Below are 48,921 nucleotides of genomic sequence, written 5' to 3'. Positions count from 1 at the left end.
CTCGTCCTACCCCCGGGGGGCGGGAACCACCGCGCGGCGCGATGTGCAAGCGAACAACCGCGCTGCGCGCGGTTGTTGCGCGCTCCCGCTCCGCGGGAGCGGGAGCGGGACGCTGCGCGTCCCGCACAACCCGACTGCTGCGCAGTCGGGTTGACGCTCCGTTCGCTGCGCTCCCTGAGCAGCAGGACTTCGTCCTGGGCCTGGGCCTTCCGCTAGCGCTCCAGGCCGGCGGGCGGGTCCGCTGCGCTCCCCGCGCCCTCAACGGTCCTTCCGGCTACGCCTCCAGTCCCTTCGGGCCCGCTGACGCGGGCCTGCTAGCTACGGGGGAAGGGGGTCGTTGGTTGGTGTCGATGTGGGTGTAATGCATGCCCATGAAAGATGCAGGATGTAGTGTTGGGGGAAATTAGGCACCGCCCTTCTTCTATCATCCGGAGAGGGGGGCGAGGGTCTGTCGTTTGATGGTCGTAACCGGCAATGTATTGGTGACCGGTAGCCTAGGGGGAGCTGTGCATCTGGGACCGTTGGAGAGAGACAGTGAGGGCCGTTGGGTTCTGGGTGATGCGCAGCGGCCCTCTGGCGGCTGTCTGCATTTTCTTCCAGAAGGGGCTGAACACTGGTGGCGCGGTAGCCGGCAGGTCCTGGTTCCGTGGTCGCGGTTCATGTTGTTGAACAGTCTTGACGTCACGCCTAGGCCGATCGGCAGCACCCGGGCTGTCGGCTTCCTCAACGATATCGGTGGCGGTGGCTCGGTGGGGATGCTCGGTCCCTGCCTGCGAGTGACGCTCCGGCATCCTTACGAGGACTGGGTGGCGCAGTTCAGCCACCATCAGCGCAGGTACGGCCTGGTCCATCTCGCGCTGCTCAGGGAGCTGTTCAGGCAGACGTCCGAGACGGGCGAGTTCGAACGGCTGGGCGACGGTGACTGGCTGGCATGGGTGGTCAAGCAACTCTCGCCACAGCGCCTTTGGACGACCGCGGCCCTAACGGCAGCCGTGACCGAGGCGCGGACGAGCTGACCGAGGAATGTCCGTCGCGTGAGGCATGGGAATCCGGTTGATCATGGATTAGAGAAGGTTGGGGAATGGCTGCGGTTCAGCTTCGGGAACACCAGCGGGATGCGACTGCGCATATTCGTGAATGGGTAGGATTCCCTGCAAGATCTTCCGTGCCCACGCAGGGTGCCCGTGCCACGGTCGTGTCAGCGACCGGCTCAGGAAAGACGATCACAGCCGCGTGGAGTGCTCTGGAGTGCTTCTGTGGCGGGCGGATCCTCGTCATGGTGCCCACTCTCGATCTGCTCGTCCAGACCGTTCAGGCGTGGCGGAGGGTCGGCCACAGCGGGCCGATGGTCGCGGTGTGCTCGCTGGAAAAGGACGACGTCCTGGAGCAGCTGGGCGTGCGGACCACCACGAACGCGATCCAGTTGGCGCTGTGGGCGGGGCATGGGCCGGTGGTCGTGTTCGCCACGTACGCCTCCCTCGTGGACCGCGACGACCCGGAGGACCTGATGGGTCAGGGGCGCGTTCGCGGGCCGCTGGAGGCTGCTCTGGCGGGCGGGGAGCGGCTGTACGGACAGACGATGGCCCCGTTCGACCTCGCCGTGGTCGACGAAGCCCATTCAACCACCGGTGATCTTGGTCGGCCGTGGGCGGCGATCCACGACAACGCCCGCATCCCGGCGGACTTCCGGCTCTACTTGACCGCCACCCCCCGTATCCTCGCCTCCCCCCGGTCGCAGAAAGGCGCGGACGGGCAGGAGCTGGAGATCGCGACCATGGCGTCCGACCCGGACGGCCTCTACGGCGAGTGGATCTACGAGCTCGGACTGTCCGAGGCGATCGAACGCGGCATCCTCGCCGGGTTCGAGATCGACGTGCTGGAGATCCACGACCCCTCCCCCGCCCTCGAGGAGTCGGAGGAGGCGCAGCGGGGCCGGCGCCTCGCCTTGCTGCAGACGGCGCTCCTGGAGCACGCGGCCGCGCGGAACCTGCGCACGGTCATGACCTTCCACCAGCGGGTGGAGGAGGCGATGGCGTTCGCCGAAAAGATGCCGCAGACGGCCGCCGAGCTGTACGCGGCCGAGGTCCCCGGCGAGGCCCTGGCCGACGCGGAAGCCCTGCCGAAGTCGTCGATCGACGCGGAGTTCTACGAGCTGGAGGCCGGCCGCCACGTGCCTCCGGAGCGGGTGTGGTCGGCGTGGCTGTGCGGCGATCACCTCGTCGCCGAGCGACGGGAAGCTCTGCGGCAGTTCGCAGACGGCGTCGACGCCGACGCCAAGCGGGTGCACCGGGCCTTCCTCGCCTCCGTCCGGGTGCTCGGCGAAGGCGTCGACATCGTCGGCGAGCGGGGCGTGGAGGCGGTGTGTTTCGCCGACACCCGCGGCTCCCAGGTGGAGATCGTGCAGAACATCGGCCGGGCACTGCGCCCGAACCCTGACGGCACGACCAAGACCGCAAGGATCATCGTACCCGTCTTCCTTAAGCCCGGCGAAGACCCCACCGACATGGTCGCCTCCGCCTCGTTCGCACCCCTCGTAGCCGTCCTCCAAGGCCTGCGCAGTCACTCCGAACGCCTCGTCGAACAACTCGCCAGCCGGGCTCTGGGCAGCGGGCAGCGGAAAGTGCACGTGAAGCGGGACGAGGACGGGCGGATCATCGGCACCACGCCCGAAGGCGAGAGTGGGCGGGACGAGACCGAGGGCGCCGTGGAGTCAGCGCTGCTGCACTTCTCCACCCCGAGAGACGCGGCGACGATCGCGGCGTTCCTGCGCACCCGGGTGTACCGGCCGGAGTCCCTGGTCTGGCTCGAGGGTTACCAGGCCTTGCTGCGCTGGCGGAAGGCCAACTACATCACCGGCCTGCACGCCGTCCCGTACGACACCGAGACCGAGGCCGGCGTCACCAAAGCGTTCCCTCTCGGGCGGTGGGTCCACCAGCAGCGACGCGTGTACCGCGCGGGCGATCTCGACGACCACCGCAAGACGCTACTCGACGAAGCCGGGATGGTGTGGGAACCCGGCGACGAAGCCTGGGAAAACAAACTCGCCGCCCTGCGCTCCTTCCACCGCGCCCACGGCCACCTCGCCCCCAGACGCGACGCCGTATGGGGCGACGCCGACAGTGAACTGGTCCCGGTCGGGGAACACATGGCCAACCTCCGCAGGAAGGAGGGCCTCGGCAAGGACCCGCGGCGCGCCGCGGCCCGCGCCGCACAGCTCGCCGCCATCGACCCGGACTGGAACTGCCCCTGGCCACTGGACTGGCAACGCCACTACCGCGTCCTCGCCGACCTCGCCGCCGACGAACCCCACGGCCGGCTCCCCGACATCCAGCCCGGCGTGCAGTTCGAAGGAGACGACCTCGGCAAATGGCTCCATCGGCAGCGCCGCAGCTGGATGGAGCTCTCCGAAGAGCAGCAGCAGCGGCTCACAGCGCTGGGCGTGAAACCCGCCGAACGGCCCACCCCGGCCCCGGCGGCCAAGGACGGCGGGAAGACGTCAGCCTTCCAGCGCGGTCTGGCCGCCCTCACCCAGTACATCCAGCGGGAAGGCAGAACCGTCGTTGGAAGGGCGCACGTTGAGGAGCTGCCGGACGGTTCGACGATCAAGCTGGGCGTGTTTCTGAGCAACCAGAGAGCCAGGCGTGACCGGCTGGATGCGACACAGCGGGCCGACCTCGCCGAGCTGGGCTACACCTGGGCTGCAGAACAGTCCGGACACGGCTGACCACACGTCCGCGGGGCCAGGGACGTCCGGCAGAACCGGGATCTGGTCTCTGACGCGCGTTTCCCCTTCGGCTGAGTCGGCGAGACGTTCGGCTCTGTGGGCGGAGTGCGAAATGGGATGCGGCAGGCGGGTCCTGGCCAGTTCGGCCTCGATGCGGCGGGCCTCGGTCCGGCGCTGCTTCAGCTTCTCCTCGGTGGCGTTGTGGGCCTCAGTGTCTGTTCGGCCTGCCGGTGCAGCTTCTGAGGGGTCGTCAGCGGTTTCGTCGTCGCCGGGTGGCTGCGGAGGTTTCTGCGCGGCCGGCATCGTCGTCGTGCAGGCCGTGCCGGCCCGGATCCGTGTGAGGGGGAGGAGTCTTCGATGGTCGGCGCCTCACACCCGTGGAGTAACGTGCTGACGTGTCCACGCCTCCGCCGCCGCAGAACCCGTACGGCCCGCAGCCCTCGCAGGGCCCCCATGCGCCCCACCCCTATGGCCCCCAGGGCCCGCTGCCTCCGCCCCTCGGCCCCTACGGGCAGCCGCCCGCGCCGCAGCCGTACGGCGGCCCGTACCCCCCGCCGTCCTACGGCTGGGCCCCGCCGCCGAAGAAGAGCCGGGTCGGGCTGGTGCTCGGGATCGTGGGCGGAGTCGTCGGGCTGGGCGTGGCCGGCCTGGTGGCGCTCGTGCTGATCGGAATGAAGGTCGAGAAGGACTTCCCCGACGCCGAGTACCGGCTCACCCTGCCCGAGACCCTCCTCGACGGGCGCTACAAGCTCGGCCAAGACCTCTCTGACAGCGAGGGCGAGTCGATCGAGAAGGAGATGGAGGGCGCCTGGGACGCCAAGGTCACCGACTCCGCGGTGGGTCAGTACAGCCTCAACGGCGACGACACCGATGGCATGCTGGTGGTCTCGGGCATGTACGGCCGGTTCCAGAACACGGACGACGGCCGCGACGCCATGCTGAAGGGCGTCGGCGAGGCTGATGGCCTGAAAGTTGCCGTGCAGCCGAAGGACTTCCGTCCCAGCGGCGCGGACACCACGGTCACCTGCGAGGTGGTCTCCCAGTCGCAGGCCGGCGCCACCCTGGTGTATCCGGTCTGCGCCTGGGCGGACGGCAACACGGCGGCCGTCGTCGCCGAGATCACCGCGGAGAACGTCGGGCAGTCCGCCTCCGACATCGACCTGGCGGTGGCGGCCGAGACCGCTCTTAAGATCCGCTCGGAAACTAGGCAGCCGCTGTAGACCGCCGGGCCCCGCTGTCCTCGCTCAGGCAGTCGGGGCCCGCCCCTGCGCGGTGAAAGCGTCCTTGTCGGGTTCGGCGAAGCCGATCGTCGGTTCCCTTGCCGCGCCGAGCAGTCTGCTGCTCGGCAGGTACGACGACCATGGCCGCCTGCAGCCCGATCACCGGACTACCCGCTCCGGCCCGGCGCTGTCGTCCGTGGACCGGCTGGTCGTTCTCCGCCAGGCGGAGCAGCCGCCAGGCGCTGTACGTCACCCCGGCAAAACCCGAACTGGTCGTCGGAGTCAGCGTCGGCGCCGCCCCCGACCGGTGACGCCCCCCAGCAGCACGGACGCGGCGTCCGAAGAAGTCGTACGGCAGACGTCGACGGCCGCGTCGACGGCGCGGACGCTGTAGCCGAACTGCACCTCGAACGGGGCGCTGTCCAGGTACTTGACGGCGCGTACCAGGCGCTGTGCTCCCACGCACCGGACATCGGCTTGCGCATGAGGGGGGCGATCCGTGTCGTCGATGTCCGCTGTCCAAACGAGGTGCATGCCGTCGGTGCCGTTCCACGCGTGAAGGCCGTACGGCATGAGCGGCGTGGTGGCCTCGGCGGTGCGGGCGGCCGACGCCGTCGCCGACGGGTTCGATTCCGTGCCGCGCGTCGCGACCGTCCTGACCTGGCAGTGACGCACCTGGCCGACCGGGTGCCGTAGAGGTGGAACCGGTGGGAGCGCTTGAGTTCGGCCGCGTCGAGAGGGCGGGCGTGGGTACGGGGAGGCTCGCCCGCGACCGTCCAGGGTCTGCACGTGGTAGTAGCGGGTGGTTCCCGCGCGGCGGTGCCGACGTCGGTCAGGACGGTGCTCCTGAGTGGGCGTGGGGAGGGGAGGAGAACGGCCTTGCGGGCGCGAGGGGGCGCTGCACCTCATAGGAGCTCACCGAGCCGGGTGCCGACTCTTCCTGGCGCGGCCGCGGGATGGGTGGGGGTGGTGGGGGCCCTCTTGCCGGCGCTGACGACGCGCGTCAGGTAGGACAGCGGGGAGGGGTGCCGCAGCGGTCGACGGCGTGCAGGGCGTAGTCGTGGGCGGCGCCGGTGGTCGGGGTGCTGTTGCGCGGGTCCAGGCGCCGGTGCTGCCTGTGCGGCGGTAGGGACCGTAGCCGGCCAGGTCCAGCCCGTGGTTGCGGGAGCAGGACGGGGTCGTCTTGAAGGTGGCTGCCGCGTCGTCCGGTCCGCTCGCCCAGCCGAGTGGGCCGGTGCCTTGGGTGTCACCCGCGGGTCAGCGTCGACCGCCTGCCGGCCTTGACTTCCGGGACCGGCCAGTCACGATGCCTGCCCGGTCGGTAACACAGGTGGCATTGGCGGATGGTGACTGTACGTCATATGGGCGAAGTCCCGCCTGCCCCGTTTCGATCGCTCCTCTCACCGGGGCCGTGCCGGCGCTTGCCACCCGTCGCGGGGAGAAGATCCAATGTCTCCGCCCGGGCGGCGGCGGGTTGTCGCTCCCGAGGTTGTGTCGACCTCTCTCAGGACGGACTCATGGATCTCGGCATCGGGCGCACCGCGATACGCCGCCCCCTGTCGCTGTTCGCGGCGCTCTTCGCCGTCTTCCTCGGCCTGTTCGTGCCCGCCCGGCAAGCAGCGGCCGTCGAGTGCGCCACGCCCGCCGTCGAGCGCTTCGGCCCCGCCTCTCTCACCGGTGCGATCGTCGGCGCCACCGTCCACGACGGGCGCGGCTACCTCGTCACCCGCGGCCTCAAGCCGGCGGTACTCGCCGAGTACGACCTCGCCACCCGCACCGTTGTGCGCCAGGTCGCCATCCCGGACATGCCCACGGACGGCGAGATCGAGGGCTCCTGGGCCACCGTGGAGTCCGGCGGCACAATCTACATCGGCATGTACATCGTCCCCGACCTGTACCGCTTCGACCCGGCCACCGGCGTGATGGAGCACCTGACCTCGTTCGGCGGCAGGGGCGGCTTCGTCTGGAGTCTGGCCGCCGCACCGGACGGCAAGATCTACGCGGGCACCTACCCCGACGGGAAGGTCTGGGAGTACGACCCTGCCAGCGGCGCCGTCCGCGGCTTCGCCACCGTCGCCGGCGAGAACAACGTGCGCTCCGTCGCCGTCGACTCCTCCTACGTGTACGCCGGCTTGCTCGACAGCAAGCCGCTCATCTCCGTCAACCGCTTGACCGGAGCCGTCAGGACCCTCGCCGAGGGCGACGGCGGCTTCGCCACGGTCGGTCTCGGCCGCACGCGCGTGCGCGCCGGCAGCGGTACCAAGCTGTACGACGTGAAGACCGACGGCACCGATCTGCGCGCCGTCGAACTGGGCGGCTCCGTCGACGCCATCGGCCGCGGCCCCGACTACACCGCGTACGTCTCCACCCGCCCCCAGGGGGCCGTCTACCGCTACCGCACCGCCGAAGCCCCCGTCGAACTCGGCGTTCCGCGCGCGCAGGAGGAGACCCGGCGCCTGCACCTCGAGGGTGCCACGCTCACCGGATTCACCGGCAGCGGCGGCGTGTGGACCATGGACAGCGGCGCCCACGCCACCACCTCGTCCACGGATCTCGTCACCCCTCACCCCCGGCACCGAGCGCCCCCAGTCCGTCCTCCTCGACGCCGACCGCGGCGCCGTCTGGGTGGCCGGCCACTACGCCATCACCGTCCACCACCCCGGCGGCCTCACCCGCACCCGCGTCTGGGTCCCCGGCGAGCCGAAGGCGCTCACCCGACACGGAGACAAGATCTGCGCGGCGATGTACCCCAGCGGCGAGATCGTCGAGCTGGACGCCGTGAACCCCACGAGCCCGCTGCGCTCCCTCGGCCACCTCGGCTCGGGACAGCAACGCCCCTGGGACATGGAGTACGACCCCGTCACCGGAAAGCTCCTCATCGCCAGTGCCCCGCTCGGCACCGCCCTCAACGGCGCGCTGTCCGTCGTCGACCCCGTACGTCTCCACCCGCCCCCAGGGGGCCGTCTACCGCTACCGCACCGCCGAAGCCCCCGTCGAACTCGGCGTTCCGCGCGCGCAGGAGGAGACCCGGCCGGCCACCGGCGCCAAGAACGTCTATCTGGGAGTCATCCGCGACCAGAGCCTGCTGAGCCTCAGCCTCGGCTCCGGCGGCATCGTCCACCTCGGCGGCGACACGCCGGGCTCGATGACGATGCGGCGCGCCTGCGCGATGGCTCAGTCGGCGATCCAGCCCAGAGGTTCGACGTCTGTGACCGCAGATCGTCTTTGCTGCCGGCATGCGGCACGTCGTGTTCCGGGCCCCGAAGACCAGCGCACGTACGGACCACGGCGACGGGTCACCGGCCCAGTCAGTTCGTCAAGACTGGGGTCACGTCGGCAGCTCGGCGTTCGCGGGGTTCGAATCCCGCCCCCGCTACGAGCGAAGGGGCCGGCGTCAGCCGGACCTTGCCCTGTTCGTCAGCCGGACCTTTCCCTGTTTCGGCGAGGCACGTGCCGCGGAGACGAGGAAGTGGGCCGAGGTCAGTGGCGCCGCGGACTTCCCGGCCGGGGAGTAGGCGCGGGGCGGCCCCCGTCCCCTCCTGCCGCGCGCCGCGCCGGCCGGGTCGCAGGGGCGGTCCGTGACCGGCCGTCATATGACTGATGTGTCGGGCTTTTTGGCGGGCGAGAGTGTGTGCCGCCGGTTCCGCTCCCCTCAGCGGTACAACCTCGGCGCGCCGGGCTCGTGCCGCCAACTACTTGGGAAGAGCAGATCTGGTCCTGCTCCTGGTGCTACGCCTCGACCCATGTGGGCAGCGAGTGGTTCGAGATCTCGCGACCCCCGTACCAGCCCATGGGCATGCGCTGGGAGAGCGCCGTTGCTGACGGCCTTTCCCTCGATGTCTCTCATGCCTTCGGGGCCTTCGACACGACGCTGTGCGGGATCCAGCAAGCCGGCATGGCACCCTCCGACTACTGGTGGCTACCGGAGAGGGAGAACGCCTGCGGCGACTGCCGATCCGCAGCGAGCGTCATCGACAGTCGCTGGCCGCAGGCTATGCGACGCGAGAACGCGCGCATCAGCGTGCCCCGCTCGGCAACCGCCGGATAGCTCGGAGCGGGGCAGTGTCCCCTGCGTGTCTCACGCTGTCCGCAAGGCAACTGCATTGGCCTTCGCCGGCCCCCGCGGGCCCCCGCTGCGGTCGGCATCCCCCGGCGCGCTCCGGCATCGTCGGGGTCGAGCCCGTTCGCGCCGGAGGACACCGCCCTTCGGCGACCGTAGCCAAGGCCCGTGCGAATGCTGCGCTGCCCGGTCGGCCGCGCCGGACAACGCCCCCGGTAAGTAGTCGGCGTACCGGCCAACCGGCGGCACCCCCTTGTCTCCCAGGTCGCAGTGCGTCTCCAAGGCCCCCGTCGGCGAACCCCGACGCGACCCAGGACACGACTCAGGATGTGACCCGGGGCGCGCCCCAGGGCGGAACTCAGGGCGCGCCCCAGGATGCGACTCGGACCGGTCGCGGCGTACCCCACGCTCGCGTGGGAGGCTCCCCCAGTGAGCACCATGCGACGCCCTCTCGGCACCGGCCCGAGCACCCCCAGAAGCACGCCGACTCCCGACACGGTCCCGCGGCTTCTGCCCGTCGAGCGGGTCGAGTCCGCCGCTCTCCCGGACGACGGCGAGCACCAGGAGGTGGCCCAGCCAAGAGGCCGACGGCCCCTCGGACCCGGCACCGCGCACAAGCCGTAGGAGCCGAGCGGCGACCCGTGAGCGGCTTGCCCTACAACTTGCCCTACGGCTTGCCGTACAAGTGGCCCTACAACTTGCTCTACGGCTTGCCGTACAACTTGCCTCACGGCCGCGAGGTCCGGCACCAGCCGGTACACCTGACCTGGTGGTCAAGGGAGCGCCGCCGGAACTCCCCGGGCGCCGACTACTTCCCTACGAGGGGGTCTCGCGGAAGTCGGACCCGGTGCCGTCGTCCGCCGCGGCCGTGGTGCCGTCCTCCGACGAGCACCCCGCCGTCCTCGCGCCAGCCGCCGACAAGGACGTCGCGAAGGACGGCCGCCGTGACTGACCGCCTGTAACTCCCGCACTCGGCGGACAAGCAGACCGACGCCCAGCAGCGCCACGCGCTGGGCAAGCTGCTCGCCGCCGGCGCCCCGGTCTACGACGCCCCCCTCCCTCAGCCGTGAGGCTAGGGGTACTGCGGCACCGGAAACGGCGCCGCGGGGCCCTCGGTCTACTGGGTGCAACCAAGAACCTCAAGGGCGTTGTCGGCGGGAAACGTGTTGGCGCACGCCCCGCCAGCGAAGGGGAGGCCATCGGCCTCCCCTTTCTGCTTGCTCGCAGGTCAGGACCGTGCCCCGGGTTCTCATGCCAGAAGCCCCCCTTCAGCTGCGGCGGGGCCACCAGCGCCGCCGCTCGCCTTGCTCCTGGTGGCCGTTGTGGTCGGCGGTTGCCGTCTCGGGCGCGGCCGGGGCCGCTGCGGGGGCGGGCGCCGGGACGGCCGGGGCCGTGGCGGGGGGCGCGGGCTGGGGGATGGCCGCCCGTTCCGGCGCGGGGGTGAGCGCGGCGAGAGCGCGCTGCAGATCTGCGATGTGCACCGCGCGTTCCGCCAGGCGCTCCTCGAGGTGCCGTGCCTCCGCCTCGGCCAGGGCACGGGCGTGCCGCTCCTGGATGAGCAGGAGTTCGGTCTCGTGGCGCAGGCGCTCAAGTTCGGCGCGCAGCTCGGCCGCCTCGTCGGGGCCGTCGGTCTGCCCGGCCCCGGCCGTGGCCTCTTGGGGGCCTGCCTGGTCCGGAGGTGCCGGGGCGTGCAGCCGGAAGCCGGCGGCGAGCAGGTCGTCCACGGGGATGAGCCAGCCGCGGTCATCGTCCAGCACCGACCCGGGCAGTTCGCCGGCCTCACGGCGGCGCCGGATCGTCGTACGGCTCACGCCGCAGCGTTGGCGGCCTCTCGCTGGGTCAGCATCGGTGTATCCTCCCCGGCCGCCGACCGACGCACAGTCCCGGCCCTGCGTCGGCAGGCAGTCGACTCTCTAACTGAAGTACGAGGACCCAAAAGCTGCCCCCGCGCGCCCCATAACAAGGGCGGGGCTCTAGCCGAACAACTCAGCACATTCAAGGGGTCCGGGGCTTCCGGTAGCGGAAGCGCGGAAAGCTTCCGCCATCGGAAGCCATCGAACTCTTGAATGCTGCCCGCCCGCTGGCCAGAGTCAGCCCCGCACTGCTGCTGGGACGTACCCCACACGTAACCGTGTGACGAGGAACACGCCAGCACTGAAGGTGCAGGTCAAGCCGGGGTTGCGGGGCTAACCCCGCCACCAACGACCCTGACGCCTGCTGTCGGAGCGTCCTGCCCGAGACGCAAGGGCTGAGGAGTCTCCACGCTCCGCCTTCCACCGCACGCGGACCCGCCGCGTGCCCACACCTGAGGGGGAACCTCGTGTCCACGCTTGCTCTGCTCGTCGTACTGCTCTGGGTCGTCGTCGGCCTGGCGGTCGTTGTCGGTCTCGGCTATCTCGTCTTCCGCAGCCCGCGACTGAAGGGGCCGGTCATGGTCTCCCTGACTGCCGCCACCGTCCTGGTCGCGCTCCTGGCGTGGGTCACTCAGGCCGGCGCACAGTCTGGTGAAGCCGGGCCCGGCGGCGCGGTGGCCCCGACCGTGCGTACAGGACGTTGACCTGCCGCGGGCGGACCCACGGCCGGGTACCGGCGGCCCGTGGTCAGGCTTGCCCTCGAGGCCTGCCCGCCCTGCCCGGGCGAGGCCGGACGCGCACAGCAGCGCCTACAGCACGGTGCCGCGCAGAGCGCGGCGGTCGCCGATCAGGGCGTAGCGGCGGGCGGCGAGGCCGTGCTCAAGGGGTTCGCCGATCTGCTCGCACAGCAGCGCCAGGACGTCGGCGGCCTCGGTGTCGGAGAGGTAGGCCGGGGCGACTTCGAGCATCAGCTCCCCGATCGCGTGGGTGCTGGCGGCGAGTTCGTCGACGACGCGGCGCAGCGCGGCGAGGGTCGGGTCCGCCGGCGGATCGGCGGGCGGCGGGGGCGGGGCGGTGCGGATGTCGCGGACGGCCTGGCGGACCACCGCGCGCACAGCGGCTGCGTCGAGGGCCTGGAGGCCGCTTTGGGCGAGCGTGGTGAGGCGGCGGGTGATCAGCTCCGCGACGTCGCCGCTGCGGCTGGAGACGGCGATCAGGGCGCGCTGGGACAGACCGTAGTCGAGCGCGTCCGCGGCGTCCCGGTCGCTGTCTCGCATGCGAGACGTCTCGGCGCCGGCGGCGACGGCGCCGTGGATCGCGGAGAGGGAGCGGGCGACGCCGAGCAGCCGGTACGCCTGCGCGCGGCTGATGCCGAACTCCGCCTCGCAGTACGACTCCCAGCTGCTGTGCCCGAGAGGGAGCCAGACACGGGCGGCGTGCGCATCGCGGACCCGGGCTGCGAGCACCGCCACGGACCGTCGGACGTCGTCCATCGCCTCCCGCAGCCCCGCTGTCATCTCCCGGGCGCGGGCCGCGGTCAGCGGCGGCCGCGCCGGTGCGGCGCCCTGCTCCTGGTCCTCATGCCGCTCGCCCACGACTCCATCGTCCTCCGCGCCGGTGGGCGGCACCAGGGCGTACGGGAGCACCGGCGCGAGCTCCGTCTCACAGCCTCACAGTTCACCCCGTCTACCTGGGGAAACGGGCTGTGAGACTCACAATCTCCGCGTCGTCGGGCAGGTCCAGGCGCTGGCGCGGCCGAGGAAGCAACACGTCCGGGCCGCCGGGCAGCAGGCCCCTGTTGCGTAGGAACTTGACGCGGCCGCGGCACCAGGAGGAACAGAACTCCCGCGGCCGGCGCCCGGACGCGGGGCAGGGCTGGGTGCACACCAGGCACTGGCCTGGGGCGGCGACGGGCGCGAGGCGCTTCAGGAGCTCACGGACCCGGTCTTCCTCTTCCTGCTCGTACGGTTCGACGTCAGCCGTGCAGCCTTCAAACAGCTCGGTGAACGCGGCCCGGAAGGCGGGGATCTCGCGGCGGCAGGCTCCGAGCAGGTCCAGGTACTCCTCTACCGGCCAACTGGCCAGCGTGCCCGAGCGTGAGAGGTACAGGCCGACGGTGTCGATCCGGTACCGGTCCTCCGTGTCGAGCAGCAGGTAGCCGGTCAGCTGCCACGCTTCCGCTTGGCGCAGGGTGCGGGTGTACCGGGTGCTCTTGAAGTCGAGCAGCAGTCCGTCGACGGCCAGGTCGGCGTCTGCGGCGATGCGGTCGGTCGGGAAGGTGGGCGCTGGCGTGCAGTCCTCCGGCCGTGTGCGGGTCCGCAAATCGTTCAGTGGGCCGTCGGCGGCCTTGTAGAGCTGGGCGACGACGTCGGCCACCATGTCGCGGTGCGGCAGCTGGAGGAGCCGGACCAGGGTGAAGGCGCCGGGGTCTTCTCGGGCGGCAATGGCCAGCGGGGTGAAGGCGAACCCGATCGAAGTGCGGTAGTTGACCTGGTACCAGGCTGCGGCGATCAGCAGGCGGGCCAGGTCCTCCTCCTCATCATGGGCGCGGTCCATCGGGAGCTCTCGGTTGTCGAGCTGCAGACGCATGACCGTCTCCTGGAGGCGCTCGATGAGCTCTTCGCCCACGTCCCGCATCCGCTGCCGGGCGTCGGATTCGTAGGAGCCGGTGAGCAGGATGCCGAGGCGGGCGACGTGGTCGACGGGCTCGGCGGCGGTGAATGCCAGGCGGAGCCGGTAGTCGATCGCGGTGCCGACGTTACCGGCCTCCGTGCCGACGCCCGGCCCCGGCATCAGGATCTGGCTGCTGCGGTCCCGGGCTCGGAAGCTTTTACGCAGCGGGTGGGCACCGGCCGACAGTTCACGGTCCAGAAACCGGCGCAGCGGGGTGCGTGGACAGTGAATCCCGGAGGTCAGGCTCATCAAGTCACCGCCTTGGGCAACAGGCGCCACCAGGGCGCGGTTGAGTCGCGATGAACCGGGACGGTACGCAGCAGGACTGACAAACCGTCACCCGTAAGGATTAGCCGAGAAGCCCCGCAAGTGAGCGGATCACCCGATCGTGTGATCAGGGCGGGGTGGGGCTGTCGAAGGGCGGGCTCGCCCTGAAAATGCACCCCGCCCTGCCAGCGGCTGTCGGTACCGTCCGGTCATGGAGCCTTTTCCAACCTCAGATTAGGCATGGTGAAGGACGAGAACGGGCTTCACAGCTGCTGTGGCGGAGGCGTACTGGCCGCGCGCCTGCGCCCGCGCGGAGACGACGGAGCCGTTCCCGGTGACACGCACCGGGGACGGCCCCTGGCCCACTCGTTCAGGAAGCCCGGATCGCCTGCTCAATCTCCGCGCCGCTACGGGCCACGACGACGGGCCATTCGTCCTTGAGGGAGGCGGGCAGAAGCTCGCGGTCCTCGTCCCGCTGAATCATGGTCGGCCCGCCCGGGACGACGAGCACGGCATCCAGTTGACGTAGCAGGACGGCGAGGAGGTCCATGATCCCGTCCCCTCCGAAGCGGTTGAAGGTGATGCCGGTCGGGCTGTTGAAGTACACGCCCGCTTCCTCCCCCTCCGCCGTACTCACCAGCAGGAAGTCCGTCTCGGGGGCCCGCGCCACCGCATAGGGGTCGAGGACCTCGTGCGCGGCACTCATGTCCAGCGGTGCCAGATCACCGTTCTCGAACCGGCACACGAAGATGTCAAAACTCATGGAGTCTTTTCTAACCTCAGGCTGAGGCGTGGTGAAGGACGACGACGGCCTTCACGATGTCGGTGATCCGGTTGGTGCTGCAGCGGAGCTTCCGCAGAAGGCGCCAGCCCTTCAGGGTGGCCATGGCCTGTTCGCCGAGACAGCGGATCTTGGCGTGGGTGGTGTTGTGTCGCCGTTTCCAGCGTTTGAGCCAACGGCCCCTGAATGGCACCCGGACGGAGCGACCGGCGCCCTGGTAAGCCTTGTCCGCTCAGCACTTCACGTCGGCCTCGGCGAGCGCGTCGATGATGCCGTGGCGCCGGGCGGCGGTCAGGTCATGTGCCGAGCCGGGCAATGCCGGCGAGGCCCACAGCAGTCGGCCGAACGGGTCGGTGAGGACCTGGATGTTCATGCCGTGGCGTTTGTGTTTCCCGGAGTAGTACGGGGTGTCGGCAGCGATCCGGTCGATCGGCAGCAGGGTGCCGTCCAGGATCACGAAGGCTTTCGCTCGTACGGTTTTCATCGCCTCGGTCAGGGTCGGCGCGGCGGCAGCCAGGACGTCGATCGCCTCACGTATGTATCGGTACACGGTCGCGACGCCGATGCCGAACCCGGCGGCGAGCCGCGCGTAGGTGTCCCCGCACCGCAGGTGGGCGAGGGCGAGCAGGGCCTGACGGCCGGCAGGTAGCCGTCGCCACCGGGTCCCGATCTTTCGTTGCCAGGCACGGAGCCGCGTGGTCAGGTAGCGCAGTGTGCCGCTGGACAGATCGATCGACGAGGGGTAGGCAAGCACGCGAAGCTCCTGGCGGACACGGATGATCTTGGTGGAGATCCCGTCTACCAGGAGCTTCGTCGTTCCGTACAGCTGGCAACCTCCAGCACCTCACCGCCGCAGCCAGGTCGGAAAAGGCTCAGTAGCCGTCAAGGCATCGAAGAATCAGGGGGTTTACTCGATCTCTTCACTTCACCTCTTACAGCTCTGCGCCGCAGTCGGGGTGACTCCTGGGCCGGACGGTCGACCGACCGACCGAACAATGAGAAGTCGTCATCATCACAGGTGAAAGCGGTATTGCCACCGCGTGAACTGCCTTGCTGCGCATGGCTCGTGACTGTGCATCAGTCAGCCAATGGCCGCCAGCTTTCGGACAACAGTTCCCGCATCAATGACATTGCCTTCACTTGTTGAAACGATCTGCGCGTTGCCCGGGCATTGCACCTTCGCCCACCGGAGCGTCCTGTCTCCGGGTCTGCCCTACCGGCCGTCACCGAGCGGCCGACCAAAGGAGCTGCTGGAGTGACGAACAACTCGCCTGTCTTCAGAGGCACATCACCCGCCGAATCCCGTTTCACCCGCCTTGGAGTGGTGCCGCGCAGACGCGTGACGGCGACCACGGCCACGGTGGCGGCCGCTCTCCTCTTATCGGCGCTCCCCGCGACGGTCGCCACCGCGACCGCGGCCGACCAGGGCCGGGCTCCGCGGCAGATCGCGGCGGCCCCCCGCCCCGGGGCTGACACCGTCGAACTCTCCCCCGCTCAGCGGGACCGGATGCTCAGCGCCGCAGCCGACGAGAGCACCACCACCGCCCGCCGGTTGAAGCTCGGCGACCAGGAGAAGCTGGTGCCGAGGGACGTCGTCAAGGATGCCGACGGCACGGTGCACACGCGGTACGAGAGGACCTTCGCCGGACTGCCCGTTCGCGGCGGCGACCTGGTGGTCCACGAGCGGGGCGAGTCCCTGACCGCCACCAAGGCGTCTCCGAGGGCCGTATCCGTGCCGACGACCAAGGCCACCGTCCCGGCCGCGACCGCCAAGAGGTCCGCTCTGGCCATCGGAAAGGCGGAGGGGACCGAGAGGGCCACCTCGGCCGGGGCCCCACGTCTCGTCGTCTGGGCGGAGGCCGGAAAGACCACCCTGGCCTGGGAATCCGTCGTCACCGGCGTACAGGACGACGGGACGCCGAGCCGCCGGCAGGTTGTGACCGACGCCGCGACCGGCAAGCAGGTGGAGAGCGTCGAGCAGATTCACACCGGCGAGGGCGAGAGCCGGTACAGCGGACGCGTACAGATCGGCTCGGTCCGCAACGGCAACTCCTACGAACTCACCGACCCGCAGCGCGGTGAGCACAGGACGTACGACATCGCCGCCAACGGCGCACAGACCCTGCTGTCCGACGACGACGATCACTGGGGCGACGGGACGCCCGCCGACCGCCAGACGGCGGCCGTGGACGCCGCCTACGGCGCGCAGCGGACCTGGGACTTCTACAAAGACCGGTTCGGCCGCAACGGCATAGCCGACGACGGCGTCGGCGCCCGCTCCAGGGTCCACTACGGCAGCGGCTACGCCAACGCCTTCTGGGACGACCTCTGCTTCTGCATGACCTACGGTGACGGACTGGACAACGCCAGGCCCGTCACCTCCATGGACATCGCCGCCCACGAGATGACCCACGGCGTCACCCACGCCACCGCGGACCTGTACTACGCCGGGGAGTCCGGGGGTCTGAACGAGGCGACCAGCGACATCATGGCCGCGGCCGTGGAGTTCTTCGCTGACAACCCGAAGGACACGCCGGACTACCGGATGGCCGAGCTGATCGACCTGCGCGGCACCGGCAAGCCGATCCGCTACATGGACCACCCTTCCAAGGACGCCTCCTCGAAGGGCACCTCCCAGGACTACTGGACCCCTGAGACGAAGAAGTTGGACCCGCACTTCAGTTCCGGCGTGGCGAACCACTTCTTCTACCTGCTCGCCGAGGGCAGCGGCAAGAAGACCATCCACGGCATCGACTACGACAGCCCCACCTACGACGGCAACCCCGTCGCCGACATCGGCCTGCACAACGCGACCGCCATCTGGTACCGGGCGCTGACCGTCTACATGACCAGCCGCACCGACTACGCAGGGGCCCGCACCGCCACCCTGCGGGCCGCGGCCGATCTGTTCGGCATGGACAACGATGTCTACACGGCCGTCGGCAACGCCTGGGCGGCCGTCAACGTGGGCCCGTCGTACGTCAACAACATCGCCGCGTCGGTGCCGCCCGCCCAGAAGTCGGCGGTCGGGCAGCCGACCGGTCTGAGGATCGACGCGGTGTCCACCCGCCCGGGTGCCCTCACCTACGCCGCCACCGGTCTGCCCGGCGGACTGTCGATCGACACCGCCACGGGTGCGGTCAGCGGCACGCCGACCACGGCCGGTGAGTTCACCACGGTCATCACCATCACGAACTCCGCGGCGCAGACACGTGCCCTGTCCTTCCGCTGGACCGTGCTGGCCTCCGGCGGCGCCTTCTTCACCAACCCGGCCCGGGTCGACATCCCGAACTGGGCGGTCGTCGAGTCTCCCATCACCGTCACCGGCCGGGAAGGAAACGCCCCCCGCGATCTGAAGGTCGGCGTCGATCTCGTCCACGACTTCATCGGCGGCCAGGTCATCGAACTGGTCGCGCAGGACGGCACGGTGATCCCGGTGAAGGACTTCGTCTGGGACACCGGCACGGAACTGCACGAGACGTACACCGTCGACGCCTCCGGGGTCCCCGCCGACGGCACCTGGAAGCTGCGCGTCCACGACAACACCCCCGGTATCTTCACCGTCGACCCCGGATACCTCGACGGCTGGAACCTGAGCTTCTGACCCTCTCCTCTCGGCACTGGGGCCGCCCGTCGCACCGGACCAGCGGGGCGACGGGCGGCCCGGCGGGCACTGTCACGTTGGCTGACCGGTGGAGTGATCTTCGGGTCGATCAGGCCGGGAGGGGCGTCCGTGGGGAGTGCGTCGCTGCTGTACAAGGGGCATCGGTACCCCGTCGAGGTCATCTTCCACTGCGTGTGGCTGTACTTCCGCTTCCCGCTGTCGTTCCGCGAGGTCGAAGAGCTCATGCTCGAGCGTGGGGTCGTCGTCTCCTACGAGACGATCCGCCGCTGGTGCGGCAGTTTCGGGCATTCCTACGCAACGCGTCGCGCCGCCGGCAGCCCCGCTCCGGGGCCAAGTGGCACTCGGACGAAGTCCTTTGTCAAGGTCGACGGCGAGCAGCGGAACCTGTGGCGAGCCGTCAACCAGGACGGCAACCCGTTGGACATCCTGGTGCAGGACCGCCGGGACAAGGTCGCGGCCGGCTCTTCTTCCGCAGACTTCCGAAGAGGACCGGTGCGGTGCCGCGAGTGATCGTGACCGGCAAGCTCCGCTCTACGGAGCGTCCCACCGCGAGGTCATGCCCTGCGTTTGAGCACCGCCTCTCGACAACGCTCACCTATGAGTCCGACCGGTTGAGTCTCGGGATGACGGCACTCTCACGCCGCCCCGGGCACCTTCTCGGCCGCGGAACGGCGCTTCCAGTACGCGACGGTCAGCACAGCCAGCAGCGGTCCCCACAGGGTCAGCGGCGCGTAGCAGAAATAGAACCAGGCAGCTTCCCAGCCGCTGGCTTCGCTTGGGGAGTCGGCCGGCAGGTCGCCGCCTCGGATCGTGGTGCCCCCGATCTCGGAGACGATGAACAGGAGGGTGAACAGGAGAGTGAGGACCATGGCCCCGACAGCAGCCGGGAGGACCGCCGCCTTCCTCGGCACCCGGCGGCCGCGCAGAAACGGGATCCATCGCGGGAACACCTCACCCCAGCGGGCGATCAGGCCGATCGCAGTGAACGCGAGGACTTCCGACAGGATCGACAGGAAGACGACATAAGCCCGTTCGCCGAGTCCGAGAGCGCCGTCGAACGCGATCGGGAGTCGCCAGATACTGGAAGGCAGGACGGTCAACGGAACGGCGTAGGCCACGAGTTGCATCCGTCGCGACACTCCGGCAACGGGCTCGTGGGCGGTCCGCCATGTGGCGTTGAATCGTCCCAGGCGGGCGGTGGCGGGTTCTTCGGCGTGCAAGAGTGGCTGCATGTGCGGTCCTCGGTTTCGGTGGACTGATGTTCGACCTGTTCCGCAATGAAGATCCCAGTCAACGGGGCTCCGAGGATCGCTCTGGGGGCTGAACTCGGCTCCGCCTGACGGCCGACAGAGCGGTGCGACCGGAGGATGACGGCAGGGACCGGTGGTAACCAGCGGTCAGGCTGGGCAAAGTCGGGGTCAGTTCGGAGGAGACGTCACCTGCGTGCGGCGCGGGCACATACGAGCGCCGGGAGCACATTGACGCGGAGACCACCCACGCCAGTCAACGGGCACCTCGCCATGAGCGGAGTCCGAGCGTCGGTCTCTCACTCAGAGGCTGGACCTTCTCCGCCGGAGCACCGGCATCGTCGTGGAGCGTCCGGGAAGCTGATCACCCGGGTCGCAGGGGCGAGGTGCCGTCCCGGCCAGCATGGTCCGTCGCGCAGGGCATCCGTCGGCGGTCATCGTCGGTGGCGGTCCCGGATGATCCGGTCGACGATTGCCGCGGCCCGGTCCGGGCGCTCCTCGAACCAGGCGCCGAGATGTTCCCGGACAGCCTCCCCGACGCAGGCACGCACCTCGGCGCCGCCGAGCAATCCGCGGATGGGGCCGAGGAACTCGGGGCGGTCCAGTTTCACTGACACGACCGCAGTGAGGCCCTCGCCGATCCGGTCGGCGCCGGGACCGGAGTACTGGGCTGTCAGCAGGCCCCGTCTGCGTGCCCAGGCGGCGACCGCGGTCGCCACCCCGTCGTGAAAGCCGTCCACGTGCGTGCCGCCCTCACGGGTGAGCCGGCTGTTGGCGAAACTGCGCAACCGCTCCCCGCGCGAGCCGCCCCACAGGAGGGCGACCTCCATCGTGCCCGCCATCCGCGGGTCCTCTCGCTCGAAGGCGATGACGTCCGGCCCCAGGGCCGCGCCCGTCTCGGCATCGAGAGCGGCCACGAAGTCCCGGACCCCCTCCGGAAACCGGAATCGCACCCTGCGGACCCCTACCGCCCGACGTTCATCGGTCAGCGAGATCTCCAAGCCCCGGTTGAGGAAGGCAACTTGCCCAAAGCGCTCCGCCAGCACGGCGAACGAGCACCACGTCGTCTCGAAAATCTCGGCGTCCGGCCAGAACGCGACGGTCGTCCCGCTTGTGCGTGTAGGGCCCACGGCGGCGGGCGGGGCGAAAGCGACGCCACGGGCGTGCTCCTGAACCCGGCGGACTCCCCCGCACCGCACCTCGGCCGTCAGCCGGCTGGACAGGGCGTTGACGACGAGGAGCCCCACACTGAAGTGGCCCACGAGCGCGATGTGCCGGCCATCGGGATCCGGTCCGGCCTGCAGGCTCGTCAGCAGAGCTTCGAGGCCCAGGACACTGCCATCCCCGGCGTCCTCGAAGGGAACCACCGTCCCGTCGTCCGCCACTCGTACGCCGCCGTCGGTTGTGAGCGTGACGTCGACGCAGCCGCCGCCCGTGGCCAAGACCGCGCTCACCGACCGGCCGACGACGTCGACCTGGCCTGCGAGCAAGGCCAGCGGCCGCTGTCCCTGCTGGTCACCGCGGGCCAGCGCGGTGACAGCCCGCAGTTCGCTGCCGTCCTGGAAGGCATCCGGGTGCCTCGCACCGGACCCGGACGTCCTCGTGTCAGGCCCCTGCGAGTGCGGGGCGACAAGGCGTACTCGTCACGCACCAACCGAGCTTACCTGCGAAAGCGCGGAATCCGGTGCACGATCCCCGAACCGACGGACCAGGCTGCGAACCGCAAGCGACGCGGGAGGGGCGGCGGGCGGCCTCCGGCCTTCAACCGCGAGGACTACAAGGCCCGGCACGCGGTCGAGTGCGGAATCAACCGGCTCAAGCGCAACCGCGCGGTCGCCACCAGGTTCGACAAACTCGCCGTCCGCTTCGAAACCACCGTCCTGATCGCCGCGATTGGCGAATGGTTATGAGCGGCCAGGGCTGTCGGTTCCCCATGCCATGCTGACGGCGACCAGGGTGAACAGGGCAAGGGAGAGGCAACGATGGGGGCTCAGTACTTCGGCGCCGACAGCGAGAACGGCGACCGTATCGACGACCCCTCCGAGGATGCGCTGTTCATGATGATCAGCGACCTCAACGACTCGGACAACACGTTCGTGGTCGTCCAGCCCGACGAGGACGACCCGGCCTGGTTCGCTTCGGTGGCTGTCCTGGACGAAGGCGGCTACGAGATCGTCCGGCGCGACACCGTCCGCAGCGAGCACGAGGTCATTACGGAGACCAGCATCAACGACATCGCTCGCGACCTAACCATCTGGATCGCCGGCCGCGACTTCCCCGGACGGCCAACCAGACAGGTCACCGACTTCTAAAACACGCCCTAGTACTCCAGTGTGGTTTCGTGATCGGCGGCTCTGTCGGTGCTTCCTCGTACGCTGCTGTGCATGGGGTATGAACTGCACAACACGCGGCGCGACGACTGGTGGGACGAGGAGGGGCCTGAGATCAGTCGGCAGGAATGGGAGTCCGCCGTTGCCGCCGATCCCGATCTGGTCATGCAGCCCATCCCCGACGGCTGGCCTGCAGATGCCTTCTCCTCGGCTTTGATGACTACGCGGCCGGACCAAGAAGACGGGATCGAGGCGCTGCACTGGGACCAGGGCCTGGTCAGCGCCAAGCACCCGAGCGACGTGCTGATCGCCAAGATGTGCGAGCTCGCCAGGCACTGGGGGGCTCGGGTGCAAGGCGACGACGGTGAACACTACCCGCGGCCACCGCGAGATGATCAAGGGTTGTGTGGACTCTTGAAGATCGTGCGGTGGCCGCGGGCCAAAGCATAGACGCAGCCCGTTGGCGGGCGATGTTCGACCAAGCCATGTCGAGGATCGCCGGCCGGTTCCGCCGGGTCGAGCCGAGGGCGACGGCCCGCTCCTACCTGCTCGGACTACTCTCCGGCGTCGAGCGGAAGAGCTGCTGGCGGCTGGCCGAACAGGCTGGCCACGCCCGCCCTGGGCCGATGCAGCGCTTGCTACGAACCGCGCGCTGGAGCGCCGATGAGGTCCGCGACGACGTCGTCGAGCACCTCGGCGCCGACGACGGCGTGCTGATCGTCGACGAGACCGGATTTTCGAAGAAGGGCCGCGGTTCGGCCGGGGTTCAGCGGCAGTACACCGGAACCGCCGGACGGATCGAGAACAGTCAGGTCGGCGTGTTCCTCGCCTACGCCTCCCGTCACGGGCGGGCCTTGATAGACCGCCGTCTGTATCTGCCAGAGCAAGCCTGGTGCCAAGACGGCGAGCGCCGAGCCGGGGCCGGCGTCCCCGACCACGTGGAGTTCGCGACCAAGCCCGCCCTGGCCGGGCGGATGATCGAGGCTGCGCTGGACGCCGGGATCACTACCTCATGGGCGACGGACGACGAGGCGTACGGCCAGGATCCGGGCCTGCGGGCGCTGCTGGAAGCCCGCCGGATCGGCTATGTCCTCGCCGTAGCTTGCAGCACCCGGGTACGGATCAACCAGGACCGCACCGCAGTCCGAGCGGACGTCGCTGCCGACCATCTGCCCGCCTCGGCCTGGCATCGGCAAAGTGCCGAAGCCGGGGCGAAGGGCCCCCGCTACTACGACTGGGCCTGGATCGAGATCGGTGCTGACGGTCACCGCTACCTACTGATCCGCCGCAACCCCACCAGCGGCGAACTCGCCTTCTACCTTTGCTGGACCCCACAGCGAGTGTCACTGTCAGAGCTGGTCCGGGTCGCCGGCACCAGGTGGTGCATCGAAGAGTGCTTCCAGGCAGCGAAGGGACAGGTTGGGCTGGACCACTACCAGGTCCGCCACTGGACCGCATGGCACCGGCACATCACCCTGGCCATGCTCGCGCTAGCCTTCCTCACCGTCCTGGCTGCCGACGCAAGGCCGACCAGACCAGCCGAGCCGAACCGCCCCGCTCGGGAGCAGCGAACCGATCGACCTGACCGTTCCTGAGCTCCGCCATCTGCTCGGGGCACTGCTGAACCCACTCACCACCCTGAACAAGCTGCTGGCCTGGTCGACCTGGCGCAGGCTCCACCAGGCCACAGCCCGCCGGAGCCATTACCGACGACGGATCTCCGCCCCCTCCACCGCATAAATCACAAAGCCGCACTGGAGTACTAGACCGTAACCAGGAGATTGCCGCGTTCACGAGCCCTTTCGACGTTTTGGCCGCATCTCGGTGGAACGGATGGGCGCTGGGTTCCATCTCTCCAACTTGGAGACAAAGGCGAGGTAGGGGAGAGCAATGAGGACAACGGTACGTACCGCGCTTGTCATGACCGTAGGGGTGCTCTGTATCCCCCTGGCGGGGTGCGCTCGCTCAGAATCCCCCAAGGGTTCGGCCTTACCGAGTAAGACAGATGCGGCCTACGCGGTGGCCTACGGTGCGGGCCATAGAACAGGGAAGGCCATCTACGACTCGCAGGGCAAAGGAGCGGCTGTACGTGAAACCGTTTGGGGTGGCTGCACACGACGGGCCCTTGACGCCAAAGCCACTGAAGCCGAGGCTGACCGGGGCGCCTGGGTGCAAGGCTGCCTGGACGGCGTTGCCAACAGGCCTGCCAGTCCCCCCACCGCCGCAATCACCAGCCGCACCGAGGACGCGGACTTGATGCGGGCGTTCCGCTCTTGGGCGGATGCCAACGGCAGGAGGGAGTTAGCTCAGCATGTGTCCAAACTGATCGTGGCACAACTAACGAGGACGGACTACGACCTCGAGTTGAGCACCGAATACGACGCAGCCAGCCGCGAGCAGGCCAACGAACTCGCACGAAGCTTCGTCACCTGGTGGGATGGCGACCACGGCAAGGGCGAAGACGGCGTCGCCCGCAACGTCCTGGTCCTCGGTGGCGACGGAAAGATGCTGCTGACTCAGAGAATCTAGCCTCAATCTTTCGTGAGGGTCCGCCGACGGAGTCGGTGAGCCCTTTCTCTTTCCGTAGCTGTTGGTAGGCAGGCCGGCGGCCCGGTTGTCGCGTCGGGTGGGCGCCGGGTTCCACTGTCCGGGATCGAGTGGTGCTGTCGTCGGGATGGTTGAGGTTGTTGGTCAGCCGGGGTTGGGCGGGAGCGCGAGCCGTTCGAGAGCGGCGGTGATCTCGCCGGTCCATGGCCAGTGCTGGGTGAGGCGGAGAATCCTGCGTCGGCCGGTGGTGACGAGCTGAGCGGCTGCGGAGAACAGGCGGAATCGCAGGTGACGGGGTTCCCAGGGCCGGGCCTTGCCAGTCAGCGCGAGCATCGGCATTCAGGCCAGCAGGTCGAGGGCGATCTGGACGATCTCGAGCCAGACCTTGTTCTGCGCTGCCCTATGCACAGGGGCAGGTTGCGCAGGCCGGTGGCCCGGGCGGCCCTGATCCGGTCCTCGGCCTGGGCCTGCAGCCGGTGACGGAGCTCGAGCTCGGCGATCGGCCGGTGGGTGGTGTTGGTCGCGAAGCACGTGATCCTCATGCCGTCCGCGTCCGTGATCCTCAACGGGTGTAGATCTTCTGAGGGTGCCTCGTTGGGGTGACTCGCAGGGGTTCGGGGTGTGGCTGGTTTTGCCGACTCTTACCGTCGCTGGGGTCGAGCCGCCGTGAGGCGTGCGGGTGCTGAGCGAGGGTGGGTGTGGTGTGCCGTCGTTGATGGAAGCGCTGGAGGCCAGGCGGGCTGAGGTGCTGGGCCGGGCCGAGCGGCTTCGTGAGCAGATCGCTGGTCTGTCCGAAGAGGTTGTCGCGGGCCGAGGAGCGGCTGGCGCGGTTGCAGGTCGCGCGCGAGACGGTGGAGGAGGTGCTGGCCGCACCGTCTTCGCCGGTGCCGGACACGGACGCCGCGGGCGGGGGTGACGGCGGAGTCGCCGTGGCGCTGGAGAAGGCCGAGGCAGAGCTGGACGTGGCGGTGATGTCTCCCGAGTACCGGGAGATCATCGCCCTGTTCGCGACCTCGGGGGCGGCGATGCGCTGCAAAGAGGTCTGCCAGCAATTGAGTCTGGGGACTGAGCCGCGCCATGTCGAGGGGATGCGCTCGAAGCTGAAGCGGCTGGTGGAGCGCGGGATCCTGGCCGAGCCCTCGTCCGGGCTGTTCAAGGTCGACGGCAGGAAGCAGGGGTGGTGAGCGTGGTGGGGCCGGCCCAGGGTGCGCTCGCGGAGTGTGAGGACGCCTTCGCCGCCTCGGCGGGTCTGTTCGCCGCGGCGTGTGCGGAGCTGGCGGCCCCTCGGGCGGCGGTGATGACGCACGCGCAGTTGGAGGACCTGCTGGGAGCGCGGATGCGCGAGGTCACGCGGCAGTTGTTCCAGGACCACCTGACCCTGCGGGCCAGGGACGAGGCCCGTCGTGAAGAGGTCGTGGACGCCGCCGGTGTCGGACGCTCGAGGATCGAGCGGTGCCGGCGCCGGTTGCTGGCCACGGTGTTCGGCAAGGTCACCGTCGTTCGGATCGCCTATCGCGGCACTGGTGTGGCGGACCTGCACCCGGCCGACGCGGTGCTGAACCTGCCGGATGGAATGCACTCGCACGGGCTGGCCAGGCTCGCCGCTATCGAGTCCTCCCGCGGCAGCTTCGCCGACGCCTGCGAGCGGATCAACGCCCACACCGGCTCCGGCATCGGGCACCGGCAGGTCCAGGAACTCGCTGTCAGCGCCGCAGCGGACATCGACGCGTTCTACGACGCCCTGGTACCCGCCCCCTGCACCGACACCACGCCACTGATCTTGTCGGTGGACGGCAAGGGCGTGGTGATAAGACCCGAAGCGCTGCGTGAGGACACCGCGAAGGCCGCGGCCGCCAAGGGCGGCAACGCGATGAAGACCCGGCTGGCGTCCGGGGAGAAACACGGCAGGAAACGGATGGCCACCCTGGGAGCCGTCTACGATGCCGAACCCGCGCCGCGCACAGCCGACGACATCATCGCCGACCCCGACCGGCATGACGACGCCGGCCACGGCGCGGCGCCCGAGCGCCGCCAGGGGCCGAAGGCCCGGTCGAAGTGGTTGTGCGGCTCGGTGAACGACACCGCCGCGCAGGTCGTGGCCGCCGTGTTCGACCAGGCCGAGTACCGCGACCCCGCCCACCGCCGTTGCTGGGTCGTCCTCGTTGACGGAGCCCGCCATCAGATCGACCTCATCAAGGCCGAAGCACTGCAGCGCGGCGTGGACGTCCACATCATCGTCGACCTCATCCACGTGCTCGAATATCTGTGGCGAGCAGCATGGTGCCTACACGGCAGCGGCGATGCCTCCGCCGAGACCTGGGTCGCCCGTCACGCCCGCGTCCTGCTGGGCGGCGGCGTGCAGCAGACCGCCGCCGCACTCGAGGCGGCCGCCCGCGCGGCTGGACTGCGCGGCGCCCAGCGCAAGGGCATCGACGAGGCCGTGAACTACCTGACCGGCAAGGCCGGGCACCTGCGCTACGACACCGCCCTGGAACGCGGCTGGCCGATCGCCACCGGAATCATCGAGGGAGCATGCCGGCACCTGGTCAAAGACCGCCTGGACATCACCGGCGCCCACTGGGGCCTCTCCGGAGCCGAAGCCGTACTCAAGCTGCGTGCCGTCCGCGCCAACGGCGACTTCGACGCCTACTGGACCTGGCACCAGCAGCAGGAATTCATCCGCAACCACCAGACGCACTACCGCGACCAGGTCATACCCACCGCCTGATCAACAGCACCCTCATTGGATCTAATCCCAACCGCGTTTCGCCAGGCCAACGCGCCCGCCTGGGAGTTGGTAAGCCACTCAAGGGATCAGAGCGGCGATCAATAGGGTAAGGGGCAGAAAAATTAGGGGAGTTGCCATCACCCAGCCCATGCGCGAGGACGTTTTCGCACCGATAAGGATACAGAACGGTGCCATGAGGAGCACGTAGAAGAAGAATACGAAGATTATGACGCCTGCGCCCACGATGTCCTCCTAGCGGTGCCTGCCGCGTGTTCGCGCCAGTTGCTGCACGGTCACCCGCACAGAGCTATTTGAACACGTTCAACTTCGATCGGTGTTGTCACGGCCCGGGATGCCTCACGGGCACGAAAGCGTGCACACGTGCACGAGCGCACGCGTGCAACGAGACGTGGCGGCAGGACGGGAAGCCGTCGATGTCAGTCCCCTCGCAGCGTGGAGACGATTTGCGCTGCTTGCTGCCAGACTTGCTGAGCCCAGTACTGCTGCTCGAAATCCACCGGGCTGGCAAAGTCGCACACGCTGTGGATCCTCCGGGTGTTGTAGAAGTCCGTGATCCACGTAGCGATCTTCAGCCGGGCCTCGCTGCGGGTCGCGAACCGGTGCCGGTCTACGTACTCCGCCTTGAGCACGCTGTTGAACGCCTCAGAAACGGCGTTGTCGAAACTGATCTGCTCACGCAGCCGCTCGGCCTGGCCCAGCACCTCAGCCCGCCTGGCCTCCAACGCCTCCATCAACGACGGCACACCACACCCACCCTCGCTCAGCACCCGCACCCCTCGCGGCGGGCTCGACCCCGGCGACGGTAGAAGCCGGCACGACCAGCCACACCCGAACCTCTGCGAATCACCCCAACGAGGCACCCCCAGAAGATCCGCACCCATCCTCAACTGGGCGCCAGATGGGGCCGTTCTTTGCGGTGATCAGTCGCATGCCCTTGGGCCAGCCGTCCAGGAGTATGCCGGTGAGCTCTGCGACCCATGCCCCGTCGCGGGCCTCACCGTTGGCCTCGACGGCCGGCGTCCGGGCTGAGGCGGGGATCGTCAGCACGTGTTCGTGGATCGCTTCGGTAATCACCATGCCGACCGAGTAGGACAGCCATCGTCCTCGCCTGACGAGCCAGGACACGAAGTCGTGGGTGCCGCCTGCGGAGTCGGTGCGGATCAGGGTCTGCCGCCCTCGCCGGTATTGCTCGGCAGTTGGGCCAGGGCGAGTTGGGCGGTGGTGATATGGTCGGCTGCCGTGTTGGAGCCCGCGTTTCCCGGCCTGAACAGGGCGGCGACGGGCTCGCCGGTTCCGCCCGGTCCGTGGTCGACGAAGGCGGTCAGGGGGTGATGGCCGTAGGTCTTCTTCCAGGTCGGGGCCGCGTCCTGTTTGTCGGAGTGCGCGATCACGAGGACACCGTCGAGATCGATGATGACCTGGCCGTCTGCGTTCGGGGCGTTCTGGCCGCCCAACGACCAGGCGCGATGGCGGACTTCGGATCGTGCGGACCGGATGGCTCCGAGGGCCGGCCGGGATCCGCCTGATCATCCGCTGCCGGTGCGCGCTTTTACGAGGTGGTGCGTGATAGCGGTTGAGGTGTTTGGCCTGGTCGTGACCGTTGTCAGGCTCCAGTGTTGCGGTCGGAGACCAGGCTGGCGATTGCCCGGTAGGTGGCGGGCAGGACCTCTCGTCGGTGGGTCCAGCGGGTCAGTTGCTTCCAGCGTTTGTGGTCGGCGAGGGCGTGTTCAACAGTGATGCGCTTCGAGGAGTGCCGGTGGCGGGCTCGGCGTCGGGCTTCAAGGACCTCGGGCGGGCTGATCTTGTTGCCTTTCCTCGGCGGGGTCACCGCCTGTGCGGGGTGATCGCGGCGAAGCCCGAGGTAGCCGTCGTCCAAGAACACCTGAACGTCAGGAAACTGCTGGAAGCAGACGGCGATGCCTTCGTTGCGCGCGGCGGTCGCATCATGCATCCGTCCAGGTCGCAGGGCATCGACTCATAACGTGCGGCCCTGGGCGTCGGCGATGACGGTGGCCTTCATCGTGTTTTGTTTCTTCTTTCCCGACACGAACGCCTGCCGCCCACCACGTCGGGCAGGCGGCCTGCGGACCTGGACCTCGGTGGCGTCCAGACGTAGTTCGATCCCCTCCGCCTGGGCGTAGGCGAACACATCGGCCAGGGTCCGCAGCCGCAGACTGGGACGGTCGGGCACCGCGCATCCCCGCTCGGCCAGCAGCGCACGTATCTCTGCGATCGCGCGGGTGACGGTGGAGCGGTCGACACCGAACAGCAGTCCCAGTACCGCGTGCGGCAGGTCGTGCCGCAGATGGATCAGCGTGGCCACCAGCCGTTCGACGAACACCAGCCGGTGACGGGCGCCGGCACCCGCAGCCCGCTTCCGGTCCCCGCCCCGGGCGATGACGACGGCCTTCGAGATCGGCCTCCCAGGGCACCGCCAACTCCTCCACGAGACAGGCGAGTGACGCTGCCAGACCCCGTGAACAGCCGATGAGCCAGCACCGCCCGATTGACCATGATCGCCACAGTCGGATCATGCCACCAGCCAGCAACGACGCCTCAACCACTATCACGCACCAGCTCGTTACTGATCGTTTCAGAATGAGTTGAGCCGCGGGTCTGGTGCTCGGCGATCTTGATCGGCAGGGTGTCCGGGGTGCGTGCTGATCTTGTTCCGGACGACCTGCGGGCGGTGAGGTCGATCAGGCCGATGTTGGCGCCGCCGGGCCGGTCGCGTTCGCGCAGCACGATCCGGCGGAGGTTGTCCTGGGCGACGATGGCGAGGTTGCGCCCAAACTTCTCTCGCAGGCAGGCCGCGACGGAGGACTTGCCCGAGGCGCTGTTGCCTCGGAGCACGATCAGGCGCGTGTCGCTGGTCCCCACCGTGCCGTGCGCGGCCTCAGTCACCGCGGCTGACCTGGATGCGGTTCTCGTGGAAGTGCTCCCAGTCCATGACCAGGCGGAAGCGGCGGTGGGCCTCCAGGCGCTCCGCGTCGGCCGGCTCCTCGCCGCGCTGGACACGGGCGTCGCCGGACTTCACCAGTTCCGCGAGAGCGAGCCGGACGTCGTCGACGTCCTGACCCGTGGCTGCCGCCAGCCGGTCCAGAGAGGTGAGAGTCTCTGTCGGTTCACCCAGATCGTCGACCAGGTGGTCGATGAGGGTGTCGAGGAGCGGGCCGGTGCGCATCGTCCAGCGGATCCCGTCGAGGCGCTCGGTGAGTTCGGGGTCCAGGGGCAGCAGGTCGCCGGGCAGCGGCAGCGCGGCGGGCATGGACCATCGGGTGCCGTCCGGCGTCTCTTCGCGGCGGGCCAGGCCCCACGTCAGGTAGAGCTCGGACAGGTCCCGCACGGTGGTGGGCACCGGGAAGCCGGCGGTCGTCAGCATGGTGCTGAACTGCTCCCAGCGGGCCGCCTCGCATGCCTCGCGGCCCTCCGGCGCGGCCTCGTAGTCCCATTCCTCATCAGGCCAGGAGAAGGTGAGCGCGCCGTCGAGGTCGCCGCCGATCATGTCCCAGTGCCCGTCGAAGATCTCCCGCAGGAGGTCGTCCAGGGAGCCGGTGAAGCCGGGCTGGCACGCCGTCCCGATCAGCATGGTCAGCGGGAAGCCCTGACGGGGCAGGACGTGCTCCCAGCCTGACACCCACCAGTCGTTGTGCATCGCCAGGTCCCGGCGCGGCCCGGGAACAGACACCTTCTCAGTCATCCGCAGCTCTTCCTCGAAAACACCTCGATGCTCGCAGCGTACGCAGCGAGACGCGGCAGGTTCTCACGAACGTCCCACCCACGTCTGGTGGTGCGGGGCGACGCGCAGCTGCTCGCGGAGGCGGCCGCACAGCACTCCGACGCGGGTGCGGCCCTCCAGGACCTGCAGTCCGCTGTCCGCCGGTCCAGGAGGCACCGGTCGATGAGGAGCGGCGGGCGCAGCCACGTCCCGTGCCTTCCCAGTGCCGGCCGACTTCCGGGGGCCGCACCTTGACCCAGTACACCGGGTCGGCGGCGTAGCTCTCGATGCAGCCGGCGTCGCTCTCGCCGGTCGGCATGGTGGGGAAGGCCGCGGCCGGAATCGTCTCCAGCGTCCAGGTGATGGCGCGCAGATCGATGTCTCCGTAGTCGTCCACGAAGTGGCCGTTGTCGCCTTGGTCGAAGAGGAAGTCCCTCAGGACATCGTTGGGCCATTGCAGGGCGGCCAGTGCCGGGTCCGCGCGGAAGCGCTCGAAGCTGAGGCCGCCGTCTTGGCGGCGGGCCATCAGCGGGCCAAGGTCGTTGAGCTTCATGTCAGGCACCGCTCTCCAGCGCGTACAGCTCGTAGGGGACGGTTCCGGTCTCGGTGTCTCGGTCGGCCGGTCGTCGCCGATCTCGGCGAGCAGCCGGGCTCCGAGCAGGGGGCCGAGGCCGGGGAAGCTGAGCAGGATCTCGCTGTCTGCGTGCTCCTTGAACGCGGCTTCGGCGGCCGTGGTGAGGTCGTCTGCGGCCTGGCAGGTGGCATCCAGCTGCTTGAGCAGAGCCAACAGCTGCTGGCCGAACGCGTCCTCGACGGCCGGGCGATGCCGCGCGTACTCGGAGCGGAAGATCTCCCGCAGGCGGGCAGTTTCGGTGTCGAAGCCGCGGGTGCGGCCGCTGCGCTTGAGGGCGGCGCGCAGCTGGGCGAGGGTGAGTTTCGCGGCCTTCGCCGGGGTCGGGGCGAGGGTAAGGACCACCCGGGCGTCTGCCCTGGTCAGGCCGCCCTCCTTGCCCTGGAAGGCGTGCAGGGCGGCGGGGTTACCTGCGGATCGCCGCTGAGCTGCGGCAGCGCATCGCCTCCGGCCAGCTTGCGCCCGGCGACCAGCTGCCGACGCTGCCCGCTCTATGTACGACGTATGGCGTATCCGAGACGACGATCCGTAACGCGCTCAGACTCCTCGCCACCGAAGGCCTGATCGAGACCCGGGCCCGCGCCGGCACGCGGGTCCGACCGAGGCCGCCGATCCACCGCATGGCCGCCGACCGGTACCGGTCCACGCCGGGCTCCAAGCCCACCCCGTACACACGGGATCAGGGCATCGGCTGGTCCGAGTACCGGCTCGACAAGCGGTTCGAGCGGGTCCCTGCCGATGCTGAGCTCGCCGCCCTGTTCGAATGCGAGACGGGGGAGCGGCTGCTCGCCCGGCACTTCGTGTTCTACGACAGTGACCAGCCCACCCAGATGAGCACCAGCTACGTCCGCTGGTCCGACGTCGCCGGAACTCCAGTCGCCGACCCAATCAACGAACCATGGCCCGGCGGCACCCGCGCGCAGCTGGCGACGCTCGGCTTCCGCGTCACCGCCATCACCGAGTCGTTTACGACGGCCATGCCCAACCAGCTCGAGGCGGCGACGCTCCGCATCGGGGCCGGCATCCCAGTGTTGCGCTACACGCGGAAGCACATCACCGACACTGGCCGCGTCGTCGAGGTCGCCCACCCGATCGTGCGCCGTGGCGACACGACCATCGTCGACTTCCGCATTGAGCTTGACGACTGAGGCCGGACATGACGAAAGCGGCCCCGCCCTACCGAAGGAGAACGGGCCGCATGGTGTCAGGGCGTGCCCAGGTCGACGAGCCTCGAGGTGCCGCGCAACCACGTGCTCGTCTTCCACGAGGTAGGCGGCATCGGCAAGACGGCCCTGTCCCAGGACGCCGGAGGCGGCGCTCATCGACACTGGAAGGCGGCCTGCCCCAGCGGGGCGAGCCCGGCTGGCCGGCCGATCGGATCCTGCCCGTGCGCATCGACGTGGCCCGCTCCGCCGGCACCGACTTCGAGCAGACCGTGCTGACGATCCGAGCCGCTCCTACCTGGGATCGGGCGCTTCCGGTCGCGGAAGGGGTACGGAGCTGGTTTCCTCGATCACCGGCGGCCTGTCCAACCTCTGGTGACCAACACTGTCCGCCCACCAGTCGACGGGTAACTGGTTAGGGTCCAGTTCAGGGAGGCGTTCTTCATTTTGCTGGTAAGGGACTCGCCACCCAGGTAGTTGGCGGCACGCCGTTGTGGCGTGTCTGGCACTCTGCATGTACTGGTTGATCAGGGGGAGAAGTGATGGACGAACACGAACTGAAGCGCGCGACCGATGTGGGGTTGGAACAGCGCGAAGCCGACAAACGCACTGTGGAACGGCTGCAGGTCATTGGTCTCCGTCTGAGCTGTGTCGCCTTGCTCTTCGGCTTCTGTGGGTGGCTCCTGGAAAAGCTCTGATCCCCAGTTGCGGGGCGGCACAGCGGCCACACTGACGTCCGAGCACGGCGAGCCGTGAGCCTGGCTGCACGGCCGGTCAAGAGGTGTGGGCGAAATGCCTGTGGCAAAGGAGGGGACCTCAGGCTGGTCGCCGAGGGGGTGCACCCGGCGTTGAAGGGTCGAGAGTTCTGCCCGGCGATCCCTTCGACAGGACTCCCGCTTCTCCGCTCTCGCGCCAGGTCGGCTTTGCCGCTCGACCGACCGCACGCCGATCCGCAGGGCAGCGGCAATTTCCACGTTCTTGCTGGCCAGGCCGTAACAGTCGACCGGTGGGTCCAGGCCAAAGTGGGCGAAGCCGGCGACCTGCGGCTCACGGGTGGCCAGCCGGTCGATACCGGTTTCCTCGGCGAAGGCGGCGACGGTCCGCAGGTAGGCGGCTTCGACTGGGCCGTGATCACTGGTCGCGGGCGTGGCGCCCGTGTAGTGGCCGTGCTCGTCGCGGTCGGTGGGGTCATTTGGTGACCTGGTAGATGTAGGGCAGCTCCGACGAGGTCTGCCGTGTCGAAGGAATCGTCGGCGGAAGCAGCACCATCCGCATGCGCACCTGGTGGCCGCTGAACTTCTGATCGCCTATGTGGAGCGTCTCTCCCGGGACAGAACCTCCCCTCGATCGTCGGCAGAGGCTTCATCCCTTGCCCAACACCTCCGCGTACTCGGTGAGTTGGCTTTCCTGGTCCCAGGTCAAGTGCCGGACTTCCCAGACCAACGCGGCTGTGTCGACCACTTCAGGCTTGAGTTCGCGGCTCTCCGCCCTCTGCTGGACGCCGGTCAGTCCTGCCAGCACGACGACCGGTGTGCCGAGCGTCGCGGCGAAGCCGTCGAGCATCTCGGCGTCGAGGGGCTTGACGCCCCGCCCCACTGCGCCGATAGTCGAAGCCGCCTTGCAGACACCGGACATCAGGCACATCGCCTTGGCCGCTCCCGACCAGTTCAGGTTGCGGAGCGCGAGCATCCGGAGGAGGAGCGACCCGAAGCCCGGCGGGTACTGCTCGTACGGGCGGAGTTCCTGGGGGGCGAGCGTGTCCGCCGGCGCGGTCATGGATCGTGCGCGGGTGCGCAGCAGGCGTCGGGCGGACGCGGACAGGGCGAGAGAACGCTCTACCAGGGAGCTGGAGGCGCCGGCTGTTTCGTCGAAGAGCCAGGTGTTTCCGGGGAGGGGGAGGTCCGCGACGAGCAGGAGGTCGTGGGTGCGCAGCCCCGTCCGCTCCGCGAGGCCGTCGAGGAACTCTCCGGTCGGGGGCCACACGGGCGAGAGGCCGACCGAATCCGCCAGGCGTGCCAGGCGTATTTCGGGCTCGGGATATGTCGAAGGTTCCATGGGCACCACGGCTTCGGTAGGGGTGTTCGGTCGTGTCGGTCCCGCCGGGAACAGTCTCCATGAGGCACCCGCCAGGAGGACGCGGACGTTGACAAGGCCTGCCGCCTGTCGGCTACTCAAGGCCGCCGACAAGGGCGCATGCGGTTCAGTACGTGCACTCACCGACCACGGCCACCACCAGACCCCAGCCCCCTACAAGTAGTGGTGCGAGGCAGCGCGCCTTCGCCGTCTCGATGCGCTGAACGAAAGAACCTAGCCTCTTCGCCCCGACCAGGCAGGTGCGGTGGGGCCATGAGATGTGGCCTCCGAGCTAAAAGATCGTTTACTTTGTGCATCCGCAGGGGGCTCGGCGTGACACCGGCCCCAAACATACCCGGGGGGCGATGAAGAAGGTTGTGGCCGCTGCTGCGCTGAGCGTGGTGCTCGCCGTCGGGTGTTCCAACAGCGCGGACGACACCGAAGATGCGAAGTCGGCGGCGGAGAGGAACGCCGTCAGCCCGACGAGCGAACCAGAAGTCGTCGATGCCGCGCCGGACCCGGTTGCCGGACCGGATCCGATCACGCTCGATGAGATCGACTGTTCCGGCCTGACATATGCCACCGTTGAGGAAGCATGGACAGCCGGTGCGGACCAGTGTGAGGCCACCCTCAGCGGCACAGAGATGAGCGAATCCGAGGCGAAGGCCGTCACTACCGCCTACGGAGCCCCCACCGAAGGCGACGTGGAGAAGCTCGCTGTGTTGTACGGGATGTGCGCCCAGTCCGGGCCGAGCGCCTTCGGCTACCTGGAATCGGCCGGAAGTCCGGAACAGCTTGCCGAGGTCCGGGGGGCGCTTCTTGTATGCCCCAGTCACCCGGACAAGAGCAAGCTGCGTGCCCTGGTGGGCGGGGCAGAGCGCAAGAACAAGCTGGAGAGCGAAGGACGCGTCTTTGGCGACGGCGTCTATCGCGTCGGCAACGAGGTCAAGCCAGGGACCTACTACTCCACCGACGTGGAAGGCTGCTACTGGGAGCGGACAGACGCCAGCGGCGAAATCATCGACAACAGCTACGTCATAGGAGCGAAGCGGATACAGGTCACCATCCGCGCTGGAGATCACTCGTTCAACAGCACAAACTGCGGGGAGTGGCAGCCCGTAGGCAGCTGACAAGTTTGCCCGTCCACAGGCCTCCCAGGCGACGGCGCGCCAGCACGCCAGTCTTCGCGTGCGACAGTTGCCAGAGCGATCCGCGCTCGTCTTCTCCTACGTCGCCCGCCACCGCTACCTCGCCGACATCAAGAACATCGATCACGAAGTCCTGGCCAACATCGGCCACATGACCGCCCACCGCGAGGTCAGCACCTGCCGCGCCAGGGACTGGGAGCACGCCATCCTCACCGGCTACGCCGTCTGGCGCCAGCGCCCAGCACACCATGACCGGTGGCCAACCCCACCAGCGGCGACTGGAGGTTCGAGACATCCTTCATGGACTGCGATCCGCGCGTGCGCCTCAGCCCATCACCACCGCGCGCGGCACCCGAGACGGGCCGGACCTCGTGGACCGCGTTGCGGGACGCGGTCCGGCTGGAGCCCGGCGCGGACCTCGCCGCGGTCACCGCCAACCAGGTCCGCGAGGTCATCGAACGCCTCGTCGCGGCCGACCAGTGTCAGGCGGGTGACCCGGACGTCTTGGTCGTGCTGGACGCCGGCTACGACGCCCACCTCCTGGCTGACCTGCCGGTCGAGGTGGTGGGCCGACTTCGGTCGGACCGCGTGATGCGCAAGCCCGTGCCGGTGCCCTGATCTGCCCGCCGCTGGGCGGGCGCCCACCCAAGCACGGCGGCGAGTTCGTCTTCGGCCATCCCGAGACCTGGGGCGAGGCCACCGCGCACCACGGTCGACACCGACCGGTACGGGACGGCGAACGCGCAGGCGTGGGACCGGCTCCATCCACGCTTGACGCGTCGGGCGGCTTGGGGCGACCGCGAGGGACCATTGCCGATCATCGAGGGCACTGTGATCCGGTTGACGGTGGCGAAGCTGCCGAGTATGGGGGAAGTTGTCCCACGGGACGGCATCGAGGCCCAAGCCCGGCCGGGGATCGGACAGGATGCCGGCCCCACCGCCCGTACGTCGAACGGACCTCCCGAGAACGCGGCCAGGTCCGCCCGGTCCGCCACTTTCCGGCATATCGCGAATGTCGGATCGGTCCGCCAGTCCTTCACGTCACACCCCAACCGCCAAATTCCCGGAACTTGATCATGACTGGCCCGACGGTCCACCGGAAGCCTCGCGGCGGTGAACCAGCGGCTCGTACGGGGCTGACCCCAAACACAGGGGCCAACCGGAATGCTCAAGGGTCACCTAGCTAGCCGAGGTTGGCCAAGCAGATCAAACCATTCGTTGATGACGGCGATGGTGACGGTGGCCTCGTAGCGGACGGCCAGCTTGTCGTACCTGGTGGCCACCGCCCTCGACCTCGCGCCGCTCATCCTCCGCGTCGGCCGCCGCGACAGAGGTGCCTTCGGCGTCGATGTCCTCGGCCAGATCCTGCGCCAGGCAACCCGCGGCCAGCTCGCTGCGGCAGCACCGGGGTCCGGCGGGGCACCGTGCACCGCTTCCGGGCGATGAACGTCACCTGGCGCCGCCCGGACGAGGGCGAACTGGGCGACTTTGCCGCCGGGGTGACGACGCTGGCCGTCAGCCCGCTGTCGGGCAACGCCGGCGAGGTCGCCCTGATGCTGCTGCGGGCCGGGTGCACGGTGCGGCTGATGGACGACTTCGACCCGAGCCGGGTGCTGGCCGCCGTCGAGGCGGAGCGGATCACCAGCGTGTATCTCCCGTCCCCGCACCTGGAACGGCTGGTCAGCCACCCGGACGTGGGGCGCACGGACCTGTCCAGCCTGCGGTACCTGCCGTACGGCAATGCCCCCATCGCGCCGGACACACTGCGCCGAGCGATCGGCGTATTGGGCCCGATCCTGTCGCAGAACTACGTCACCAGCGAGCTCCGCGCCGTCACCTTGCTGCGGCAGGAGGATCATCTGGCCGCCGCCGACGGGCGGCCCCACCTGCTGCGGTCGGCCGGGCGTCCGCTGCCGGGGGTGGAGCTGCGGATCTGCGGGCCGGATGGCCGGGACCGTCCGATGGGCGAGCCGGGCGAGGTGTGGCTGCGGGCCCCGCACATGATGAGCGGCTACTGGCGCGACCCGGACGCGACACGGCGGGTGCTGCTCGAGGACTGGCTGCGCTCGGGTGACATCGGCCGGCTCGACCCCGAGGGCTACCTCTATCTGGACGGCCGCGCCTGAACGCTCCACTGGACAACTGGTGCGTGTGGATGTTCGGTGCGCCCGATCCCTCGCACACCGGATCTCCGGTGCGCCTGGGCCCCCCGGGCGCGTCACCTGCCGGTCCGTCGTGGCTGGTCGCGCCGATCCCGCGCCCGTTCCGCGCGCCCAACCCACCGGCACGCCCAGACCCCCGCTGCGCCCCCGGCACACCTGCGCCCCTTCCCGGGCGCCGGGCGCCTAACCGCACGGCGTGCACCCGCGGCTCCTCCGCCGCGGGTGCACGTCCTGACGTCGCTCAGGCATTTTCCTTGGCGAAGGTCCGCATGCCGACGGCGACGCAGACGACCGCCAGCGCGACCGCCACCACGCTGCCCTCCAGGACGGCCCAGGTGGCGAAGTGGTCGGCGAACAGGTCCCGGATGGCGTCCACGACGTAGCGCAGCGGATTGAAGTGCGACAGCACGTCCAGCCAGGTGGGCGCGAGGCTCATCGGGAGCAGGATGCCGGCGAGCAGCATGACGGGGAGCGTGGCCGAGGTGAGCAACGGTGCGAACTGGTCCTCCGACTTGAGCGCGACGCCCAGCGAGAGGGACAGCGAGGCCAGGGCGATGCCCAACAGGACGACGAGGACGAGCGCGGCGAGGATGCCGAGGAGGTTGGCGCGCAGGCCGAGCAGCAGCCCGACCGTCACGATGATCACGGACTGGACGAGCAGCACCGTGACCTCGCGGACCACGCGTCCCATCAGCAGCGCGAACCGGCTGACCGGTGTGACGCGCAGCCGCTCGATGACGCCGGAGCGCACGTCGGCGATGATGCCGAATCCGCAGAAGCCCGCGCCGAACAGTGCCAGGTAGACGAGGACACCGGGCACGAACGTCTGCCATGTGTCGCCGGGGCGACCCATGTCACCCAGTCCGGTCAGCAGCGGACCGAACAGCAGGAGGTAGAGGACTGGCTGGACCAGGCCCATTACGATGGTGATCTTGTAACGGAAGGTGAAGCGGAGCTGGTTCTCGAAAACCAGTAACGTTTCCCTGAGGGTCTGCATGGCGAGGGTTCTCCCTGTTCAGGCGGCGTCGACGAGGGCGGCCGCACCGGCCTGGTGCCCGGTGAGGGTGAGGAAGACGTCGTCGAGCGTGGGCCGGTCGATCTGGATGGAGACCGGGTCGACGTCGCGGGCGTCGAGCGCCCGCATGAACTCGACCATCGAGCGGCTGCTGTGCTCGGCGCGGAACCTGATGGTGTTTCCGGTGACGGCGACGTCGCGGGTCCCGGGAAGGCCGCTGACCGTGTCCTCGGCGGTGCGTACGTTCTCGGGGGAAACCTCCAGGGTCACCGCGTCGCCCGAGACCCGGTTCTTCAGCTCCTCCGGGCCGTCCTCGACCAGGATGGCGCCCTGGTCCATGATCAGGATGCGGTCGCAGAGCGCGTCGGCCTCGTCGAGGTAGTGCGTGCTGAGGAACACCGTCGCGCCGAGTTCGTCCCGCAGGCTGCGGATGTGGTCCCAGAGCTGGTTGCGGCTGGTCGGGTCGAGTCCGGTGCTGGGCTCGTCCAGAAAGATCAGCGGCGGCCGGTGCACCAGCCCGAGTGCGATGTCTAGACGGCGCCGCTGGCCGCCGGAGAGGCTGCCGACCAGGCGCGACTCCAGGCCGCCGAGTCCCAGGCGCTCCGCCAGGTCGGCGATGCGGGGTCCGGCCTCGGCCTTGGACAGGCCGTACAGCCGTGCCTGGAGGAGCAGTTCGTTGGCGACGACCTCCGCGGGGTTGGCGTCGCCGCCTTGTGCGACGTATCCGATCCGTCGGCGCACTCCGACCGGGTCGGTGAGCAGGTCGCATCCGGCGACGCGGGCGGTTCCCGCGGTGGGGCGCAGCAGGGTGGTCAGCATGCGCAGGGTGGTCGTCTTGCCGGCGCCGTTGGGGCCGAGGAAGCCGACGATCTCGCCGTCCTCGACGGTTAAGTCCACACCGCGTACGGCGGTGACCTCTCCGTGGGGGGCCTGGAAAGTCCGGGCCAGTCCGTGCGCCTCGATCATGGTCATGGCTGGTTCTCCTCGGTCGGGTCCGCGGATGCGGCGTCGGGTTCCTCGATCGCCATTTCGAGTTCTCCCTGCCAGGCGAGATCGGCTTCGAGCTGCATGACTCTGCGCCGGAACATCGCGTTGTCCAGCGGGCCAATCGAGCCCGCCGCCAGGAGGCTCCTGCGTTCCGCGTCGATGTCGTCGCGCATCGCCACGACGGCCGCGCGGCGCCGTTCGAGCAGGTCCCGCAGGATCGGCAGGTCGTTGGTGCGGGTGAACAGCAGCGCCACGCTGAAGGGGTCGGTGCCGTGGTGCACCTGGGTGACCGCCTCCTCGCGGAGCTTGGCCAGCTCCGCCTCCCCTTCGTCGGTGATCCGGTACACCGTGCGGGCCGGGCGTCGGCCCACCTGCTCGGTCCGCACCGGCTGGACGAGCCCGTCCTCGTCCATGGTGCGCAGTTCCCGGTAGAGCGCTCCGACGCTCACCCCGCCCCAGCTGCTGACGCTCGTCACCTCGGCGATGCGCCGGATCTCGTGGCCGTGCAGCGGGCCCACGTTTTGCAGGGTGCCCAGAGCCATCAAACGAGTAAGATTCACGCGGCTAGTATCGTGAGAGTAATATCGAGAAGTCAAGCTCGTGAGAGCTCCCCGGCACTTGCGAGAGCGTCGTAGTACGCGAAGGAGCGGAGTGAGTCACCTCATGAACGGGTCCCCCGGCGACGACGTCATCACCGTCCTCGGCGCCCGCACCCACAACCTGCGGAACGTCAGCGTCACCTTCCCGAAGAACAAGATCGTCGCATTCACGGGGGTGAGCGGCAGCGGCAAGACCTCGCTGGCGATCGACACCCTCCACGCGGAGGCCCAACTGCGCTATCTGAACGGCATTTCCCCCTTCTTCCGGCAGTTCATCTCCTCCAAGAACCGACCGCAGTTCGACCGCCTCAGCGGCCTCGGCGTCACGCTCGCCGTCGACCAGCGCCGTCTCAACCGCAGCGAGCGCTCCACCCTCGGCAGCATCACCGGCTTGAACGACTTCCTCGGCCTCCTATTCGCCCGGATGCCGGCCCTGGGCCCGGAGGCCGTGGCGCACCCCGAACTCCGCGGGCTTACCAGCGCCTACTTCGACCGCTACAGCATGGAAGGCCGCTGCAAGAGGTGCCTCGGCATGGGCGCCACCGTCAGTCCGGACCCGGACGCCGTCATCACCCGCCCCGACCTGCCGCTGCTCAAGGGTGCGGGAGCCTGGTTCGACCGCACCAACTCCGGCGAGCACCTCGCCTTGCCGGCCCTCGCCGAACGGTACGGCGCCGACCTCGAACTGCCATGGAGGGAACTGCCCGAGGCGTTCCGGCACGCTGTCCTGCACGGCACAGGGGACGAGCCGGTCAGCTTCCGCATCACCACCCGTCAGAAGAAGTCCGGCAGCGAGACCACCGTCGAGCGCAGCGTTCCCCTCAAAGGCGTCCTCGCTGAGATAACGCGGCTGCACGAGACCGCCGGCAGCGAGTCGGCCCGGCAGCACTACGAGAGCTTCATGCGGCGCGAGGTTTGCAACGCCTGCGGCGGCACCGGCTACGGAGATGTCGCGCGCACCCTGCGGGTCGGCGGGCTGACCTACCCGGAGGTCGTCGAGAAGCCCGTGGAGGAGCTGCACGCCTGGGCGGGGACCGTCGAACCCACCCTCACGCCCATGCAGCGCGAGGTCGCCGCCACCTTCCTGCCCGACCTCGAGAAGCGGTTACGGCTGATGACGGCACTCGGCCTCGGGCATCTCCAGCCCCTGCGCACCGCGCCGTCCATGTCCGGCGGCGAACTCCAGCGCGCCCGTGTCACCGCGCAGCTGAACATGGACCTCACCGGCATCATCTTCGTCCTCGACGAGCCCAGCGCCGGACTCCACCCCGCCGACAAGCACCCCCTGCGCGAGATCCTCACGGACCTGCGCGACGCCGGCAACACCGTGCTCCTCGTCGAGCACGACCCCGAACTAGTCGCCCTGGCCGACTGGGTGGTGGACCTCGGTCCCGGCGCCGGACGGCAGGGCGGCACCCTCGTGGCGTCGGGCCCGCCCGAGAAGGTGCGCCGCGTCCCCGAGTCCGTCACAGGCGCCTATCTCGCCGGCCGCGGACCGCGCGTACGGCGGCCCAGGCGCCGGGAGGCCGGGGCGGCGGGCCATGTCGCGCTCGTCGGCGTCGACGTCCACAACGTACAGCTGGACCGCGTCACCGTCCCGCTGAACACCCTCACCTGTATCACCGGGGTCAGCGGCAGCGGCAAGAGCAGCCTGCTGCACGAAGCCCTCGGCGACGGCCTCGCGGCCACCCTGCGCGGCGAGCGGCCGGCCGCCCTCGCCCGCATCGAGGGCGCGGCGGCCGTGGACTGGGTGACGGTCGTCAACCAGGACCCCATCGGCCGCACTCCCCGCTCCTGCCCCGCCACCTACACCAAGGCGTTCGACCTCATCCGCAAGCTGTACGCGGCCAGCCCGCGCGCCCGCGACCGCGGCCTCACCGCCGGCGCCTTCTCCTTCAACTCCCCCGGCGGACGTTGCGAGACCTGCACCGGGTACGGCAAGCGCCAGGTCGACCTCCACTTCATGCCGGACATGTGGGTCGAGTGCGACGTCTGCGAGGGCCGCCGCTTCACCCCGGAGGTCCTGGCCGTCCGCTACCAGGACCGGTCGATCGACGAGGTGCTCGCCGTGACCGTGGACGAGGCCGCCGAGTTCTTCACCGCGCCCCGACCCCTGGTGGCCACCCTGGACGCTGTGCGCCGTGCCGGACTCGGGTACGTCCAGCTCGGCCAGGCCGGCACCGAGCTCTCCGGCGGCGAGGCCCAGCGGCTCAAGCTGGCCAACGCCATCCTCCAGGGCAGCGACGGACGCAGTCGCGGCATGGTGCTGCTCGACGAGCCCGCCACCGGGCTGCACCCCTCCGACGTGCAGCGCATCGTCGACGCCCTCGACGTCCTGCTGGAGGCTGGCAACTCGGTCGTCGTCGCCGAACACGACCTGCACGTCGCCGCTTGTGCGGACTGGATCATCGACATGGGCCCGGGCGCCGGCCACCGCGGCGGGCGCGTCGTCGCCGAGGGTACCCCGGACCGGATCGTCCGAGGCCCGGGGGTCACCGCTCGGTTCCTCCGGCCGCTCTTCGAGGGCCCGACGGCCGGGGACTGACGTCCCGCCCACGTCATCCAGCCCCTTTTGAGCGATCGTCGAGCCGCGACGGGGACGATCCCGACCACCCGGGATCCTCCCCGGACGCCGCGGCCGGGCGGGCCTCCGCCGACCGGCGCGGGTGTCCGCCCGGCCCGGGGGCCGACTCTCCAACAGAGCTGAGGGACGCAATATGACTGCCACGCCCGACTGCCGTATCTGCGGCGGCACACTGCACGAGTTCTTCGACTTCGGACGCCAGCCCGTCGCCGACGCGTTCGTCGACCCCGCCGGCGGGACGGAGGAGTTCTTCCACCGGCTCGCCGTCGCGATGTGCACGTCCTGCACCATGGTGCAGCTGCTGGAGGACGTGCCGCGCGAGAGGATGTTCCGCACCGACTACCCCTACCTGTCCTCCCTGTCGACGGTGATGCAGGAGCACTTCCGCAGCACGGCGCGCCGCCTCCTCGACACGGAACTGCGCAACCCAGACGACTTCCTCGTCGAGTTCGGCAGCAACGACGGCATCATGCTCGACACGATCCGCCGGGCCGGCCGCCGCCACCTCGGCGTCGAGCCCAGCACCGGTGTCGCCGAGGCGGCCGCCGCGCAGGGCATCCGGGTACGCAACGCCTTCTTCGAGGAGGAGACCGCCGTCACCGTCGCCGCCGCCGACGGCCCCGCGAAGGTGATCTACGCGGCGAACACCTTCTCTCACATCTCCTACGTCGACTCGATCTTCCGAGGCGTCGACGCGCTCCTCGCCCCGGACGGGGTCTTCGTCTTCGAGGACCCGTACATGGCCGACGTTCTCGAGCGGACGTCGTTCGACCAAATCTACGACGAGCACTTCTACTTCTTCACGGTCCGGTCCGTGCAGGCGATGGCGGCCCACCACGGCTTCGAACTCGTCGACGCCGAATGGCTGCCGGTGCACGGGGGCGAGATCCGCTACACCGTGGCCCGCCCCGGCGTCCGCACGCCCAGCCCCGCGGTGGGCCGCTTCCTGGAGCGGGAGAAGGCCGCCCGCGTCACCGAGCCCGGCACCCTGGCGCGCTTCGGTGAGAACGTCGACAAGGTCCGCGACGACCTGCGGGCCCTGCTGGAGCGCTGCCGCGAGGAGGGCCGGACCGTGGTCGGCTACGGTGCCACGGCCAAGAGCGCCACCCTGACCAACTACTGCGGCATCGGCCCGGACCTGGTGTCCTTCATCGTCGACAGCACCCCCGCCAAGCAGGGCCGGCTCAGCCCCGGTTCACACATCCCGGTGCGCGCGCCCGAGGCATTCGCCGACCCCTACCCCGACTACGCCCTGCTGTTCGCGTGGAACCACGCCGAGGAGATCATGCGCAAGGAGGCCGCATTCGGCCGCCAGGGCAGCCGCTGGATCCTCTACGTACCCGACGTCCACACCGCCTGAGTCCCCGCCCGCCCCCGGCGTTCCAGCACCTCACCCACCAACTCCTCCAGCGCCGCCCCGAGCGCTGCACGAGGACGCCAACCGGTGATCGCACGGAACGCCGAGGAGTCGACGGACATGCCCAGCGCGTCGGCGGCGGTCGCCGACGCCGGAGGGTCCACCTCCAGCACCGGAACCGGTGGCCGCCCGGTACGCGCGCCCACCGCACGGGCAACGGCGCGGAAGAGGTCCTCGACCGCGACCGGCCGGCCCGTGCCCACCGGCCAGTGCCGCCCGGCCAGCAGGTCCGCGTGGTCCGCCGCCGTCGCGAGCGCCCGCGCGGCGTCCGTGACATGGAGCAGGTCGCGCTGCCCGGCGCCGCTACGCCACACGCTTAGCGGATGGTCCGCGAGCGCCCGTTCGACCATCGCCGCGACCACGCCGCTGCCGAACGGCCCCGGCCCGGCCCCGTACACCGTCGGCAGACGCAGGGACACGCCGCGCACGGCGCCGCGCGCGGTTGCCTCCTTCATGACCCGCTCCGCCGCCAGCTTCTGCCGCGCGTACTCTGTCACCGGGTGGTCCGGCTCCCGACCGTCGATCCGGCCCGGTACGCCCGCCTGCGAGGCCGACCCCGCGAACACCACGACCGGGGGCGGTGCCTCCCGCTCCCGGCGGCCCTTGTCGAGGGTGTCGACCAGGCGGTGCATCACCCCGACGTTGACCCGGGCGGCGACCGGATCGCGCTCCGCTGCCCGCCAGGCCACGCCGGCCTCGATTCGCGCGACCAGATGGATCACGACGTCGGCGTCCGTCACTGCCCGCGGCATGCTGTCCGGCGCCGTGAGATCCGCCGCGTACACCTCGCTACGCGCGAGGCCTCCCGCACCGAGGCTCATGGGTCGGCGTCCCACCAACCGCAAGCGGCCCGGCCGCCGTGCGAACTCCGCCGCGACGGCCGATCCGATGAAACCGGAGGCACCCAGGACGACGACCAGCGGAATGGCCGCGTCTGCGCCCGCCGCGTCACTCACCGGCGTCGACGAGGTCGCGCAGGGGCCGGGCGACCTCACGCGGGGGCGGCTGGGTAGCGATCTCCTCCCGCACCCGCGTGGCTGCGTCAGTGTACGACGGCAGCCCGAGCACCGCCTCCACCGCCTCGCGCAGCCGCCCCGCGGTGACATCCTCGGCCGGCACCCGCCGGGCCACGCCGGCCCGCTCCAGGACCTCCGCGTCACTGCGGCACCCAGCGCAGCGGCAGCAGTCCCGGTGCGGCGGGGAGGCGCAGGCTCGGCGGGCACGGCGAGACCGTGCGGTGTGCGGGGTCCCCGGAAGAGGGCCTTACACCATGCCGCTCGAACTGCTCCCAGTAGCCGGGCAGCACGTCGAGGATCTTCTCACCGCCCGGTGAGCCCAGGATGTCCGGCCCCCACAGGTGCCGTACGCCTACCGCGCCCAGGACGTGCGCGGCGACGAGCGCCGCCGGGGCCATGGTGTCGCCGATGACCAGGTCGGGCCGGAAAGCACGGGCGAAGGCGACGATGTCGTCGAGCGCGGCGGTGGTGGCCTCGTTCCAGGCACTGAACAGACCGCCGTCGTCCCGCTTCGCCGCCTCCCGAAGTTCCTCGGCCGTCCCGGGCCGGTCGGTCTCCCGCCGCTCGTGCGACAGGGTGCGCCGTCGCACGGCCGCGAAGTCCACATCCAGGCCGACGGCCACGGCGGGCATGCCGGACCGGACGATCACCGGGTGCATCGACGGCTGCGCGGCGATCCGGACGTCGTGGCCAGCGGGCCGGGTTCGGGGCCCGTAGTCGATCTCCACAACGATGTTCGAGATCATGCCGGGCATCCAGATCACCACGTCGAGGCGCCCATAGCGGCCTTTGCCGTCCCGCACCACCGGAACCCGCAGTTCGCGATAGGTGCGCAGACGGCGGGCGACCGGGCGCGAACACCTCATTGTCGGTCATGGAGTTCACCGCAGGGGTGAGACTGCGGTGAACTCAGCGGTCGTGTAAGCAGGAGGTCGCCCGGCGAAAACTGCCCAGAGGTGATCAGGTCGCGATAGTGGCCCGCGATGCGCGCGTACGGCGGCCGATTGTCGGCTCGGGGCGGCCCTGCCATGTGCCTTCGCCTCCTTCATTCCGCCCGGACTGCACCTGGAGGACGTACCGCCGAAGGAGTGGAGCGCGCTGCTCCGCGACAACCTGGAGCAGACCCTGCACACTGTCCAGCTGGTGCTGCCCGGCATGCTGCGCGCTAGGAAGTGGGGCCGCGTCGCCCTGGTGTCCTCACACATCGCCCGGGACGGCGCCCCCGGCCAGGAGATCTACGGGGCGGCCAAGGCGGCCCTGCACGGCTTCGCGCGCAGCCTGGCCTGGGACGCCGGTCCGGACCGGGTCCTGGTCAACGTGGTCAGCCCCGGACTGACCCGTACCGCCGGAGTCCTGGCCGACCTGCCGGCCCAGGTGCGGGAAAGGGAACTGGCCCAGACGCCCACCCGCCGCCTCAGCTCGCCCGAGGACGTCGCCCGCGCCATCGCCTTCCTGTGCTCGGCGGCGAACGACAACATCACCGGCGCAGTCCTGGACGTCTCCGGCGGCCGATAGCCCCTGCTCCCGTCTCCCCCCCCCATGACTCCCACCACCAACGAGAGGAAGCACACCATGTCCCGCACCCATGTCGTTCGACACACCGCCTCGGTGAAAGCGCCCGCCGAGCGCTGCCACACCCTGATCGCCGACCTCGACGCCTGGCCGCAGCACTTCGCCCCCGCCGTGCATGCCGAGATCCTCGAGCGCCGCGACGACGGGGCGCAGCTGGTCCGGCGCTGGGCAGTGACCGGCCCTTCCTCCGTCCACACTTGGGACGCCTGGCGGCGGCTGGAGTCCGGCTGGCGCATCAACCTGGACCAGGTGGAGCCCGACGCGCCGCTCGCCTCCATGCGCGCCACGTGGACGTTCGAGACCGCGGCGTCCGGCACGACGGAGGTCGTCGTCACACACGAGTTCACCCTGCGCGACGACGCGCCGGACGATGCCGTGAACACGATTGGCGCCGATCTCGAGAGCCGCACCCCGGGCCAACTGGAGTCGCTGCGGCAGACCGCAGGGGCGTGGGAGGAACTGGAGCCCCGGGTGATCTCCTTCGAGGACCCGCTTTTCATCGGCGGACGTCTGGAGGACGTCTACGAGTTCCTGTACGCCGCCGACAAGTGGCCCGACCGCGTCCCGCACGTGACCAAGCTGGACCTGACGGAGGACACGCCGGGCGTCCAGTTCTTCGACATGCACACGCACACGCCGGACGGCCGGGAACACACGACCCGCTCCGTACGGATCTGCCTCCCCCAGCACAAGATCGTCTACAAGCAGATCGGGCTACCGGCCCTCCTCGACGCGCACACGGGCCACTGGGTGTTCATCGAGACGCCGGAGGGCGTGGTCGCCCATGCCCGACACACCGCGACCATCAAGCCGTCCGCCCTCTCCCTGCTGGGCGAGGGCACGACGGTCACGGACGCCCGGAAGTACCTGCGACGCGTCCTGAGCACCAACAGCCTCCAGACCCTGCGCTACGCCCAGCAGTTCGCCGAGGAGCGCGCCCGTGCTGGCGCCGCCTGAACTCCCGGGCGAGCGACCCGTGTTCGGCCAGGTGCCGGACGACTCGACCGCGCTCGCCCACGTCCCCGATGTACCGCTGGACGGCCTGCTGCGGCGGGCGGCCGCCGCCGTGCCCGACCGGACCGCCCTGCGCACCCGCGACCAGGCGTTCACCTACGCCGAGCTCGACGCGCTGGCGGACGGCGGTGCGACGGTGATCGCCCGGGCGGCGGGCCGCCCCGGCGCCGTGGTGGGCGTCGTGTCCTCCCTGACGCCGTCCTTCGCCATCGCCTACTACGGCACGATGCGGGCGGGCCTGGTGGTCGCGATCATCAACCCCTTCCTCCGTGAGGAGGCCCTGACCCACGTGCTCACCACCGCCTCCGTGTCCGTCGTGGTGGCCCCACCGGAGACGGCCGCACGGGCGGAAGCGATCCGCGACCGCCTGCCGGGCCCGGTCACGGTGCTGTCGCCGCAGGACGTCATCCGCCCCGGGCCGACGTCGGCGGGTCCGGCTCCAGACCCGGACGCGGTGGCCTGCATCCAGTTCACCAGCGGCACCACCGGCGCCCCGAAGGCCGTGCGGCTCACCCACCGCAACCTCGTCGTCAACGCCATCCAAATCGCCGCCGTCCACAGGCTGGACTGCACCTCCGTCACGCTCAACCACCTGCCGCTGTTCCACCCGATGCACCTCAACTCGGCGGTGTGGGCGGGCGCGAGCCAGGTCCTAGGTGTATTGATCACGAGCGTTGTTAACGCGGGTCGGTCTTGATCGTGACGAAGGCCCCCGTGTGTGGTGGAGGTGTCGAATCTTCACCGCA

At 69.6% G+C, this 48,921-nt stretch carries 40 protein-coding genes and 10 pseudogenes; 27 read left to right on the top strand and 23 right to left on the bottom strand.

Annotation, left to right across the window (positions count from 1 at the left end; genetic code table 11):
* Positions 1 to 659: 659 nt before the first annotated feature.
* From ACIRS4_RS34365 to ACIRS4_RS34355, 3 genes are all read left to right on the top strand, one after another.
* Positions 660 to 1,016 carry a hypothetical protein gene (locus ACIRS4_RS34365; RefSeq protein ID WP_404203520.1) on the top strand — a complete coding sequence of 119 codons (357 nt, stop codon included), beginning with the start codon at positions 660 to 662 and terminating at the stop codon, positions 1,014 to 1,016.
* 65 nt (positions 1,017 to 1,081) lie between these two features.
* Positions 1,082 to 3,724: a Helicase associated domain protein gene (locus ACIRS4_RS34360; protein ID WP_404203518.1), complete on the top strand. Its 2,643-nt coding sequence runs from the start codon at positions 1,082 to 1,084 to the stop codon at positions 3,722 to 3,724.
* 395 nt (positions 3,725 to 4,119) lie between these two features.
* Entirely contained in the window at positions 4,120 to 4,944 is an 825-nt protein-coding gene (locus ACIRS4_RS34355) for a hypothetical protein (RefSeq protein ID WP_404203516.1), read from the top strand.
* Between the two features lie 282 nt (positions 4,945 to 5,226).
* Here the strand turns inward: ACIRS4_RS34355 and ACIRS4_RS34350 are convergent, their stop codons facing one another.
* A complete protein-coding gene (locus ACIRS4_RS34350) occupies positions 5,227 to 5,406 on the bottom strand; it encodes a hypothetical protein (RefSeq protein ID WP_404203514.1) in 180 nt (59 codons plus the stop codon).
* Positions 5,407 to 6,461: 1,055 nt separating this feature from the next.
* Here ACIRS4_RS34350 and ACIRS4_RS34345 point away from each other — a divergent pair.
* Together ACIRS4_RS34345 and ACIRS4_RS34340 are read left to right on the top strand one after the other, a co-directional pair.
* Complete coding sequence (locus ACIRS4_RS34345; protein ID WP_404203512.1) at positions 6,462 to 8,033, top strand: hypothetical protein; 1,572 nt, start codon at positions 6,462 to 6,464, stop codon at positions 8,031 to 8,033.
* 1,740 nt (positions 8,034 to 9,773) lie between these two features.
* The gene (locus tag ACIRS4_RS34340) at positions 9,774 to 9,956 is read left to right on the top strand and encodes a hypothetical protein (RefSeq protein WP_404203510.1); all 183 of its coding nucleotides are present in this window, start codon (positions 9,774 to 9,776) and stop codon (positions 9,954 to 9,956) included.
* 316 nt (positions 9,957 to 10,272) lie between these two features.
* Here ACIRS4_RS34340 and ACIRS4_RS34335 read toward each other — a convergent pair whose 3' ends face one another.
* Positions 10,273 to 10,815, bottom strand: a complete 543-nt coding sequence (locus ACIRS4_RS34335; RefSeq protein ID WP_404203508.1) for a hypothetical protein — start codon at positions 10,813 to 10,815, stop codon at positions 10,273 to 10,275.
* A gap of 509 nt (positions 10,816 to 11,324) precedes the next feature.
* On the opposite strand from ACIRS4_RS34335, the gene ACIRS4_RS34330 reads away from it, so the two are divergent.
* Complete coding sequence (locus ACIRS4_RS34330) at positions 11,325 to 11,561, top strand: hypothetical protein (protein WP_356687402.1); 237 nt, start codon at positions 11,325 to 11,327, stop codon at positions 11,559 to 11,561.
* Between the two features lie 105 nt (positions 11,562 to 11,666).
* Here ACIRS4_RS34330 and ACIRS4_RS34325 read toward each other — a convergent pair whose 3' ends face one another.
* The 4 genes and pseudogenes from ACIRS4_RS34325 to ACIRS4_RS34310 form a co-directional block, all read right to left on the bottom strand.
* Positions 11,667 to 12,503: a hypothetical protein gene (locus ACIRS4_RS34325; protein WP_404203506.1), complete on the bottom strand. Its 837-nt coding sequence runs from the start codon at positions 12,501 to 12,503 to the stop codon at positions 11,667 to 11,669.
* Positions 12,504 to 12,543: 40 nt separating this feature from the next.
* Entirely contained in the window at positions 12,544 to 13,779 is a 1,236-nt protein-coding gene (locus ACIRS4_RS34320; protein WP_404203504.1) for a hypothetical protein, read from the bottom strand.
* A gap of 388 nt (positions 13,780 to 14,167) precedes the next feature.
* The gene (locus ACIRS4_RS34315) at positions 14,168 to 14,560 is read right to left on the bottom strand and encodes a hypothetical protein (protein ID WP_404203502.1); all 393 of its coding nucleotides are present in this window, start codon (positions 14,558 to 14,560) and stop codon (positions 14,168 to 14,170) included.
* A gap of 16 nt (positions 14,561 to 14,576) precedes the next feature.
* Positions 14,577 to 15,332, bottom strand: a pseudogene (locus tag ACIRS4_RS34310) (transposase family protein).
* A gap of 585 nt (positions 15,333 to 15,917) precedes the next feature.
* Between ACIRS4_RS34310 and ACIRS4_RS34305 the strand changes: the two are divergent.
* Both ACIRS4_RS34305 and ACIRS4_RS34300 read left to right on the top strand, forming a co-directional pair.
* Entirely contained in the window at positions 15,918 to 18,182 is a 2,265-nt protein-coding gene (locus tag ACIRS4_RS34305; protein ID WP_404203500.1) for a M4 family metallopeptidase, read from the top strand.
* A 129-nt stretch (positions 18,183 to 18,311) separates the two neighbouring features.
* Positions 18,312 to 18,771, top strand: a pseudogene (locus ACIRS4_RS34300) (IS6 family transposase); the annotation flags it as partial.
* Positions 18,772 to 18,838: 67 nt separating this feature from the next.
* Here the strand turns inward: ACIRS4_RS34300 and ACIRS4_RS34295 are convergent.
* Complete coding sequence (locus ACIRS4_RS34295) at positions 18,839 to 19,435, bottom strand: hypothetical protein (RefSeq protein ID WP_404203498.1); 597 nt, start codon at positions 19,433 to 19,435, stop codon at positions 18,839 to 18,841.
* A 449-nt stretch (positions 19,436 to 19,884) separates the two neighbouring features.
* Positions 19,885 to 20,892 carry a DNA gyrase subunit B gene (locus ACIRS4_RS34290; RefSeq protein ID WP_404203496.1) on the bottom strand — a complete coding sequence of 336 codons (1,008 nt, stop codon included), beginning with the start codon at positions 20,890 to 20,892 and terminating at the stop codon, positions 19,885 to 19,887.
* Here ACIRS4_RS34290 and ACIRS4_RS34285 point away from each other — a divergent pair.
* The 5 genes from ACIRS4_RS34285 (at position 20,791) to ACIRS4_RS34265 (ending at position 24,309) form a co-directional block, all read left to right on the top strand.
* Complete coding sequence (locus tag ACIRS4_RS34285) at positions 20,791 to 21,360, top strand: transposase (protein WP_404203530.1); 570 nt, start codon at positions 20,791 to 20,793, stop codon at positions 21,358 to 21,360. The two genes, ACIRS4_RS34290 and ACIRS4_RS34285, sit on opposite strands and share 102 nt — an antisense overlap.
* Before the next feature lie 72 nt (positions 21,361 to 21,432).
* On the top strand, positions 21,433 to 21,762 hold the full coding sequence (locus ACIRS4_RS34280; protein WP_404203494.1) for a hypothetical protein: 330 nt from the start codon (positions 21,433 to 21,435) through the stop codon (positions 21,760 to 21,762).
* Positions 21,763 to 21,834: 72 nt separating this feature from the next.
* Positions 21,835 to 22,230, top strand: coding sequence for a hypothetical protein (locus ACIRS4_RS34275; RefSeq protein ID WP_404203492.1), 396 nt, complete (start codon positions 21,835 to 21,837; stop codon positions 22,228 to 22,230).
* A gap of 20 nt (positions 22,231 to 22,250) precedes the next feature.
* On the top strand, positions 22,251 to 23,375 hold the full coding sequence (locus tag ACIRS4_RS34270; RefSeq protein WP_404203490.1) for an IS701 family transposase: 1,125 nt from the start codon (positions 22,251 to 22,253) through the stop codon (positions 23,373 to 23,375).
* Positions 23,376 to 24,093: 718 nt separating this feature from the next.
* Positions 24,094 to 24,309: a hypothetical protein gene (locus tag ACIRS4_RS34265; RefSeq protein WP_334522735.1), complete on the top strand. Its 216-nt coding sequence runs from the start codon at positions 24,094 to 24,096 to the stop codon at positions 24,307 to 24,309.
* Between the two features lie 162 nt (positions 24,310 to 24,471).
* Here the strand turns inward: ACIRS4_RS34265 and ACIRS4_RS34260 are convergent.
* Positions 24,472 to 24,899, bottom strand: a pseudogene (locus tag ACIRS4_RS34260) (transposase); the annotation flags it as partial.
* A 198-nt stretch (positions 24,900 to 25,097) separates the two neighbouring features.
* Here ACIRS4_RS34260 and ACIRS4_RS34255 point away from each other — a divergent pair.
* Positions 25,098 to 25,511, top strand: a complete 414-nt coding sequence (locus tag ACIRS4_RS34255; protein WP_404203487.1) for a hypothetical protein — start codon at positions 25,098 to 25,100, stop codon at positions 25,509 to 25,511.
* A gap of 5 nt (positions 25,512 to 25,516) precedes the next feature.
* Positions 25,517 to 27,055 (top strand): ISKra4 family transposase, encoded by a 1,539-nt coding sequence (locus tag ACIRS4_RS34250; RefSeq protein ID WP_404203528.1) that lies wholly within the window; start codon positions 25,517 to 25,519, stop codon positions 27,053 to 27,055.
* 437 nt (positions 27,056 to 27,492) lie between these two features.
* Here the strand turns inward: ACIRS4_RS34250 and ACIRS4_RS34245 are convergent, their stop codons facing one another.
* From ACIRS4_RS34245 to ACIRS4_RS34220, 6 genes and pseudogenes are all read right to left on the bottom strand, one after another.
* On the bottom strand, positions 27,493 to 27,843 hold the full coding sequence (locus tag ACIRS4_RS34245; RefSeq protein ID WP_404203526.1) for an integrase core domain-containing protein: 351 nt from the start codon (positions 27,841 to 27,843) through the stop codon (positions 27,493 to 27,495).
* 111 nt (positions 27,844 to 27,954) lie between these two features.
* Positions 27,955 to 28,584 (bottom strand): annotated as a pseudogene (locus tag ACIRS4_RS34240) (transposase); the annotation flags it as partial.
* A gap of 95 nt (positions 28,585 to 28,679) precedes the next feature.
* Positions 28,680 to 29,590 (bottom strand): annotated as a pseudogene (locus ACIRS4_RS34235) (transposase family protein).
* 168 nt (positions 29,591 to 29,758) lie between these two features.
* Positions 29,759 to 29,980 (bottom strand): annotated as a pseudogene (locus ACIRS4_RS34230) (kinase); the annotation flags it as partial.
* Positions 29,973 to 30,776, bottom strand: coding sequence for a DUF6042 family protein (locus tag ACIRS4_RS34225; RefSeq protein WP_404203485.1), 804 nt, complete (start codon positions 30,774 to 30,776; stop codon positions 29,973 to 29,975). The pseudogene ACIRS4_RS34230 and the gene ACIRS4_RS34225, both read right to left, overlap by 8 nt.
* A 637-nt stretch (positions 30,777 to 31,413) precedes the next feature.
* Positions 31,414 to 31,830, bottom strand: a pseudogene (locus ACIRS4_RS34220) (IS110 family transposase); the annotation flags it as partial.
* On the opposite strand from ACIRS4_RS34220, the gene ACIRS4_RS34215 reads away from it, so the two are divergent.
* The 3 genes from ACIRS4_RS34215 to ACIRS4_RS34205 all read left to right on the top strand — a co-directional run bounded on the left by ACIRS4_RS34215 (position 31,779) and on the right by ACIRS4_RS34205 (position 33,787).
* Positions 31,779 to 32,573: a GntR family transcriptional regulator gene (locus ACIRS4_RS34215; protein WP_404203524.1), complete on the top strand. Its 795-nt coding sequence runs from the start codon at positions 31,779 to 31,781 to the stop codon at positions 32,571 to 32,573. The pseudogene ACIRS4_RS34220 and the gene ACIRS4_RS34215 sit on opposite strands and share 52 nt — an antisense overlap.
* A 557-nt stretch (positions 32,574 to 33,130) precedes the next feature.
* Positions 33,131 to 33,286 (top strand): hypothetical protein, encoded by a 156-nt coding sequence (locus ACIRS4_RS34210; protein ID WP_404203483.1) that lies wholly within the window; start codon positions 33,131 to 33,133, stop codon positions 33,284 to 33,286.
* 225 nt (positions 33,287 to 33,511) lie between these two features.
* Positions 33,512 to 33,787 carry a hypothetical protein gene (locus ACIRS4_RS34205; protein WP_404203481.1) on the top strand — a complete coding sequence of 92 codons (276 nt, stop codon included), beginning with the start codon at positions 33,512 to 33,514 and terminating at the stop codon, positions 33,785 to 33,787.
* A 163-nt stretch (positions 33,788 to 33,950) separates the two neighbouring features.
* Here the strand turns inward: ACIRS4_RS34205 and ACIRS4_RS34200 are convergent, their stop codons facing one another.
* Positions 33,951 to 34,643, bottom strand: a complete 693-nt coding sequence (locus ACIRS4_RS34200) for a hypothetical protein (RefSeq protein WP_404203479.1) — start codon at positions 34,641 to 34,643, stop codon at positions 33,951 to 33,953.
* Between the two features lie 383 nt (positions 34,644 to 35,026).
* Between ACIRS4_RS34200 and ACIRS4_RS34195 the strand changes: the two genes are divergently transcribed.
* The 4 genes and pseudogenes from ACIRS4_RS34195 to ACIRS4_RS34180 all read left to right on the top strand — a co-directional run bounded on the left by ACIRS4_RS34195 (position 35,027) and on the right by ACIRS4_RS34180 (position 37,935).
* On the top strand, positions 35,027 to 35,791 hold the full coding sequence (locus ACIRS4_RS34195; protein WP_404203477.1) for a hypothetical protein: 765 nt from the start codon (positions 35,027 to 35,029) through the stop codon (positions 35,789 to 35,791).
* 58 nt (positions 35,792 to 35,849) lie between these two features.
* Positions 35,850 to 36,041: pseudogene (locus tag ACIRS4_RS34190) on the top strand (hypothetical protein); the annotation flags it as partial.
* Positions 36,042 to 36,154: 113 nt separating this feature from the next.
* Positions 36,155 to 36,679: pseudogene (locus ACIRS4_RS34185) on the top strand (transposase); the annotation flags it as partial.
* Between the two features lie 323 nt (positions 36,680 to 37,002).
* Positions 37,003 to 37,935: a class I adenylate-forming enzyme family protein gene (locus ACIRS4_RS34180; RefSeq protein WP_404203475.1), complete on the top strand. Its 933-nt coding sequence runs from the start codon at positions 37,003 to 37,005 to the stop codon at positions 37,933 to 37,935.
* 277 nt (positions 37,936 to 38,212) lie between these two features.
* On the opposite strand, the gene ACIRS4_RS34175 is transcribed toward ACIRS4_RS34180, so the two are convergent.
* Genes ACIRS4_RS34175 through ACIRS4_RS34165 form a run of 3 tightly spaced genes read right to left on the bottom strand, consistent with a single transcriptional unit; the run spans position 38,213 to position 40,533 of the window.
* A complete protein-coding gene (locus ACIRS4_RS34175) occupies positions 38,213 to 38,968 on the bottom strand; it encodes an ABC transporter permease (RefSeq protein ID WP_404203473.1) in 756 nt (251 codons plus the stop codon).
* 18 nt (positions 38,969 to 38,986) lie between these two features.
* Positions 38,987 to 39,958, bottom strand: coding sequence for an ATP-binding cassette domain-containing protein (locus tag ACIRS4_RS34170; protein ID WP_404203471.1), 972 nt, complete (start codon positions 39,956 to 39,958; stop codon positions 38,987 to 38,989).
* Complete coding sequence (locus tag ACIRS4_RS34165) at positions 39,955 to 40,533, bottom strand: PadR family transcriptional regulator (protein ID WP_404203469.1); 579 nt, start codon at positions 40,531 to 40,533, stop codon at positions 39,955 to 39,957. The genes ACIRS4_RS34170 and ACIRS4_RS34165 overlap by 4 nt, the downstream gene beginning before the upstream one ends.
* Positions 40,534 to 40,636: 103 nt before the next feature.
* On the opposite strand from ACIRS4_RS34165, the gene ACIRS4_RS34160 reads away from it, so the two are divergent.
* Positions 40,637 to 43,117 carry an excinuclease ABC subunit UvrA gene (locus tag ACIRS4_RS34160; RefSeq protein WP_404203467.1) on the top strand — a complete coding sequence of 827 codons (2,481 nt, stop codon included), beginning with the start codon at positions 40,637 to 40,639 and terminating at the stop codon, positions 43,115 to 43,117.
* A 172-nt stretch (positions 43,118 to 43,289) separates the two neighbouring features.
* Positions 43,290 to 44,516, top strand: a complete 1,227-nt coding sequence (locus tag ACIRS4_RS34155) for a methyltransferase domain-containing protein (protein WP_404203465.1) — start codon at positions 43,290 to 43,292, stop codon at positions 44,514 to 44,516.
* Here the strand turns inward: ACIRS4_RS34155 and ACIRS4_RS34150 are convergent.
* The 4 genes and pseudogenes from ACIRS4_RS34150 to ACIRS4_RS34135 form a co-directional block, all read right to left on the bottom strand.
* Positions 44,489 to 45,529 (bottom strand): NAD-dependent epimerase/dehydratase family protein, encoded by a 1,041-nt coding sequence (locus tag ACIRS4_RS34150; protein WP_404203463.1) that lies wholly within the window; start codon positions 45,527 to 45,529, stop codon positions 44,489 to 44,491. The two genes, ACIRS4_RS34155 and ACIRS4_RS34150, sit on opposite strands and share 28 nt — an antisense overlap.
* Positions 45,522 to 45,704: a nucleotide disphospho-sugar-binding domain-containing protein gene (locus ACIRS4_RS34145; protein ID WP_404203461.1), complete on the bottom strand. Its 183-nt coding sequence runs from the start codon at positions 45,702 to 45,704 to the stop codon at positions 45,522 to 45,524. The genes ACIRS4_RS34150 and ACIRS4_RS34145 overlap by 8 nt, the downstream gene beginning before the upstream one ends.
* A gap of 25 nt (positions 45,705 to 45,729) precedes the next feature.
* Entirely contained in the window at positions 45,730 to 46,455 is a 726-nt protein-coding gene (locus ACIRS4_RS34140) for a hypothetical protein (protein ID WP_404203459.1), read from the bottom strand.
* Positions 46,456 to 46,514: 59 nt separating this feature from the next.
* Positions 46,515 to 46,619: pseudogene (locus ACIRS4_RS34135) on the bottom strand (GntR family transcriptional regulator); the annotation flags it as partial.
* Here ACIRS4_RS34135 and ACIRS4_RS34130 point away from each other — a divergent pair.
* Genes ACIRS4_RS34130 through ACIRS4_RS34120 form a run of 3 tightly spaced genes read left to right on the top strand, consistent with a single transcriptional unit; the run spans position 46,613 to position 48,872 of the window.
* Positions 46,613 to 47,104, top strand: coding sequence for an SDR family NAD(P)-dependent oxidoreductase (locus tag ACIRS4_RS34130; protein WP_404203522.1), 492 nt, complete (start codon positions 46,613 to 46,615; stop codon positions 47,102 to 47,104). The pseudogene ACIRS4_RS34135 and the gene ACIRS4_RS34130 overlap by 7 nt on opposite strands.
* A 57-nt stretch (positions 47,105 to 47,161) precedes the next feature.
* A complete protein-coding gene (locus ACIRS4_RS34125; protein WP_404203457.1) occupies positions 47,162 to 48,118 on the top strand; it encodes an aromatase/cyclase in 957 nt (318 codons plus the stop codon).
* Positions 48,102 to 48,872 (top strand): AMP-binding protein, encoded by a 771-nt coding sequence (locus tag ACIRS4_RS34120; protein ID WP_404203455.1) that lies wholly within the window; start codon positions 48,102 to 48,104, stop codon positions 48,870 to 48,872. The genes ACIRS4_RS34125 and ACIRS4_RS34120 overlap by 17 nt, the downstream gene beginning before the upstream one ends.
* Positions 48,873 to 48,921 lie beyond the last annotated feature (49 nt).

The sequence above is a fragment of the Streptomyces sp. NPDC101166 genome (genome assembly GCF_044768125.1).
GTDB lineage: Bacteria > Actinomycetota > Actinomycetes > Streptomycetales > Streptomycetaceae > Streptomyces.
The sequence above is the reverse complement of the archived record's forward strand: the minus strand, read 5'-3'. Positions and strand labels throughout refer to the sequence as shown.

Excerpts from the sequence above, each read along its gene's own strand:
- ACIRS4_RS34160 (WP_404203467.1), top strand. The coding sequence starts at position 40,637 with ATGAACGGGTCCCCCGGCGACGACGTCATCACCGTCCTCGGCGCCCGC.
- ACIRS4_RS34365 (WP_404203520.1), top strand. The coding sequence starts at position 660 with ATGTTGTTGAACAGTCTTGACGTCACGCCTAGGCCGATCGGCAGCACC.
- ACIRS4_RS34270 (WP_404203490.1), top strand. The coding sequence starts at position 22,251 with ATGTTCGACCAAGCCATGTCGAGGATCGCCGGCCGGTTCCGCCGGGTC.
- ACIRS4_RS34345 (WP_404203512.1), top strand. The coding sequence starts at position 6,462 with ATGGATCTCGGCATCGGGCGCACCGCGATACGCCGCCCCCTGTCGCTG.
- ACIRS4_RS34295 (WP_404203498.1), bottom strand. The coding sequence starts at position 19,435 with ATGCAGCCACTCTTGCACGCCGAAGAACCCGCCACCGCCCGCCTGGGA.
- ACIRS4_RS34140 (WP_404203459.1), bottom strand. The coding sequence starts at position 46,455 with ATGAGGTGTTCGCGCCCGGTCGCCCGCCGTCTGCGCACCTATCGCGAA.
- ACIRS4_RS34225 (WP_404203485.1), bottom strand. The coding sequence starts at position 30,776 with ATGACTGAGAAGGTGTCTGTTCCCGGGCCGCGCCGGGACCTGGCGATG.
- ACIRS4_RS34170 (WP_404203471.1), bottom strand. The coding sequence starts at position 39,958 with ATGACCATGATCGAGGCGCACGGACTGGCCCGGACTTTCCAGGCCCCC.
- ACIRS4_RS34175 (WP_404203473.1), bottom strand. The coding sequence starts at position 38,968 with ATGCAGACCCTCAGGGAAACGTTACTGGTTTTCGAGAACCAGCTCCGC.
- ACIRS4_RS34315 (WP_404203502.1), bottom strand. The coding sequence starts at position 14,560 with ATGAGTTTTGACATCTTCGTGTGCCGGTTCGAGAACGGTGATCTGGCA.
- ACIRS4_RS34280 (WP_404203494.1), top strand. The coding sequence starts at position 21,433 with ATGGGGGCTCAGTACTTCGGCGCCGACAGCGAGAACGGCGACCGTATC.
- ACIRS4_RS34200 (WP_404203479.1), bottom strand. The coding sequence starts at position 34,643 with ATGGAACCTTCGACATATCCCGAGCCCGAAATACGCCTGGCACGCCTG.
- ACIRS4_RS34210 (WP_404203483.1), top strand. The coding sequence starts at position 33,131 with ATGGACGAACACGAACTGAAGCGCGCGACCGATGTGGGGTTGGAACAG.
- ACIRS4_RS34195 (WP_404203477.1), top strand. The coding sequence starts at position 35,027 with ATGAAGAAGGTTGTGGCCGCTGCTGCGCTGAGCGTGGTGCTCGCCGTC.
- ACIRS4_RS34155 (WP_404203465.1), top strand. The coding sequence starts at position 43,290 with ATGACTGCCACGCCCGACTGCCGTATCTGCGGCGGCACACTGCACGAG.
- ACIRS4_RS34320 (WP_404203504.1), bottom strand. The coding sequence starts at position 13,779 with ATGAGCCTGACCTCCGGGATTCACTGTCCACGCACCCCGCTGCGCCGG.
- ACIRS4_RS34275 (WP_404203492.1), top strand. The coding sequence starts at position 21,835 with ATGGGGTATGAACTGCACAACACGCGGCGCGACGACTGGTGGGACGAG.
- ACIRS4_RS34125 (WP_404203457.1), top strand. The coding sequence starts at position 47,162 with ATGTCCCGCACCCATGTCGTTCGACACACCGCCTCGGTGAAAGCGCCC.
- ACIRS4_RS34360 (WP_404203518.1), top strand. The coding sequence starts at position 1,082 with ATGGCTGCGGTTCAGCTTCGGGAACACCAGCGGGATGCGACTGCGCAT.